The following is a 57,671-nucleotide window of genomic DNA, read 5'->3' as shown; positions in this document are numbered from 1 at the left end:
AAACGGTAAAGCCGCGCCCGCCCATCGTCACCGTCATGGGACACGTCGATCACGGCAAAACGAAAACGCTCGACGCGATCCGCCATTCACACGTCGCCGAAGGAGAGTTCGGAGGCATCACCCAGTCGATCGGCGCGTATTCGGTTTCGACGGAAAAGGGTACGATCACTTTCCTCGATACGCCGGGGCACGAAGCGTTTACGATGATGCGGGCACGCGGTGCGCAGGTAACCGATATCGTCATCCTCGTCGTTGCGGCAGACGACGGAGTGATGCCGCAGACGCTTGAAGCGATCAACCACGCAAAAGATGCAAAGGTTCCGATCATCGTCGCGGTCAACAAAATCGATAAGCCGGAAGCGAATCCCGACCGCGTGCGCACGCAGCTTTCCGAACACGGGCTTACGCCGGAGGATTGGGGCGGCGATACGCAGTATGTCAATATCAGTGCGCTTAAAGGCGAAGGTATAGACGATCTTCTCGACGCGGTTTTGCTGCAGGCGGAAATGCTCGAATTGAAAGCCGACTACAACTGTCGTGCCGAAGGAAAAATTCTCGAATCGAGGGTCGATCAGGGACGCGGTATCGTCGCGACGGTCATCGTTCAGCGCGGTACGCTTCGCCAAGGCGATCCCTTCGTCGCAGGCATCTATTCCGGTCACGTGCGGGCTATGTTCAACGATCGCGGAAAACGCATTCAGGAAGCGACTCCGTCGATGCCCGTCGAAGTGCTCGGCATTGAAAGTATGCCGAATGCGGGAGATCCCTTCCAAGTGACGGAAAGCGAAAAAGACGCGCGCGAAGTTTCGGTAAAGCGGCAGGAATTGAAGCGCTTCGAAGAAGCGCGTGCGGTCAAAAAAGTTACGCTCGAAAACCTCTATCAGACGATCGACGCGAGCAACGTCAAAGAATTCCGCGTCATCATCAAAGCGGATTTGCAGGGGTCGGCCGAAGCGCTCAAAACCGCGCTCGAAAAACTTTCGACAAAGGATATCCGTCTCGTCGTCATCCATTCGTCGGCGGGCGCCATCAACGAAAGCGACGTTACGCTTGCAAGCGCCGACCGCAATGCGATCATCATCGGATTCAATGTGCGTCCGACGGCAAAGGCAAAGCTGCTGGCCGATCAGGAACGCGTCGAAATCCGAAAGTATTCGATCATCTACAAAGCCGTCGAAGAAGTGCAGGCGGCGATGGAAGGCATGCTCACGCCCGATACGAAGGAAGAAGTTACCGGTACGCTTGAAGTGCGCAATACGTTCAAAGTTCCGCGCGTCGGCATTATCGCAGGCTGCTATGTTACCGACGGCTTTATCAAACGGAGCGGCAGCGTGCATCTCATCCGCGACGGAATCGTCAAATTTACCGGAAAGATTTCATCGCTCAAGCGCTTTAAAGACGATGCGAAAGAAGTCGCTGCGGGTTACGAGTGCGGCGTCGGCATCGAAGATTGGCAGGATATCCAAGTCGGCGATACGCTCGAAGCATTCGAACTCATCAAAGTGGCGAGAAAGCTCGGCGATTCGCTTTCCGAAGAAGCCGCTGCAAACAATGCAGCCGATGCGAGTGAGGGTGAAAAAGAGTGAAGCAGTACCGCATGCAGCGACTCGGCGATCAGCTGCGCGATGAAATCTCAAAGCTCATCATCACCGAGCAGGTAAAAGATCCGCGCGTGTCGACGTTTTTGACGGTAAACCGCGTCGACGTGTCGAACGATCTGTGCTACGGAAAAGTCTACGTGTCGAGCTTTCTTCCCGACGCGCAGGTAAAGACGGGCGTCGAAGGTTTAAACAGTGCCGCGGGCTTTATCCAATCGACGATCGCAAAAAAGCTCCGTATCCGTCAGTTTCCGCATTTGACCTTTTACGTCGATACGGCGATGAAAGAAGGTTTTGAAATGGTGCAAAAGCTGAACGAACTTGAAAGGGAAGGAAATGCCGGCGGAGAGGCGGAAAATGCCCGTACGGCAGGGGATCCGGCTCCTCACGAATCACAGTAGGCGCGGATGCGGGGCGGCATCGTTCTTTTTGCAAAGAGGCCGGGCGTAACGAGCTTTTCGTCTCTCTTTTCGATCAAGCGCGCGCTCGGTACGAAAAAAGTCGGACACACGGGAACGCTCGACAGCTTCGCCTCCGGTCTCCTCGTCGTGTGTACCGGCTCTCTCACGCGCATTGCATCATACATCACTTCTTTTAATAAAACTTACGACGCCGTTATCGAATTCGGTATCGAAACCGATACGCTCGAATATACCGGAAAAATCGTCAATACCGCGCCGCTTCCGACAAAAGACGATGTCCTTTCCGCAATCAAGCAGTATACGGGCGATATACTGCAGACGCCGCCGCTTTTTTCCGCACTGCACATAAACGGCGAGCGGGCAAGCGATATTGCGCGGAGCGGACGCGTCGCCGAAATGCCCTCTCGTCCCGTTACCGTATTCGCTTCCGAAGCGGAAGAGTTTTTATTCGAAGCGGGCGATCGCGTAAAAGCCGTCCGTGTCCGCTTTTCGGTTTCAAAAGGGACGTACATCAGAAGCCTTGCCCGCGATATCGGATCGTATTGCAAAAGCGCAGCCCATCTTGCAGGCTTGAGGCGGCTTTCGGTCGGAAGCTTTCGCCTCGAAGATGCTGCGGGCTTTTCATCGCTTGCGCCGTTTACGCTACGATCGGTGTATCAAACGATTTTCGATATGCAAAAAGCACAATCCGCTTCATGTAAGGCGGACGCGTCGGAACATACCCCGCATTCGGGAGAAGACGTCCAAAGCGAAGTGCGTGAAAAGATGCAGATGATGACCGAAAGCCTCGCAGCCGAATGCGGCTTCGGTACGGTGCACATCCTTTCCGAATACGAAGACGATTTCAAACACGGGCGTCCGCTTTTTTCTTCGATGTTTGAAAAAGGGGCTGACGGTGCATGTGCGGCAAGCGCTGTGTTTTCGGCGAACGGTACTTGCGCTTTCTGCGGTGACGGGGCGATTGCGGTTTTCGGAAAGCACGGTAATTTTTTGGGAATGATTTCGCGGAACGGCGAAGACGCGTATTCGTACGCCTTCGTGATTTCCGATTGACGGATAAAATATGCGGAAAATAATTTTTTTGATTTTAACTTTATCGGCTTTTCCAAGTTATTCTAAAAATATACTTCCCAATGTGCAAGGAACTGTTCGTATCGAAGATACTGAGTTAATATTTACGTTGGAAAGAGTGTTGTTTAGCTATCCATTTTATATTACAGGTTATGAAATAACTTTTGAAGAGTATGATAAATATACAAAGGTGTATATTTCTTTGTTATTTACAAATTTAAAAACAAAAAAAACTATCAATGTAAAAAATGAAAAAACAGGTAAATATGAAATAAGAATACCGCGAGAAGGAAAATTAAAGTCTTCGAATTTATTATTCTTTTACAAGGATGATAAAGGGATTACAGAATTAGCGGTAGAAAAAACAGTTCGATAAATTCTTTCAAAAATCGATAGTTTTTGCAAAAAAGTATAAATATCTTTTATACTTTTGCCTAGAAATACGTATCTTTTATCTGTGATTTCTTTGTTTTGACCTCCGGTGCTCTTACCGTGATCCGGCTTCGTGCGTGTTGTAAAAAAGCCGCTGTCGTGGTAAAATTAAACTTATGTTGCTGTCGGTAAAAGAACAACTGAAACTCTTCTTAGCGAACCCCGTGTTTTTGGCGTGCATTTGCAGCTGGTTTTGTTCGCAGTTTTTAAAAACGATCATCGCTTTACTGTCTCATAAAATCCGCAGTTTGTCCGTACTCTTTGAAATGATGGTGTGGCGGACGGGAAGCCTTCCGTCAAGTCATTCCGCGATCGTGGCGGCGCTGACGACGTCCATCGGTTTTCACTCGGGAATTCATTCCGACGTATTTATTTTGTCGCTGTGTTTTTTGCTCGTAACTGTCCGCGATGCGCTCGGCGTGAGACGGGCGAACGGTATTCAGGCGAAGCGATTGAACGAAATCGGAAAAGAGCTCGATCGGCAAAAGATCGTCGCGTATACTCCAATAAAAGAAGTGCAGGGGCACACGCCGCTCGAAGTGATCGTAGGACTTCTTATCGGCTTTTCGATCGGATTTGCATTTTCATTGCTGCAGTAGGAACTATGAGCGCAGTAAAAAAATTGTCGATTTTTTGCAGCATCGCCGTCCTCTCGATTTTCGTTCTTTTTATTTTTCGGACCGTACCGTCGGGAAATCTGTGGGAGCGCTACCGAATCGTGTATGTCGACAACGCTTCGGATGACGATTACGCTGCCGAAGTTTTAAAAAAAGCCGGATGTGAAAACGTCATCAGCCTCAGCTCCCAGCGGCTTCCCGTCATGTTGCCGGTGCATTCTCCCGAAGTATCCCTCGCGCTCGCTTTTTCCGATGCCGACGGCTACCTTGCAAAGCGAAGAGCATATTTTTTCGACAGAGGCGCACAGTATCGGCTGTATTATATCGAAGACCGATATGCGCCGCTTGCTGAAGACGCCGTCCGAGAATTCCGCACGTCGGGCATAGCGGCAGGCCTCGATACGCAGGGCGTCTATCCGTTTATCGTACCGCTCATCTGTACGGCCTTTGCGCTTCTCTTGTGTTTTTTATCTCCGCACCGCGCCCTCTTTTTTGCCGCTGCTGTTTTTCCGGTTTTGTTTGCCGCATGCGTGCCCTTCTATGCCGCTGCGGCATCGGCCTGCCTCTTTTTGTATGCGCTTTTTATCGCGTTGAGATTGTGGGGAAGGCGAGGTGCATTTTCGGTCGTCAAAACGAATCCCGTGTTTATCGCATTTTTTATCGTTTCGCTCATCACTGCATGCGTGTCTTCGCTTCGGAGCGCACTGCTTTTTGTGCCGGTTATCGTCGGTACCGTATCCGCGCTTGCAGCTTTTTCGACGGCGGAACGACTTTATGAAGCGCGCTATCGATTTACGCTTGTTCCGATCAGGCCTGCACGGGTGATCCCGTTTTTTACGAAAGCGACGTTTCGCGGAACGGCCGCCTGCGCTTCGAGCATTGCCGTTCTTTTCGCTGCTTCTCTTTTGTCTTCTTTTTCGGTCGGCTTCGCCGCTGCTCCTTTTTCGCGCGTACCGCAGCTCGAGTTTCCGTCTGCCCGTGCGCAGTCGCCGGCGGGGAGTTTTCCGACGCTCGACGAATACGTCGCGTGGTGCTGGAATACGAAAACCGCTCCGTACCGTTCGGTGAACGCGCAAAGCGCGCACGAAAGGCATCCGAAGACGGGTGACAGCATCGTCTTTCCCCGTTTTTCAGACGGAGATGCGGGGATTTCGGAGACGAGCGTTTCCATGGTATTCGATAAAAATTTTTACGATGCGACGCTGGGCGATATCGATGCGCTGCCGTATCCCGCAGTCGAAAAATTGATAAAAGCGCAAGGCTCTCGTGTGCATGCGGGGTACGCGTTTTCGGTGCCGGGAGGCGGAGGGCTTTTGCACACGCTGCTCGTAGCTTTTGCGCTGTGCATACCGTCGATTCTCTTAATACGGAGTAAACTGCGATGAAGATGATTCCCGTCATACATACAAACGAAGGAAATCTCGTTAAACGCGCCGTAAACGGTTTTTTGCAGCCGGTCGTGACGATTCCGCTCTCTCACGAAACGCAAGACTCTCTCGTTTGTCTCGTTCATCCCGGAGACCGCGTGCGCGAAGGGGAAACCATTGCCGTTCCTTCTTCGTCTTATCCCCTCCGCTCAGGTGCAAAGCTGCACGCAAGCGTACCGGGTATTGTCGAAGATATCGTTTCATGTATCAGTCCGAACGGACGTGAAGAGCGCGCTGTACGAATACGGCTTGCCGGAAGATTTTCATATCTCGGAAAAAAACGCTTTTCCGAAAACTGGCGCTCTCTTTCTCCTTCGGAAATCATTCGGCGAATTGCGGATTCGGGCGTCATAAACACTTTCGATACGACCGAGCCTGCTTCTCTTGCATCTCAAATTGAATATACGGAAATGAAAGCGCGAAACGTGCTCGTCGTGCGCCTCTATGACGACGATCCCAAGCGCATTACCGATTCCGTTTTATCGAAAGCGTTTTTCGACGATATCAAAACGGGAGCCTTTATCGTTTCCCGCGCTCTCGGAGGAGCGGGTATCGTTTTTGCATACGATGCCGAAAATATGCAAAAGGCTGCGAGTGCCGGAAAAAAGGGAAAGTCGGGTGAAAAATCTTCGGCACAATCGGACGGAAAACCCGCTTCGATTGAAAACGCGGATCGGAGTTTTATGAACGTCGAAGGTGCTCCGGCTCCGGTATGCTTCGTTCCCGTCGATATAACCGAATATCCGGCCGGTTTCCGCAATGAAATAATCGATGTCGTAAAAAAATCGGCAAAAGAAAAACCGTTCAATAAAATCTCAGCCGGATGCGTTTTTGTCGATGCCGTATCGATGATTGCGGTAAACAATGCGATTTGCTTCGGCGTGCCGTCGGTCGAACAGTATGTACATGTTTCCGGCGAATGCATACCGGCGGAGGCTCTTATGAAAGTACGCGTCGGAACGACGATGCGCTACCTTGCCGAACAATGCGGCGGATTAAAGCGCTCTTCCGCAGCCGTTATCGTAAACGGTCTCATGCTCGGAAGCTTTTGTGCAAGTCTTGACGCTCCGGTGACGAAATACGTAAAATCGATTTCATTCCTTTCCGCGCACCGTATTCCCGATCGGAATGAGCTGCCGTGCGTACGCTGCGGCGAATGCCGCCTCGTCTGTCCCCGTCATCTGTCGCCGGACATATTGTACCGGCACGCATCGGGCGGCGCGGAAGCGCAAAAAGAATATATCGACTCGGCGGTATTGTGTTCGGGGTGCGGGCTGTGCAATTCGGTGTGTCCCTCACGGCTTTCGATAAGCCAGGCGATAACACGAATGCGCCATGCGGGAGAATCGCTATGAATGATATGACTGACGCATTTTTCAAAAAGAAAAAACCGCTGCGGCCTTTTTTGTATCTTTCGCCGTCGGCTCAAAACATTTCACTTATTTCGCTGTGCCTGTTGTCGCTGCAAGTGCTCATGCTTGCACTCACGAAAAGCTGGGGCTCTCTTATCGTCATAGGCGCTTCTCTGTCGGGATTTATCGGAGCCGATTTGCTGCATGCAAAACTCGTATCGTCTTCCCGCTTTTCCCTCGTTTCCGCAATTTTTCAGGGAACCGTTACGGGTATGCTTCTGCCGTCGACTTTTCATCCCGTGACGGTTTTTTGCATCGCATTCTCTACGATGTTTTTAATAAAATATCTTTCCGGAAATTTTGCGGATCATTGGATAAACTCCGCCGTTCTCGCCGTCGCATTCGCATGGATTGTCGGTATGAGCGCATTTCCTGAAAACCCTTTGACGAAAGACATATTGCAGATTAAAAATCCGTCCCATATTTTAATTCAAAACGGCGTATTTCCGATTATGAACGGAGACAGATCGGTGACCGAAGCGCTCAACAATACGATATTCGGTTTCGCCAATATTTCTATTCCGGAGGGGTATATTTCGCTTTTGTGGGATACGCACTCGATAATCCCCGCATTCCGCTTCAATGCGCTTACGCTTTTGGCATCCGTCGTTTTATTTGCTTCGGGTATGCAGGGTCTTCTCATTCCGGCTTCGTTTGCAGCCGTTTATACCCTCCTTGTCCGCTTCGTTTCCCCCGTATTTACGGGAGCTATGGCGGGGCAGGGCGATATGATTTTATCGCTGTGTACCGGAGGCACGCTTTTTTGCGCCGTTTTCGTCGTGCAGCAATACGGCACGGTGCCGCTTTCGAAACGCGGAAAAATACTCTACGGTATTCTCGCAGGCATTTTCGCCTTTGCGATTGCCGGCTGCGGTACTTCTTCGGCGGGAATGATTTTTGCCGTTTTGTGCGCGAATATCGTTTCGCCGCTTATTCAGGCTGCCGAAGACAGGAGAGATGCATCCCGTCTTCGTGCAATGCTCTCGTCGCTTCGAAGAGAAAAGGATACAAGATGACCGAACGATTTTCAAAAGAAGCTCTGCAGGAATACGGTATTTTTGCGGGAAGTACGGTATTGCTTGTCCTTATACTTTCCCTAACGATAATTTTTACAAGGGGAATGTGGCGCGAAGGTCTCAAATCCGAAGTCTCCCGCGTGCTTGAAGAAAGCGGCGACGAAGCGTGGAGCGTAGGGGATTTTATCGATTTCGATTCTTCACTTTCTTTATCCGCCGCGTGTTTCAGAGCGACGAGTAAAAACGAAAGCGGTTATGTCTGCGTCGTGCGCATGCAAACGATATACGGTCCCGTTCCGGCCGTCTTTATTTTAAATGAACGTTACGCCGCACGTTTTGCCGGGATTGCGGGATTGCACGGAAGCATAGAGCGTGCGATCGAAAACGGAGCGGCGAAAAGTCAAATCCGCTATTGGGCGGAACGTATTTCCCGTATTGTACGCGAAAAGGAGGAAAACTCGTAATGCATAAAAGATTCGTTTCGATCTATTTTTCGGCCTCGCTTGCCTGTATGATTCCTTTTCCCGGCCGCTTTGCATACGGCCTTATCCTCGCCGTCGAACTTTTCGTTCTCGTCTTCGGTGCGACATTGTTTCGAGCAGCAATAGGAAAGCTCGAATTCGTGCACAGCGGAAATCTTTTTTTTATGGTCTTTGTCATATTTCTTACGATGCTCTTCCGGCAGATTCTCGCAGCTCTTCTTCCTGTCGCCGCCCTCAGTGCGGGCTTTGCCCTTTACGTGCCCGCAATTTCCGCATTTACCGCAGGCTTTTTTTCGGAAAGCGAAAAGGAAAGCGGAAAATCGATTTTAAAACGAAATGTCTTTTATACGGCGATTTTTTGCGCTTTCGTACTTGTATTTTTTTTACTGCGCGATCTCGTCGGTTTCGGAACGATTACCTATATCACGGCGCGCGGTATTGCGGAAAAAGTGCTTTTTGATTCGGAGCGCGTCGCTTTCGCTTCTTTTTTTGCGACGATTCCCGGAGTCCTTCTTTCGCTTGCGCTTATCGCCGTCGTCCGGGCGTTTATCGCGTCAAAATCGATGCGTAAAAAAAACGGAGATGAACCGTGATTGATATTCTGTTTTACTATGTGTTTTATTCTTCCGCAGTCTTATTTTACGGTATCGGTTTTCGTCGTGCGGCCGCTTTGAGCGCGTCTTTCGATAAAAGCGTTTTCCGTCCCGCCCTCCGATGCGGCTTTGCAGCTCTTGCTTCGACGTTTTTAACGGCGCTTATTACGGAAAAACTTTTTTCTCCGCTCGGCATTGCCGAACTCTTTCCGCTTCCGGCTCTTTTTATACTTGCCGCAGTTGCCGCCGGCACGGGAATATTTTTACCGGGTAAAGCGATATTGCAGACGAAGGAATTCGCCGTTTCATATCTTATCGTTCTCCTTGCGCTTTTCGAAAGCTCGCGGCTTTTCGACGCCGTTTTTACAGCTGCAAGCTGTATGCTTTCGTTCGTATTCGTGATCCCCGTTTTATCCGCCGTTCGATACAGAATCGATATAGCGCGCGCAAAAAACGAAAAAGCGGCACGGGGCATACTCATCATGATCGTTTCGGCAATTCTCATAATAGCCTGCAGCGCGTGGAACGTTTCCTGGCTCAACGATTATTTTATGCGCTGATGTTTCGGTACGGATTTTTTTTATATCGATAAATCCGAAGCTCGCGAAAAATCGAAAAAGTGATTCCGAAATTATTATTGAAAATGTTAAAAAAAGGACTTTAAAATATGGACAAGATGGTATAAAATAAGCGAAAGGAGTTTTAAAGCCAAAGTGAAGGCGATGTGTATCTGTTTCGGCCTCGAGTCAACACCGGCCGGCAAGGCGGTTTCCGTCTGTGAAAACGATTATGCGGATGTATATAAACCGGCTGCGAAATTTTTATACGCTCATCCGGATTTCCGCATGGCCTTTTCATTTACGGGAAACGAATTGCAGTTTTTCAAAAAAAAACATCCCGAATTTCTTGCGCTTTTGCAGGAGCTCATTTCGCGCAGGCAGATCGAAGTTTTCGGCGGCGGATTTTACAATCCCGTTTTTCCGCTTTTGTATCCCAAAGATCGTACCGATCAAATCGAATTGCTGTCAGCCGAAATCCGGCAGACGCTCGGCAAGCGGCCTCGGGGTATGACGCTGTGCGCTTCGAGCTGGGATGCGTCGCTTGTAACGAGCTTTCAAACCAGCGGCATGGAATATCTCGCGCTCGACAGCTCCCTTATTCCGCCCGCAAAGCAGTGCTATCTGCCGGTTATCATGTTCGACCGCGGAAAATCCGTGACGATAGTTCCCGTCTATAAAAAGCATAAACCCGTTTCCGATGTTTCGCCGGAAGAGTATTTGACTTCCTTATTTGCCGCCGTCAAAAAAACTTCACGAAGTGACGCATACGACGATTTCGTTTCGGAGCGTTTTGTCGACATTCATTTCACTCATGAGGAGTTCAAACAACTTTTACATTCGGGTTATCTGCAAAAACTTCTCGAATGCGCTTGTGCAAACTTTTCCGATACGCTGCGATTTTCATATCCGGGCGCATATTTGAAAACGGCGGACGCGAGGGTTCCCGCTTTTATCACGGCGGGCATTGACGCGGAAATCGCGCAGTGGGCGAAAACGCCGTATATTCAGGTTTCCAAAAACGACGGCTACCCCGTTACGATTTACGATTTTCTCCAAACCTATCCCGAAAGCCGCTCGCTTTCGAACAGAATGCTCTACGTCAGTATGCTCGTAAATCAATGCCACGGCGATAAAGCGCGCAAAAAAGTAGCTCGTGAAAAACTTTGGGAAGCTCAAAGCGGCGAAGGTTTCGTATATACGGGGGCGATGTTTCCCGTATGCGCTTCGTATCGTACGAACGCCTTTAAAAATCTTTCCGAAGCCGAAACGATCATACGCGAATGCAGCGATTTCGAAGAATCGGCTTCACGCTTTGACTATAACGCCGACGGTATCGACGAATATATGTTCCGTATGTCGGGTTTTACAGCATGCGTAACGAGGGAAGGAGGAGCGCTTTCCGAACTCGACGTCATGCAGCGCTCGGGGAATTATGCGGACAATTTAAAGCGCGTGGAAGCTTTTGACGGCTTGAACGACGCTTACACAAGGTCTTTTTTTATCGATTATGCGTTTTCCGACGCGGATGTAAAAGAGTACGTAAAGGGTAAATCTCTGCCGGAAACTTCGTTTGCAAATAATCGGTACGCGGAGCAAAAATTTTCTCCGCAGCATAAAGAAGTACAGCTTTTTTCTTCAATCGAAATCGGTGAAAAAAAGCAGGCGCTTTCCGTACGTAAAAAATACGGTGCGAACGCGAACGGCTTTACGCTGCAGTACATCGTCAAAAACGAAAGCAAAGATGCGCTTCAAACGAATTTTATCGTCGAATCGAATATCGCTCAAACGAATTACGATACGGAGGGCTTTACTCCGTATACGCTCGAAATCGCGTCGGGAGATAAAAAATTTGAAAGCGATTCGACAAAAGCGTCTTCATCTCTTTCTCCGTCGGGCGTTCTTTCGGACGTTTCAGCCGTTCAAATCTCCGATTCTGAAAATTCGCTTTCGTTTATGTTCGAACCGAACGAAAGCTGCGGCTTTTCGTTTATGCCGATCGTATTTCACCGCCCCGAAAAAGCCGGCGGAAAAGCCGTTCCCGCAGCGATGACGCTCTGTACGGCGATGCATTGGCCGGTCGATCTCGAGCCGGGTATGGAAACGGAAAAGACCGTAAACTTCAGCATTATCGCCATGAAGCGGAAGCGTACAAAAGCCGAAAAAAAAGGCAAGTGAGCGTCGTCTCTTTCGTGTATCTTATAAATCGCTTAATAATGCAGCCCGATGCCGACCGATACTTCGTACGGCGATACGTCGCTTCTCCAATTCATATTCAATTGATTTTTCAAAAGGTAACTTCCGACATCGAAACCCACGCTCGCCCGAACTTGTATGCTTTTCCAGCTTTCGGGAAATACGATCATCTCCAAACCCGCTGTATAAAAACCGTCTTTCGGTGAAAAACTCGTACCCGTCGCCTTATTGTTTGCAAGCGCAAAATCGATAAATGGTGAAAGCTGCATTTCAAAATTGAGCTTTCGAAGCACTCTGTTTTTTTCAAAGCAGGTCGAAAAAATTCTCACGGGAAAGTCGAGGTTCACAACAAGGGCGCCGGACGTTTTGGTCGCATAAGAGTCGGCGTGTCCCGACGACGTGCTGAAATACTGTTTATCCCGAATACCGCGCAAACGCGAACCTATGTTTTCCATACCGTTTGCCATGAGAAAAAAGTATAAGTCGCTTGCAATACCGATTCTTTTGAATCCTTTAAAAACCTGCAATTCGACGGAAAATTTCGGCTGCAATTTCGATTCCTGAGCAATGTATGTAAACGACTGCGTTGTCGAAATCGACAAGCCCGTGCGCAGATTGTTTTTCCAATTGATACGCGACGTGCCGAGCGTCTGTCCGATTGCAAGCTGAGGGCCTGCGAGATCCGAGTTCGAATCGCTTATACCGTTAAAATCCCAATAGTATTTTCCGCTCACATACGGTGTATAATTGACATTTCCCCAGTTTTCGATCCGCTGGAGAACGACGGGAAGCGATATCGTGCCTTTTTCCGTAAAATAAATATCGTCTCCGTATTTTTTATAATCGAAATTTCGTGTAAAGCCCTGCGCAAAAGAAAAGTCGAGCGATGTACGGGATCCGAACGGTACGGAAAAATTTAAGCCCGTCGACGCGTCCCATTCGGGCGACGAATGTCCGATCGTATACGAAATGCTGTAACTGTTTGTCCATGCAGCGTCGAGCTTAAAAAGCTTGAACGGAAGATCGAAAGAAAAATTGATGCCGGCCGTCAGTCCCATATCGTTGATGAGATGCTTCATTTCGTCGTCGTCTTCGTCGCGTTCGAGCAAAAAATTGATATCGGCCGACATATCTTTCATAGTGCCGAAAAAATTGGTATCTTTCAGTTTGAGCTTAAGCGTAAAGCCGGTGTTCGAATCATATTTCGGATACGGCATACCGATAAAGTGAAACGAATCGCGGAGGCGTACCGTCACATCCGCACCGTACAGATCGTTTTCTTCGTCGATGAGCTTTGTTTCATAATCGATTTCGACTTCGTCGAAAAGGCGCGTATTCAAAAGGCGCTGCCGGTAATCTCGGATATAGTTTGCAAATGCCGTTTCATCCGGAAAGACGGTCGCTTTGTCGATTTTTACTTCGCGCTCGACGCTCGCTTCTTTTGTTTTGCCGTCGATGATGTAGCGGACGGAGTTTATCCTGTACGATGAAGAAAAAGCCAAGCACGAAAGCAAAAGGTAAACGGCGGCACGGGCGATATATCGTTTCATATCAATAGGCGCCTTTTCTCTTGAATACGACCCACACGGTTTTAATGATGAGCCATATATCCAGCCATATCGACCAGTTTTGAATATAGTACGTGTCGAGCGTAATGCGCTCTTCGTATTCCGTATCGCTTCTGCCCGACGTCTGCCACATACCCGAAAGTCCGGGCGTTACCGAAAGGATATAGTCCGCCTGCTCTCCGTATTTGATAAGTTCGTCCTGGGTAACGGGACGCGGGCCGATAAAGCTCATCTCGCCTGTAAGGATATTCAAAAACTGAGGCAGTTCGTCGATACTCGTTTTTCTGATAAACTTTCCGACCGCCGTTACACGCGGATCGTCGACCAGTTTTCGATCCCGCTCCCATTGTTTTTGCATTTCGGGATTATGCGCGAGAATCTCGTCGAGCTTTTTATCCGCATCTCGGCACATGGAGCGGAATTTCCAGCATTTAATCGATTTGCCGTTTTTTCCGACACGCACGTGCCCGTAAAAGACGGGGCCGGGAGACGTAAGCTTGATTATAAGCGAAACGACGGCGCAGACGGGCAAAACGATCGGAAACGAAAGAACGATGAGCGAGAGGTCGATGACGCGCTTTGCAAAAAGATTCGTTTTTTTTGTGAGATTGTGCGTCGATGCGAAGCCGACGATACCGCCGATGTCTTTTATCTGAGGAGAACCCGATACGGATCTCGTTTGATGCTTGGAAACGGTGATCGTGTATCGATAGGTTTGCATAATATCCGATACGTCGGTTTCATCGTAATCGCATAAAATCGCAGCTTTTATTTTGAAAGTTTTGATGAGTCGAAGCAGTTCTTCGCTCGGAGGAAATACGGGAATACCGCTGTAAAGGTTTGCCGCTATGCTGCCGCTGTTTATGATGACGGCGGGTTTATACCCCAAATCCGTCCGCTCGATCATCCGGTTTATAACCGCATCTCCGCTTGAACCCGTACAATAGATGACGGCGGGCAATCCCCACCATCGATACCGGCCGAATGCAAAGCGGGCCGTTTGTCGCGCAATCGGTAAAAAAACGGTCGCAATCGGAACCGCAAGCATGAGCGCGACGGCGACCGCGATGCTTTGCGCATCCGTATCGACAAAAATGCTTATGGCGATGCCGATAAAGCTGAAAAAGGTACAGATACCGAATCGCTTTATTTCTTCGACGGGAGAAATCATAATGCCCGGATACAGACCCGCCGCATAAAACACGATGAGTATGAGCGGTAAATAGACGCTGTACGTGACAAAAGAACGGAAATTAATAAACGCATTGTTTATGGCATTGATGATAAAAAAACTCGTTCCGATGCTGAGCATAAGGGCTGCCGCATCGACGAGCATTAAAATAAAACCTGCGAAAAATGAGCTTGTACGGTGAAAATTTCGCTTGTAGTAATGCAGGAATTCGTCTATCGTCATAGCATTTTATTTTCTATTTTATATTAAAAATACGGTACTGTCTATAGTTACAAAACGGCTTTACCGTGTCTACAAAATCGGACGGCTACCGTATGAGTGCGAATAAAACGAGGGACAGCATATTGTATGCGAAATGAGAGACGGTATTTGTCCACAAGGTTTTGCTCTTTTTGCAGCAAATGCGCAGTACGATTCCCGCAAAAAACGCGTTTGCAACTGCGGGTAAGCCTAAATAGCGGTGAGAAAGCGCAAAAAGAGAAACGGCACTTATTTCAGAAATCAAAAAAATATTGCGAGATCCGTGTTCGTTTGCCGCATTTTTTTTCTGCAAGGTGTTTTCATTTTCCGATTTGTTTATTCGTTTCGGCAAAAGGTCTTCCAAAATCGCACGGATGCTTTCCGGAAGATAGAGACGGTAGAGCGCTTCTTCGTAAAACGATGCGCACGCAAAATTGACGATGCAAAAAAGCGTTTCGGCGATCGACGAAGGAAGGGCGGGTTCGAGGTTTCCTTTGCCTCCGGAAAGGCGGACGATAATTTCTATAACGGAAGCGATGACGCACAGGGCGCCGAAAGTTGCCAGCGTCCAGCCTATTCGAACGAAACGGAATGCATCGCCTTTTATAGGTGCGGAAGGCGGAAAGGAAAAACGGACGAGCACAAATGCAAAGAGTGCATAGAGCAGCGGTTTTACGGGAAATGTCCACGCCGAAAAGGCCCGGGCGGATGCCGCACCGGCAAAGAGCGGGGGAATGACAAAAAAACATAAAGATGCGGCAAAGATCAGGTTTCGCCGGAATTTTATCGATATGTCCATATCCGTGTACTATGAAAATCCGCAGATCTGTGATACAATCGAATAGTATATACTATTGAGGCCGGTGTGTATATCCTGAAAATTCTCACCGTTTTTGCGGTTTTTATCATCGCTGTAAAACTCGTACTGAAATATCAAAAAAAGATTAAATTCTTTGCGACCGGTTTCGATTCCCGTTTTTCGTTTTCCGAAATAAGTCTTTTGTGGCGGACGGCCGTCGTATGCGGTCTTGATGATCCTCTTTCGCTTTTTTGGTCTATGCCCTCGCTTTCGCGTTGCATATCCGAAATCAAATCGGGAGCGGATCGCGCGGGCAAAACGGGAGACGGCGGTATGCAGCGCCTTCTTTCAAAACTCTACTCATACCGCACGCATATCGAATCCGCAGCGTCGGAAAAACGGGGGCTTTCGTCCACGAGGGCGTTCGAAAGCGGACTTCGATTGCGGATCGTGCTTGCGGGAAAAGGCGTATTCGCATCGAAAATCGTCAATAACGCACGGGAACTTACGGTAAGCATTCCGATGCAAAACGGACAGGTGAGCGTCGAAGGCAAAGATTGGATCGGAAAATCGATAAGCGTGTACTTGTGGCGGACGGGCGATGCCCGTTATATTTTCGACACGACGGTGATCGGAAACGGCGTATTTTTCGGCAAAGCGGTGCTCTACCTCAAGCACACGGAAAAACTTTTACGCACGCAAAAACGGCGCGCAGTCCGTACAAAGTGCACTATATACGCGAGCCTTTTTATTATCAAAGATAAAGTTATCGACTACAACAGAGTTGAAACGCAGGCGGGATACCGCTGCCTCATCGAAGACATATCCGAATCCGGCGCGATGGTGAGGATCGGCGGAAAAGGAGTGCCGAATATTCAGCTGAAAATGCAGTTTACCATCGAAGGAAAATTGATAATCATGTTCGGCATCGTCCGTACGGTCGAATACAACAGCAGCATCGATCAGTCGCGTCTCCATTTCGAATGTGTGCATATCGAACCGCAGATGAAAAACCAAATTTTGAGTTTCGTATATAATATCATGTCGCCCGAAGAGCGCAAAGCGTACGAACTTTTTCCGGCGGATGAAGATTCCGAAACCGCTGTGAAATACGAAAACTTTGCGGACGGCGAGGACAAGACGGAAGCGGACGATATCGATGATGAAAAATCGGAAGCGGACGATACCGGTGAGGAAAAATCGGAAGCGGACGGCGAAAAGTTTGCGTTTGAACTTTCGGATACGGAAACGCCCGATATGACGGATGCGCGTATCGGAGATACGCTCGGTAACGAATAAGCGAACGAAGTTGTTTTATTCGTGCGGAGGATGGTATGAGGCACGTATGGAAATAAAGAAGTGGTTTATCGGAACAATTACCGCACTTTTGTGCGTTTCCTCTTTTGCTTCTTCGGTTCCGCTGCGCGTACGGTTCGTTAAAGGCAATATCGCCGATAAAACCGCTGCGGTAAAAGAAAGTTCGGGAGAAGACGCGGCTTTTCTTTCACTTGCGGCCATAGATTTTGCACTCGAATATAAAGCGCTGCTCGGAAACGACCGCGATTTGGACGCGCTTGCGCTTTCGGGCATCAGCGCGCTTTCCGCCGATTCGCTTGCCTCTCTCGATTACGCGGGGAGGGAAGCGGTTTCGGAAAAATTGGTAAAAATTTTTTCGCTTTTTTCAAGCGATACGGTACGCATTGCAGTCCTCAATAAAACGACAGCTCTCCGCGATTTGCTTCCGCCGGAACCCTGCATAACCCTTTTGCACGATTATCTTGCCGATACTCCGGGTTCCGGAGACGAAAACGCAGTCGTAAAAGCTGCCGTAAAGGCGCTCTCTGAAATAGGGGACAGCCGTTCCTTTGCGCTCCTTTTTTCATGCCGCAAAGAGCAAAAGTGGCCGAATTGTACCCAAGAGATCGATGATGCGCTCGCCCTTCTTGCCGATAAATCGTTTCCTCAGATTGTCGATATTATCCGCGAAGGAAACGTCAAAAGCGATATACGGCCGCTGTTCGATTTGTTTATTAAAAATAAAAAAACACCCGCTTCGTTTCAATCGGAAATTGCCGAAAATGTGCTTTCGGAGACGATATATATAGCGAACAACGCTTCGTCGATAACGAGGGAAACGGTTTCCCTGCAAGTCGATGCGCTCGACGTTATCGTGAAAAACAAGTGGACGCGTTCCGCTCCGGCAGTGCTTTCGTTTTTTGATCTTGCCGAACGCGAATACAAGGCGGGCGTTATGACCGACGGCGAATTCGCAAAAACGATATATGCGTTTGCCGAAATCGCACCGGTCGACGCTTCGTCGCGCCTTGCTTCCTATCTTGCGGCGTTGAACAGACAAACCGAAAGCGGGGCAAAAACGTCCGAAACGATTGCCCTCGCTTTAATCGGCGCGCTCGGCAGGATCGGCAATAAATCGTCGTTCGATACGCTTTTGTACGTGACCTATGTCAACTATTCCGAACCGGTGATTGCCGCCGCCCGCGATGCCCTCGCGAGGCTTAAATGGTGATCGGAAAAAGATTTTATCATCCTCTTTTTTGTGCAGCGATTATCGCATCCGTTTTGGTGTACGGCCGCATCGTCCCCGTCAAAGACCGTCACGCATTTGCTTCCCTCATTCCGCAGAACGATATCGTTTCGATGTACGGTACCGTCGTTTCAAATCCCGTAAAATCGCAAAAACGAGGCTCGTACTCGGCCGAATTTGCGCCCGACTTCGTCGTATCGAAGGGCGGCGTAAAAAGTTCATGCCGCGGACGCTTGACGGTATATATCGATGAAAAAACGGTCGAAGCGTATTTTCCGGGAAAACTCTATTCGGCTTCTAACGGAAAGGGTGCCGTCCTCTGCGAAAGCGGCGCGCGGCTTTTTTTTTCGGGACGGACGGGAAAAAACGGAGCTTTTTTCGTTTCGAAAACCGAAAGCGCAGGCTGGGAAAAATCCTTTGCCGGAAAGCTCTCGCATATCAGAGCGCTCTCCCGCCTTCAGTTCCGCCGTCTCATGTACGCGTGGGGCGGGGCGGGAGGGCTTTTGCTCGCCCTCCTTTCCGGTTCCCGCGAATACACCGACTCTGCGGTTTCGGACGCGTTTCGGAATGCCGGGCTTTCGCATATCCTTGCGCTTTCGGGTATGCACTTATCGCTCGTGTCGGGCATCGCGTTTTTTGCGGGTATGCGGCTTTTCGGAAAAACGAAATCGTATATTTTTCAATTCTGCGCCGTATCGCTTTTCGTATGGTTTGCAGGTTTTTCACCGTCTCTTTTGCGCGCGTTTTTATGCAGCGTGCTGCTCCTTTTGTGTTCCGTGTGCGGCATCGCAGGGGCGGATACGGTTTTGATTTTGTGTGCGGCTTTTTTTCTGCACGTCGTGATTGCACCCGCTCATATTTTGAGCGCGGCTTTTATGCTTTCGTACGGAGCGCTTTTAGGCATTTTGCTTTTTTCGGAAACGCTCGACGTTTTTTTGATCCGCGCTCTGGGGCAAAAAATATCCGCGCCTCTTGCCGCATCCCTCGGCGCACAGACGCTCACCGCTCCGGTGACGCTTTCGCTTTTCGGAACCTTTATGCCCGTCGGCATCGTCGCGACGCCGCTCGTTTCGCCTCTTGTAACCGTGTTCATCTATGCGGGCATCGTCTGCATTGCGCTTTCGCTCGCCCTGCCGTTTTTCGCGCCCCTCGCGGGAGCGGTGATGAACGCGATCTACGGACTTATAAAACTCCTCGTGCTTTTTTTCGCACGCGCCCCCTACGTGCACATCGCGTAACGGGGACGGATGTCGTGTCGGAACTTTGCAAAATACAGCTGCCGGGAGTGCAGCCGTTTTTTTTACAGTACGCGCTATTTTGAGAAAATATATTTCCGGTGCACTTGCTTGTTATGCTTGTTATGCAGGATTTACAAAAATCGCCGTTCGGGCTACTATGACTTTTGCTATGACCATTCCCGACTACAATTCACCGGCAGCTCTCAAAGCTCTCCTCGATGCGAACGGCTTTTCCATGCAAAAAAAATTCGGACAAAATTTTCTCGTAAACGCACAGGCTCGTGAGCGCATCGTCCGTGCTCTCGAAATAGAACGCGGTATGCGCGTATGGGAGATAGGGCCGGGGCTCGGCTCCATGACAAAGCTTTTGCTCGATGCGGGCGCCCGCGTTACGGCCTTCGAAATCGACAAGGGATTTATAAAACTGCTTTCGGATTTTTTTAAGGCGGAAATCGAAGAGGGTGCGCTGAGAATCGTTTCGGGCGATGCCGTAAAAACGTGGAAAAGCGCGTATGAGGATTCGGGACTGCCGGACAGATTTTTCGGTAATCTCCCGTATTCGATTGCGGCATCCCTCATCGCCGACACGATAGAGCGCGGCGCAAGATTCGACAAAGCGGTCGTTACGGTACAAAAGGAAGTCGCCGATCGGATGACGGCAAAAGAAGGAGGGGACGAGCGCTCGTCGTTTTCGGTACTGTGCCAGTGGGCGTACGACGTCAAAGGGCTTTTTGATTTGGCTTCCGGAAATTTTTGGCCGAAGCCGCACGTCGCCTCGCGCGCCGTTGTTATGACGAAAAAAAACGATTTTCCCGCGTGTGAAAATCCTTCGCTTTTTATAAAAATGCAGCGCGCTCTTTTTTCATCGCGCAGAAAAAATATCCGCAATAATTTAACGGCCTTTACCGGAAGCGCCGAAAGAGCCGAGCGTGCGCTTACACTCGCGGCTCTCGATCCGTCGCTCAGGGCTGAGATGCTGTCTCTTGCAGAACTTTTGCGGTTGTCCGATGCGCTCAATAGCGCTATACTTGCGTGAAGTACGATAAAAAGAAGGCGGTTATGGATACGGAACGGATAGCGGAAAATCTCAAGCGAGTCGTCGAATCGGTGCGGAACGCCGAACGGAAAGCCGGAAGAAAAGAGGGAAGCGTAAAGCTCCTCGCCGTAAGCAAATTTCATCCGGCCGAAGCCGTCATTGCGGCGATCGGAGCGGGCCAGAGCGCATTCGGCGAAAACCGCGTTCAGGAAGCATACGAAAAATTTAATAAAATTTATGAAGACTTTCCGTCGACCGAACTGCACATCATCGGAACGCTGCAAAAAAACAAAGCCGCACGCGCGGTGCGGATCGCCTCTTGCATAGAATCGATCGACAGGATCGGCATTATCGAAGAACTCGAAAAACAGTGCGCGAAGATTGATAAATCGATCGATATGTTATTGGAATACCACACGGGCGAAGCGTCGAAAGCGGGCTTTCTTTCATACGAACTCATGTACGAAGCGCTTCGCTATTGTGCCGAAGGAAATGCGCCGCACGTCGTACCGAAGGGTTTTATGACGATGGCGCCTTTTACCGACGACGAAATTGCCGTGAGGAAGTCTTTCGTTTCGCTCCGCGATGCTGCGGAAAAGCTGCAAAAAGAATTTCCCGCCTTCGATCTTACAACGCTTTCGATGGGAATGTCGGCGGATTATAAAATCGCGATCGAAGAGGGTTCGACCGAAGTGCGCATCGGGACGGCGATTTTCGGAGAGCGGGAGACGGCGGCGTTATGAAGCTTTGCGTGAAAAAATGTGCAGTCCTGCTTTTATTGTGCGTCATCGTTTTTCCGTGCCGTGCGAAAGAAGCGAAAGATACGACGCCCGCTCCGTATACGGACGATGAGTTTCCTCAATTTATGAAAGACTTGCGGAGGGCGGAAATCGTTTCGTTCGGCGCGCTCCCCTTTGTGACGCTTACGTCGACGATCGTGTATTCGTCGGCACGCTATGCGCAGCACGGCTTCGATTCCGCGTATTTTCCGAATCCCTTTGCAAAAGCGTCTGCGAGCAACGGCTATTCGACGGCCGAACAGGCGGGCATTTTACTCACATCGGCGGGTATCAGCGTCGGCATCGGGCTTACCGACCTCCTCGTTTCGGTGATCAGGCGGAAAGCCGCAAAGAAAAAACTCGAGCGAAAAGAAAAAGCGCCCATCGTCGTCACGCCGATAGCCGAAGATAAAGATGCCGTCCGCATCGATATGCCGCCGAGAGAGACACCGCCCGGCGGAACTCGGAGCGACGCCGAGAATCCCGATGAAGAGGCGCAAAAAGCGTCGCAGGAAGGTGCGGATAAGGAAAACGATGCGAGCGGAGAATCTGAAAAATCGGATGCGGCACAATTGAATCCGCTGTCCGATGAAAAATCTGTAAGCGAGGCGGAAGGGCGAGCGGCATCTTCTGAGCTTGCGCTCGAAAGGCAAAGCGGAGACTAGCGGTGCCGTCTTTCAGCGTACAAGTTCCCGCCGATTTCCAGGGCAGCCTCCGGCTCGACAAATACATCGCTTCTCTTCCCGGCGGCATGAACCGCTCGAAATTGAAATCCTGCGCGATCGAAATCCTCGTAAACGGAAAAGAGCACAAGCTTTCGGCCGCCGTAAAAGCGCTCGATATCATCGACGTGCAATGGGACGATAATGTTCCCGACGACATAACACCGGAAAACATCGCGCTCAGCGTGCTGTATGAAGACGAAAACGTCGCCGTCGTCGATAAAGCGCAGGGTATGGTAACGCACCCTGCGGCGGGCAATTGGACGGGTACGCTCGTAAACGCGCTTTTATACCGCTGGGGAAGATCTTCGATTTCCCGCATAAAAGATACGCCCCCGTCTCTCGCCGCGTCTTCGAGGAGGCCCGGCATCGTACATCGGCTCGACAAAGATACGTCGGGACTCATCATTACGGCAAAAAACAGGGACGCCGAAGAGTGGCTCGGACAGCAGTTCGCCCGCCGCTTCGTACAAAAAGAATACATCGCGATCGTAAAGGGAAGGCCGCCCGCTCTTGCAGGCGACATCAAAACGCAGATCATCCGCGATCCGAAAAACAGAAAGCGTTTTAAAGCCGCAACGCAGATGGAAGACGGAAAGAGTGCGCGGACGATTTACCGCTGCATCGCCTCTTACGGAAACTATTCGCTTATGCGCCTTCGTCTCAAAACGGGGCGCACGCATCAAATACGAGTGCACATGAAATACATCGGCTGTCCGATTTTGGGAGATACGGTTTACGGAAAAAAAGACGATGTTTTTCCCGAAGCTCGCCTCATGCTCCACGCGAAAAAATTGACGATACGCTTGCCGGGTAAAAAAAAGTTTTCGACGTTTCGATCGGCCGTTCCCGATCGCTTTCAAACGACGCTTTCTTTTCTTAAAAAAAACTATCCGAAAGAAGTGCCCGTGTGGGGAAAAAATCATGCAAAGAAAAAGCGCTGACATGCCGATTGCACGGATCGACGTGATCCGCGAAGCGTCTGCCGATTCGCCTTTTTTAATAATCAAAAAACCGCGCGGCACGGCATCCGCTCCGCTTTTCGAAGGAGAAAAAAACTGCGCCGTAACGCTTGCGGTATCCCTCTTTCCCGAACTGCAAAAGGTCAAAGGCAAAAAGCCGTGCGAATACGGTTTGATTCATCGGCTCGACACGCAGACATCGGGACTTTTGCTCATCGCGGCGACGGACGAAGCGTATGCGTTTTTTTCCGAAGCGCAAAAAAAGGGCGATTTTATAAAGACATACCGCGCGCTTTGCAGCGACGACGAGGGGAATGCGGTAAAGCTCGGCGGATTTCCGAAACCCGTTTCGATGCGTCCGTTGAAAGCGGGAGATGAGTTTTCCGCATCGTCTTATTTTCGCGCATACGGAAGGGGAAGAAAAAGCGTAAGACCCGTTACCGAAGATTCGAACGCGGCGGCATTGAAAAAAAAGGGAAGCGCGCTTTATACGACGCATATAAAAATCGCCGAGCGGACGGCGGAGGGCATCATCGCGCAGTGTTCGATCGCAAAGGGCTTTCGCCATCAAGTGCGCTGCCATCTTGCGTGGAACGGACTTCCCGTCGTCGGAGACGAACTGTATAACGCAGGCTTCGGAGGCGAAGCGCTCGAATTCGAATGCGTCGCCCTTGACTTTACAAATCCCGTGACGGGAGAGCGGGTGAGGGTAGGTACGGATTTTTTTAGGCCGAATGTCGAGAGTTGCGAATAAAACTGCAAGATGTATCACTCATCGATATCTCCGAGTAGCCGATACCGACTTATAAAAACGGAATCGCATCTTTTATTCCGCCTCTTCATAGTAATATGAATAGTCGATGCCTTTCATAAATATTTCCCTGTCAGCGATTTTGTCGGTCAGAGCGTTTTGCAATAAAGACTTTATTTTGCTTGAATCGGTTATACTTTCAGCCATAGCTTCCAGATAGTCTTTTTTGTTGATTTTACTCCAGTCAACACATCTTTTTAGAGCGCGTTTTAACATCAAGTCGAGCCATATCCTCGTCGTCCTTCCGTTGCCTTCGCGAAACGGGTGTGCGATATTCATTTCGATATATTTGTCGCTAATCTGTTCGAATGTTGAATCGCTCATTTTTTCTATACCGTGCAAAGTTTGCGGGAGAAATTCCGCAGCGGCAAATTTAAATCCGCCTTTTGAAATATCCACTGTCCGTATTTTTCCTGCAAATTCGTAAAGACCGCCGAACAGGTATGCGTGAATCTGCTTGAGTCCGTTTACCGTTCCGAATTCTATACTGTCGAAAAGCGAGCTTTCAAAAAGGGCATAGGCTTTCGTTTTGCTTTTGCCGTCGATCGTTTCATCGCTGTAGGTAAACCACTGAATGAAGGGGGCGGATTTGTTATTGGGAAAACTTTGTGCAAGCTCTATTACTTGATTATAGTCCATAACATCCGATTTATATTTTTTCCCATCGGCAGCGGTCAATTTCAGTTGGGTAGCAGCACTAACCAACTCAGGGTTTTCTTTTTTCAGCTTTGCTTTGAGGTATTTCCAGTAGTTACGGTTCTTTTCATATTCGCTCTGTTCATTTAAAACTCCGACAATATCAAGTACGCTGAACCACCATTTGGAATTCTCTTCATCCCAGACGGCACGCACTTCCTGATCATTGAAAAAGCGAATCGATATTTTATTTGTGCTCACGAAACCATGATAGCATGATTTTTGAAAACAAGCTATGAAATGTCTGGATTTTATTATTTTTTAGGTTATTCAAGATAAATACGCCCGCTTATTTTTTGTCTTTACGAAAAAAACTTTTCTTCCGCTTTGTAACTTCAGGTTTCTTTTCTTTAATAACATCCGCGGTTGCATGCAGTTCACTTATACAAGTATCATTATATTTTTCTCCGGGATAGACTTCTAGAATCGTTAGTTTTAGGAATAAACATACATGACCGTCATTAATAAAGTTGCCGGATAATTCTATCGGTATATCAAATAATTGTTCTTCTGAATTGTCCGCAAATATAAACTCATTTTTACTAATATTTATTGGGCTATCTATCGCTTGCGTACCACGTTGATCTTCAAATTCTAAAATCGATACTTCATAAATATCTATTCTACTTTTTTTTATTCGATTATTTGAAAAATAAGTTTTATCATTTTTACAAAACCCATTGTTTATTTTTAACGAGATATTCAATTTCTTTTTTTGATTACCATCTGAATATGAAAAATAATAACCGTTCAAATCTATTGGGATAATAACCCATTCGTTTATTCCTGAGCCGTCCACACCTTCAACCCATGCCGTAGATAAATCATTATCCTGTATATTATGGTATTCATAAAGTGTCTTATTATTATTCTCAATTAAAACAGAACTTCTACCTTGTAACCACTCTTGTTCTATTGTTCTTTGAAAAGATCGAAAATATCCATTGACAATATCTTTAGACATGTCCGGGTTCTGAGAATATGAAAAGGAACATGTAAAAATAAAAGCAATTAAAAAATATTTGATTTTCATTCTTCGACCTCCAAGTATCTTATCCAATGCCGTCCCAATTCATACTTTTCATACGAATATTCAACATAAGCACCGTTTTTATCGGTTCCATATAACTATAACAGGAGGTCTAAAGCTTAATTTGACAGTGTCGCATATGCAGCAAATTCACTTATGCAGGTATCAGAATATTTTTCACCTTTATATACTTCAAGAATTTCAAATTTTAAAAAAAGACCGACATGTCCTTCTTTCGAAGTATTCTTTAAAGTAACTTTATGAAAAAATGTTTGCAGTGTCATTGTATCTTCAAGGTTTATTTCATAAACACCGATTTCTAAAGGAACTGTATCGTCTTTTACATAAGTACCTATTTGAGCATCTATTAATGGTATGTCATATACATATATGCGTGCTTTTTTGACTCTGTTATTATTGTTATATGTTGTTTTGGATTTACAAAATCCGTTATTAATATTTATTTCCAATTCGATTTCTTGATTCTTAATTTTCCTATTATAAAAATAATTCGTTTCAAATCCATAAAGTTTTACAGGAGCAAAAAAATACTCTCCAACGCCGTCATTGGAAGCTCCTTCAACCCATGCTGTCGTTATATCGTCATCAAAGATATTGAAAATTTCATAATGTGTTTTGTCATAACCGGTTTCAATTAAAACGGAACTGCGCCCGCTTTTCCAAACTTCATTAGAATACTGTGACAGCGTCTCATAATAAGAATTAGCAATCTGTTTGAGTTCTTTTTGACTTTGTGCATAAAAAAATAATGAGCATAACTGCAGATAGATAATAATACAAGCTTTTTTTTTCATTAGTTTTCTCCCTTTTTTTCCAGAATTCGTATCCATTTCTTTCCAATATCATATTTATTTTTAGGATATTCGATAAAAGCACCGTTTTTATCGGTTCCGTAATTAGAATTTGTCCCTTTCTCAAGATTCCCATACGGGTCATGAATTATTAATACGTCTTTTGTATAACCGATACAAACGACAACATGTCCACAAAAAAAGAATTCTACTTATTCCTTGTCCTTACGAAAAGGACTTTTCTTCCGCTTTGTAACTTCAGGTTTCTTTTCTTTTACAACATCCGCGGTTGCGTGCAGTTCACTTATGCAAGTATCATTATATTTTTCTCCGGGATAGACTTCTAGAATTGTTAACTGAATAAACAAACATAAAAAACCATCTGAATAAGAGGCTTTAGGATAAAAGTTAAAATAAAATTTCTGTTCTGTATTAGAATCAACTAATTCTATATATGTCTCAAAAGTTATATAAGGTTCTTCAAGAGCAACGGTTTCATGTTGTCCTAATCATAGGGGAACTTCATATAATGTTATTTTTGCTTTTTTTACACGATTATTATTCTTGAATGTACTTGTATTTTTACAAAAACCATTAAATATATTTAATCGTAAAGAGATTTTCTTCGTTGCTATTTCATTATCATAGTATAGACTTTGATAATTCCCATTTACAGGAGTCATTACCCATTCGCCTATACCTTCACCTTTTACACCTTCAACCCAAGCGGTTGATAAATCATTATCCCAAATTTTAACTTGCTCATAATGTAACCCATCATAGCCATTTTCTATTAATGCTGTACTTCGACCTTCCGACCAGTACTGATCAGGCCAGTCCAATAATGTTGTGAAATAATTATTTACGGATTGTTTTGTTAATAAATCATTAGAAAATAAATCTTTATAAGTAGCAAGCACTAACATTAAAACAATAATTCTTTTCATTTCATAATCTCCCATAAAAAGTCAACGAACAAGGTGACTTTCTAAGCTATTTAATTCATGGCAGCAAGGGCTTGTTCGGTAAGAGTCAGAGGCTTATATGTGCCCATCATCTTTTTTGAATCAAAGTCCTGTCCTTCTGTGAGCAACGCCCACACGATTTCCGCCATCTTCCTTGCAGCTGCAACAATCGATTTGCCGCTGCCTTTATTCTTTTTCATATAATCCAGTCGTTGCATGATTCTCCATCCCCAAGTATCTTTGCATCGCCGAATTCCCAACACCAACTGAACATATGCCGTCCTCAATTCCTGTGGTCCTCGCTTCGTAATCTTTCCGTGACGAACACTCTCGTTTGAATCCTGTACCCACGGAACAAGTCCACAAAAGGCCGCATATTTCTTTGCATTCGCGAACCTGCCTATATCTTCGGTGTACGCCCTGATTATCCATGCCGTGATTTTTCCGCAGCCTCGGATTGTCATAAGACGATTGACCATTGCATCATCTTCTGTTAATTCGCTTAAATGCTTTTCAATTATCTTGACTGATTCTATCATCTGCTCTATGATTTGAAATATCAGTTTTACTGATTGTGCTTCGAGCACGAGGTCGCTATGCGACAACAGGGTGTCCGGAACTTTCTGGCGCCCTTTTTTACTTTGTAAGCTTCTCAGCTCATCATCAAGCCCCATGCTTACCAGAAGCGCATGAACCTCATTCTTTTGTCCCACAATTGAACGAACAAGTCTTTCCCGCGATTTGAATAACCTTCTCAGGTTCTCCGTTTCCTTGCTGCAGATATGGCTTTCCGGAAGCATATCCTTTGAAAGAAACCATGAAATTGTCGAAGCGTCATGCTTGTCGGTTTTCTTCGTCGATTCGTTGATTACCTTAAACTTCAATGTATTGATTACCGTCACTTCCGCTCCGGCTTTCTCAACCTGATTCTTAAAGAATCTTGTGTTTCCGGTTGATTCAACTCCGATTTTCACTGTAAAGTCCACCGCTTTGTACCCGGCAATCCTTTTAAGAAACTTCGTATAACCGGCTGCTGTAGTCGGGTACTGCTTGATTTCAGACAAACTTTCAATTCTGTCCCCAACTCTCACATGCACGGTAAACTGTGTCTTGTGTAAATCAACGCCAATGTAAACTGTCATGATGACCTCCGTTTTGCTTCAGCGGAAAGTCTGATCGGTACTGTGTTCCATTCCGCTGGAAACTTCGTTGCGAGGTTCCCATTCAGTCTCTTACGACTATCGTATGATACGGCAAAAGCTCTTCATTCTCCTTTCCAGAGGTCATGCCTCTACAAGATATGACGAACTATTGTCTGGGTTCCGCTGAATCACTTCAGCTTATCACATTACCGCTTGTTCGTTTTCCTTTTTATCATACCTCCTTTTATGTAATTGTTTTTACCCAACGTTTTCCTATATCATATTTATTTTTAGGATATTCGATAAAAGCACCGTTTTTATCGGTTCCGTAATTAGAATTTGTCCCTTTCTCAAGATTCCCATATGGGTCATGAATTATTAATGCTTTTTCTGTATAATCAATACATACAACTACATGTCCACTGAAAAAGAATTCTACTTATTCCTTGTCCTTACGAAAAAAACTTTTCTTCCGCTTTGTAACTTCAGGTTTCTTTTCTTTAACAACATCCGCGGTTGCATGCAGTTCACTTATACAAGTATCATCATATTTTTCTCCGGGGTAGACTTCTAAAATCGTTAGTTTTAGGAATAAACATACATTGCCTGTTGTATAAGTTCCCACTAAATTAAATTTTTTTTCTAAATATTGTGTCTTCATTGAATCATTAATAAAAATATCAATTTCAGCACTCTTTATTGGTTCTTCTATAGCCTCTGTTCTATGTTGTCCAACTTGTAAAGGTACTTCATATATAGCTAGATTTGCTCTTTTTACTCTATTATTATTTTTAAATAATGTTTCCGTCCTGCAAAATCCATTATTTATTTTCAAGGTAAGATTCATTGGTAAATTCTCTATATGGTCTTCATAATTTAAATATTGATAATCACCATCTATGAAAACGATTACCCACTCTCCAATACCATCTCCATTCACCCCTTCAGCCCAAGCTGTCGAAAGGTCATCATCATCCAACATTTCCCATTCATATTCTTTTTCATTTTTCGTTTCTTCAATTAAAACAGAACTTCTCCCTTGCTTCCAATGTATGATATCCGTCCAATAGTTTGTAATAGTATTTTTCGAAATATCATTTCTTTGAGAAAAAAGATTACACTCCATTAAAACAATAAAAATTATAAATAATACTTTTTTCATATATCTTTTTCCTCCAAATATCTAATCCAATGATTCCCAATATCATATTTGTTTTTAGGATATTCAACATAAGCACCGTTTTTATCCGAACCATATTGATTATTTTTACCCTTTTCTAGATTTCCATATGGGTCATGAATTATTAATGCTTTTTCTGTATATCCAATAACCACTACAATATGACCACGGGTTTTAAGATTTCTATCTTTATAATTCAATGATAAAATAACAGGATTTCCAGAATCAATTTGATCAATAATATTCGTTAAGTTTACATCATTATTTAATGTTTTTCTTTCTAAATTATTAGTATCATTTTTCTTTGGTAGAATATCATCATACATTTCAATTGGATTATCCCACAGGGCTTTTTTCTGTCCATATCCGTAACCTTCTTTCTTAGCAATCTCGTACAGTTCATCTTCCAACTGTTTTGTAGGATCCGTAGGCTTTACACCTTTAGAGGCTAATACCATTGCAAGAGATGTCAGTTGACACATTACATCCCCGTACACTCTGTTCTTTCCCGTTCCTTCATCGGTTCTATTATCCCTTTGATGAAAATACGGCACGTTCCCAAGAACTTTGCCTGTTCCGTCATCCAGCTCGATTATAGTTCCGTTTATTCCGCTGATATTAACAATATCGTCGAATTTCCTTTCCTTATCTCCTATGAGCAGCTCCATTACAAGCTGTTCTCTTTCGAGGACACATTCGTAATAAATAAAGCAGCTGTCTTCTTCCTTTTCACGGTACGGCTTTTCCGGTGCGTCCGAAAGTAAATGCCTATCTCCGCTCCGTATGCATTCCCATAGGCATACCGTCCGTACCAAAATTCTACGCGGTATTCTTTGTCTTTATAAGGGAATACTATATAAAATAATCTTTTCCATGCGCTTTATTCTTTTACCAGCCCTTTTTCAACTAAGTAATTGTATATAGTGGGGTCTTCAAAGAAATCTCGTGTTTCTTCCGCAAGCACAAGACAAGACATACCGGATTTATTCTTCCAGTAAATATCGGGATTGTACTCCAAAAGCAGTTTAAAAATATCAAAGCCCGGCCCGTTTGAGTGCGCAGTAGCTTTTATGAGCGGTGTGCTTTGCTGCTTATTACGTTCATTAACATCAGCACCTTTATCAAGCAGTATTTTAATCAACTTGAAGACCTCGTCGTAATCAGTTGAATTATCATCGCACAAATAATGCAGCGCGGTATTGCCGCCGCTGTCTTTTAGATTGATATCTATCCCCTCATTTATCAAGAACTCCGCGATATCCCATTTATGACCGGATAGCGCTTCATGCAATAAAGAAAATCCGTACCGATTTTGTTCGTTCAGTTTCGACTTATCGTATTTTTCCAAAAACGCTTCAAACGGACCATACATTGCAAGGGTATAGAGACCGGCTTTTTCGTAATTAACGCCTTCTACATAATCAATTTTCTTTGTCATTTGACTGCTCCTTACCATTACTTGTTTTTATGACTAATATATCCCAACTTCTTCTATTCCCCTTTGTGTCCCCTATTAAAAGGTATGGTTTGCGGTTCATAGTTCCCAGCCTCTTTGTACCACTCTAAAAACTTCTCTTCTGAAATATCACCTCTGATAAAGAAATCGTATATATCAGAATATTTTTGATCTTCCAAATGCCCCATATCCCATTGCCCGTTACGAGGTATATCTTTGTTCCATGATACTGTACCATGCTCTGTACGTATATATTCCGTATTATTTTTACTAAAACAAAAATTCTTTGGGTTTTCCTGCGCATTTTTCCATACCGTTTCTACTTGCCCTTCTTTATAAGACGGACGACCTTTCCAGTATTTGGGCGGGTAACCGTGTCGTTTTATCAGGCTTGCAGCTTCATCTCCGTAGCGGTTTAAAAAGCGTTTTAGGTTTTTAGGATCATGCGCAAGTTCGCTCATCAGTTTTGTCTGCTGCGGAGAGGGCAGGCGAGTATCCTGCTGTGCGTTGCGCGTTTTTGCCATTTGTGAATGTTTGGGAAACTGCCGTCTCTGAGGCGCTTTCGACCGTGCCGGCTGCGCCTACTGTGCCAAGCGTACGTGTCCGTGTCTCAGCATCGCCGTGTGCCGGCCGTGCAGTGTTGCGTGTTGCTTTCATAATTACCGCTTGTTCGGCATTTGCAGCATTGGCGCTCTGTACGAACGGCACAAGAACCTCTGCGCCGTAAAAAAAATTACTGTTTTTTCTTATCGATTAGTGCTCGGTACGCAGGGTCCTTATTCCTAAAATTCCGCCAGCCGGAATTCTTTTTGGCCATCTTAAAATATTGTTTTGCCTTTTCCAAATCCCCCTTTGCAAAGGCGACTACCCCTACTTGAAAAGCTCCTTCACCGCCGAGATTGTGTATTCCTTCATACTGCATCCCGATCTCAGCCCATTTTTCCGCTACGTCCAGCAAGTTCGCCTTAAGGGCTTCTTTCACAATATCATGAACAATTAAATAAGAATTATTTACTTCTACCGGATTTTCTTTTATTGTTTCCCATAGTTTTAACATCTCGGCAATGTATTCCTTCGGCGCCGGGCGTGGCGTTTTCATTGCCACTTCAAAATATTTATCCGCAATATCTTCCATTATGTAACCTCCTATTGTTTTTCAGCGATAATGTACCAAATCGTACGGATAATATTTCACCCCTTTCAGCTCCGTGTCGTCCAACCGTAAAATCTTCACTACCGCACCTGCTTCAAAACTCCAATAGCCGTAATAAACATTGACAGAACTCTTGTGCGCCGCATAACATCCGCAGTCTGCATTATACCAATGTTTATTTAAATATTCTTTTAGTATCTCCGTACTTTTATGCTTTACTGCATCTCGCAGTATACTAAGATGTTTGGGAAACAAAAGCCGTTCTTGTATATCCGTTTCTTTATCGAAAAATGAATTAAGAAAATAACTGAACAGCCAATCACGGATATTCGCCTTTTCAAAATATTTTTTTATATGTTTTATCCGTTTAGAATCAACAGCAAATAAGACAGCTAACGAAAGCATTTTTAAATTCTTATTATAAAAGTCCGGTTCAAAAATCTCACCCCAATCATCCATTAATTCAACAAAATCACTCTTCATAGCAGATACTTCATCTCCTTTAGAATATTTTGCCGTCAGTATTCCGAGTTTTAAATCGTGGATATATGCCTTTACTGGCAATATCCTATCCGATCGTATTTGTCCGCTCTGTAAGTCTAATAAGAATCTTTTAACCCGTTCAGAATCTTTATTAATAAAATCATTAAAATATGCTTCCGTTTTTATGCCGTCCCGCATCATATTTTCCCTATTCTTAAAATATGGATTTTTCCCTTGTTTTTTAGAGATACCCTCTAATTAGTTCGGATAGCTTACAGTTTTCATGAATCGCCTCGACCATTTGCGCTATTTCAAGTGCGGTTTTTCCGGCTTTATTTTTGAGCGTAAAATCAGGATGCTGCTGACATAAAAACTCAACGAACGAACAATTCTCATGCCCTTGCACCCGCAAGATTGCCAGTATTAAAACCGTACTGCCTTTTTGATTTTGAATATTGATGTCCGCTCCGTGCGCCAATAACAGTTTTGCCGTTGTGATTGCTTGAGTAATATCATTATCATCGCACAAATAATGCAGCGCGGTATTGCCGCTGCTGTCTTTTAGATTGACATCTATCCCCTCATTTATCAAAAACTCCGCGATATCCCATTTATGACCGTATAGCGCGGCATGGAGTAAAGAAAATCCGTATTTATCTTGTTCATTGAGTTTCGACCTATCGTATTTTTCTAAAAACGCTTCAAACGGACCGTATTCCGCCAACGTATTAAGGCCGGCTACATCGTAGTTTACACCGGCAACATACTGTATTTCTTTTTTCATTTTTTCTCCTTCAATCCTCTATTGTATCTGGGAAGCTGCGGTTCGTAATTTTTAGCGTTTCTATACCACTCTAAAAAGGTGTCCTCTGTTATTTCGCCGCTCAGATATTTATCGTATTCCCTCGCATAAATATTCGGTTTGTTTATATCCTCAACTATATGCCCCATATCCCATTGCCCGTTACGAGGTATATCTTTGTTCCACGTTATCAGTTCTGAATTTTCATTTATAAAATAATCTTTTCCATGCGCTTTATTTTTCCATACCGTTTCTACTTGCCCTTCTTTATAAGACGGGCGGCCTTTCCAGTATTTGGGCGGGTAACCGTTTCTAAAAACACAGTACTCACGGCAAGCAGAAGAAATCTATAACCTCTGCTGCAAAAAATATCAACAGTATTCAAAAATGCATTTTATATATTTATTATGGTTCTCCACATATTTATCCAAATAGTATTTCATTATTTTTGCATCTTCCGGTAGTTTTTTGATCATATCATTCCAACCGATACAAATTAATTTTTCAGGTAACTCAACCAAGCCTGTTATGGCATTCCAAAATGCGTTCCAATTCATGCCATAAAAATCGGGAAAACCAAGTTTTTTCTTTAACAAGTCGTGAAGTTCCTCAGAATTTTGCACAGAATTTAAATCGATTTCTACTGTTCCTTTTCTTTCATTATTTTCCATTTGTTGTCTCCTACGATTATTGTCAAATTACTTCCACGCTTTAACATCTCAGCAATGTATTCTTTCGGTGCCGGGTGCGGCTTTTTCATTGCCGCCTCGAAATATTTATCCGCAATATCTTCCATGTATGTAACTTCCTATTTTTTTTCAGCGATAATGCACCAAATCATACGGATAATATTTTAACCCTTTCAGCTCCGTGTCATCCAACCGTAAAATCTTCACAACCGCACCTGCTTCAAAACTCCAATAGCCGACGTACGTCTCCGTATTGTGCGTATCATACCATGAACAATCTTTATGCAGTTTGTACCATTTACTTTTAAGATACACCTCTATTTTTTGCAGTTGTTTAATTGGATTTTTTTCATCGATTATTATTTTTAAATCGTTATAAATTCCGCCAAATACAAAATTATTGCCGCTACTTGTCCAACTTGTATCAAGATACTTTAATAAGAAGCCAACCAAAAAATCATTAACGTTTTCTGCAAGAATTTTCTCTTCCAACTGTTTAATCTTCATACTGTCGATAGCAAGAAGCGCACCTAATGATAAAATTTTAATCAATTTCATATATCCGGAATTGATATTCCATGTCTTGCAAAAATACGGCAATAACGAATTATATTCGTGCGATATTTCATTTAAATCCGATCCTAAAGAATACATTATATTAATAATCTTTTGATATGTATCCGCAATAATACTATACCCGTTTTGTACACCCTTATCTTTTTCTCCTCTCGATGCAATAACATCCTTTAAAGCTTGTTCGAACGTGACTAAACTTGCCCGTTCTTCTGCAAGTTTTAATTTAAAATATTTCTGATCTTTTACAGTATCTCGCATCATACGTTACCTTCTTGCTATATTATCTCTATTTTAATTTTTATCTATTGTGATAAGTTGTCTACCAACATTATCAGGATTAATAATCATTTCTAATTTAATCTTATCAGCTACATCTTTACCAACTGCGCTTTCCAATCGTTCACTAATCCAGTCATTGCTCATCTGTTTTGTCCCATCAGATAATACTGAAAGTACCGATCTGCCGTATTTGGCTTCACCGATAATATACGACGGTTGTCCGTCCTGATTATAATACACGCCATCCAATCCCTTGTGTATAGGCGCATTCAAATCCGTCACTTTATCAATGCTGATACGTTTATATCCTTGTTCTTCAAAATAAATATCCATTTTCATCTCTCCGTAATTTCCTCTTTGGATATTATTTTCCAGCTTTATCTTTCCCCGTTCAACCGAGTCTATGATTTCTCTTTGAGTAACCTGCTTCCTGTTTCTAAATCGCTCCTTTGTCATTTTTGACAGCCTGCCTAAAAAAGCAAACAGTATTGTTATCCCTACGGCAGCTGCTGCTTCGGCAAAAATACTTCCCGCTTCCGCCAACGCTCCTTCCGACTGCGCATTTCGTACCCGGTCTACAAAATCCACTTCTATGATATAGTTTCCGCTCTCTCATTACATTGGGGCTTTCCGAATCTATCTGTAATTTTAAATAATTCTTTCTGTTGTGCGGTTAAACTCGTTCAGTATTACTCTATCAAGGATGTGTTTTCTATTATATTTCCAGCTTCTGTATACTATCCGATCAGGTGTTTGATATTCCATAATCTCGGATTCTTTTTTTACATTCTTATGTCTTTTCTACCAAAATATTGATACATACATCGCTATACGTAGTGCCCTCATATACGTCCATGATCGTTATGACAATATCTCCACCTCGTGCTTGATTTTTATAATCTTCGTCCGTATACATGACTATCGTTTGTAAATCGGGCGTATCTTTTAAATCGACATATTTTACAATACCGGTTTTTTTATACTGAATTTTAAGTTTTTTCGGCCGTGCATTTTTTGTCCACAAAGCTCTGTTTTTTACCGAAACATAACCCGAACCGAGTATCAAAAACTCGCCGTACATATCGTGTATGGTCAAAGTTGCGCCGATGCCGTTTTTCCCGCCTGCAGGTACCCACGGCAACAGGATTTCGGTCGAAAGGTTTTCAACCGAATACACAGTCTTTCCTTCGCGCAGCTCCGAACTTGCGCGTATTTTATCTCTTTTATAAATAACAAACGGCTCTATTGCAGCTTTTGTGTGCTCCGCCGAAATTACCAGTTCTCCCGTCTTTGTATCGTAAAAATAGCAAGCTTGTTCATTCGAAAGCAGTAGAAAATATCGCTTTACACCGTTACCGCTGATGAAAATATACGGCAATCCCTCTTCATAGCTCAATTCATAATGATATGTGCCGTCTTTTAACAGTTTATTCTGGTATAACCAATTACGAACATCCAGTTTATTTTCAGAAATAAATCTAAAACATTCAAACTCTTGTGTTTGATATAAAATTCCGATTTCAGGAGTAGCAAATATGTACAACTGCCCAATGATAAAATATAAAAGTATGTAAACATATTTTTTCATTGTATTACCACCTTTATTGTATCTCCGTTTGTCTATCTTAACGGTAGTATAAAAATATCGTTAATACAAGTGTCTTGATATTTTTCTCCCGGATATACGTCTTTTATGACAAGTTTGATCGTATCGCTTGCTGCAAGTGTCCTGCCTTTAAGCAAATCCTGATAGTCGCTCGTATCTTCGAGGCGGACATCTTTATAAAAGGTATTATTTATATAGACGGAAAGTATTTTCGGCCGTGAGTTGGCATTGTATAAATCGGGACGGGAATAATCGACATAGCCGATTGAAATAAATATTTTTTGTTTGCCAAATACTTCGGCATATGAATTGTTTTTTTTCAATGAAAACTCAAGCCGTTCTCCGATACCCTGTCCTTGTACGCCCTCGCACCATGGAGCGGCCCATACCGTACGTTTTTCGGGAAAATTACAGCCCATATCGTTTATCGAATAGCTTTTTGTTTTTTCTTTTAAAAATGAACTTTGTTTTACTTCGGTATCGTGCACATGATATTCCCACGTATCGTATGCATTTTTTGCGCCGTACAAACACGTACCGTCTTTATTAAGCAAAACGAAAAAATATTCGTTCTTAAAAAATACGGCTTCCCGCTCCATGCCGTCGTTTTTTTTTACTTCGAATTTTTTACTGTCAGATGAAACATACTGTCGGTCGGATTCCGTATATCGTATATACGGTACACCGTTCTTTTCGACGGTTGAAAATGTGATTGTCTGATCATAGCTGTTATAACGGCTTCCGAGTGAGCGCTCTTGTATATGCAGCGTATTTTCATTGAGATAATACGTTGCATTCTTATCGCCCGCGGAAAACGTATATACATCGAATCCGCCAAATGAATTATCGCTCGCCGACAGGTTTTCTCCCGCATAGGCGGTCATTATAAGAAGAACTGAAATCGAAAAAAGTATTGACAGCAATTTTTTTGGATTCATATTATAATAATTCGCACGGCGGCCTGTCCGTGCGAATTTAAAAATGCATTAGGTTCAATTTCGAGTTTTCTAAAACTCGCAGGGTTGTCGAAAAGATAACCGCCTTTTGAGATAGTCCCTTTTCCATCCGTTTCGTTCACCAATTGAAGGACGAGTTTGGAAAGTAAGTACAATTGGGCATCTCGAAAAACTCACCTTTAGCGATTTTTTCGAGATGCTGACGAGTTGTAACTCGCTGTATTATCGCGAGTTATAACATCGCCTTTTCAAAGTTACCTCTAAAAACTGCAGTTTTTAGAGGTTCCCTAGTATGTGCATACGGCGAGGTTCCGACCGTATGCCGAAACATCTTGACGTGTGCGCGATGCGGCGTAGCAGCGGGAGACACGCGTGCGACTTTGTGCGTTCCGCTTGCGTAAGCGGCGCTTAAAAGCACAACCGTTCCCTAAATACTGCGAGTTTGCAACGCAAACTCGGTAGTGAGGCGAAGCCGAACGCAGCGCCCGCTGCGAGAGCCGCGTTCGCATATGTCTACAAAGATTGTACGTTGGTCATCCTCGCCGTAAACACAACGTTATTAGCTGATACCTTCCAAACTCGACTTTCGACCTATCAATATTTTTTATCCGCGTAGCCGATCCACCCGTCGCTTTCGACGAGTGTCTTTGCAAAACCGTCGAGCGTAAACGGATAGCTTTTCGAAAGGCTTCCCGCAATCAGCTTTACTTTTGCGCTGCCGTCGTCGTTTTGCACGATTTTGCATTCGGCGTCTTTATCCGAAAACGTGCGGAATATATCGTCTATCGATTTTTTATCGAGTTCGATAGCCATCATGCCGCAGTTGAACATGTTTTGCCGAAATATCCGCGCAAAGTTTACCGCGATGACGACGGAAATGCCGTTCACTTCGAGCGCCCACGGAGCGTGTTCGCGTGAAGAGCCGCAGCCGAAATTTTCCCGCGCGATGATGACGCGCTTGCCTGCGATATCGGTTTTCGGATTAAAGCCGTCGAGCTTTAAATCTTCGAGCAGATAGGGCTTGAGCGCCTGCTTTGAAATTTCGGTAAGATACTTCGCCGGAATGATTTCGTCGGTGTTGATGTCGGAGCGGTCGAGAAAGAGCACGCTCCCTCCGAATTGTTTCACCTCATACCTCCCAAAAAACTTTTGTAGAAATTTGCAAATTTCGAAAAAGTTTTTTGCCGTGCGCAAGCTTGGTAACGAAGGAGCTTTGCTCCGAAGTTCCAAGCGGCGCACATGTTCGATAATCGAGTTTGCAAAATATAACGCAACACATTCATACGATTTTTATCGAACCGGTATGTATGCACGTTTTTTTGCAAACGTCCGAGCAAACTCGAGATCAAAGTACCGACGCTGTTTCAGTCGGCGCTTTGATCATACCTCCTGATAAAGCGATGAATTGCATATCGTGCCGGCGATTGCCGTTGCGCTCGCCGTCGCGGGGCTCATCAAGTGAACCATGCCGCCTTTTCCCATTCTGCCGTTAAAATTGCGGTTCGTCGTGGACGCACACACTTCTCCTTCTGCGAGCACTCCGTTCGACATGCCGAGGCACGCGCCGCAGGTCGGATTCGTAACGCAAAATCCCGAGTCCATAAAGATGTCGATAATGCCTTCTTTGAGCGCCGTTTTGTACGTTTTCGGAGTTGCAGGGCTTACGATGGCGCGCACACCTTCGGCTATGCGTTTTCCTTTCAGCACTTCCGCCGCAATGCGGAGATCCGATATGCGTCCGTTCGTGCAGCTGCCGATATAGACTTGGTCGACTTTCGTGCCTTTCATATCGCGCACGTTTTTGACCTCGTCGGGTTTGTAGCCGACGGTACACACGGGCTCGATTTCACTGCAGTCGATCGATATCGTTTTTTCGTATTCGGCGTCCGCATCGCTTGTCCACTTGGAGTAGTCGGCGAGGGCGGCTTCTTTCGACGGATAATCGTCTTTAATAAATTCCCAAAGGTAGTCGACCGTATGCATATCCGGAGCGCAGATGCCCGACGTGCCGCCCGCTTCGACCGCCATATTGCACAGCGTCATGCGCTCTTCCATGCCGAAACTTTCAATGACGGGACCGGTGAATTCCATAACGCGGTCGGTCGCGCCGTTTACGCCGATTTTTGCGATGATCGAAAGGATGACGTCCTTGGCGAAAACGCCCGGACGCAGTTTTCCGTTTAAAATAAATTTGATCGATTTCGGTTCGCGGAACGCACACACGCCTTTTAATATACCGACTTCGATATCGGTCGTGCCGACTCCCGCGGCGAACGCGCCGAAAGCGCCGTGCGTACAGGTGTGCGAATCGCCCATGATGACGGTAAAGCCCGGGCGCACAAAGCCGCTTTCCGGAAAAATCGCATGGCACACGCCGTTTCGGCCTATGTCGAAAAAGTCTTTGATATGCTGCCGGTGCGCCCAATCGCGCAGGATTTTTCCCTGCGTCGCCGTTTTGCTGTCTTTTGCAGGAGTGACGTGATCGATAACCGCTTTGATTTTATCGCCGTCGAATACACTGTCTTTTCCGCGTTCGATCAGATCGGTGATCGCGACGGGAGTCGTGATTTCGTGGCAAAATACGCGGTCGAGTTTCAGTACCGATGTACCGGAAAAGGGCGTATCGATTCTGTGCGCATCGAATATTTTTTGTGCTATTGTTTTACCCATACTGCTCCTCGTGTATTTTTAATATCACTGAATAATTACAGCATAGTTAAAATCGATACGGGGGTCAAGAAGGCTGCCGAAACGCTAGTCGAGTACATCGATACCGAGCGAAGTAATCGCAGCGTTGATCGAAGCCACTACGGATTCATCGCCGTAATCGACGAGCACTTGCGCCTTCTCGGGAGAAGCCGTAACGCTTGTGACGCCGCTTACCGCGCGCACCGCATCTTCAACTTTTTTTGCAGTATCGCCGTCGAACATGCCGGCGACGTAAATCTTTTTTTGCATTTTTAGCTCCGCATTTCTTTTTTACTGCAGGCATTATAGATAAAAATATGCGGCATTTCAAGCGTTCGCATTCGTTTTACCGAGCTGTCCGCAGGCGCCGGAAATACTTTTTCCTCGGTGCATACGGAGCGTTACGTTGAGGCCTCCCTTTTCAAGACGCGAAACGAATTGTGCCGTTTCATCCTGACTTGGCGTTGCAAATGACAGCCCTTCTACGGGATTCCACGGGATGAGATTTACGTGCACATCCAAACCTTTTGCAAAGGCGATGAGGGCGTCCGCATCTTTTTCGCTCATATTTTTTCCCGAAAGCAATACGGCTTCGAGCGTAACCCGTTTTCCCGTTTTTTCGATGTAGTATGAAACGGCCTTTCGTAAATCGCTCAAAGAATTCGTTGAAGACGCGGGCATGAGTTCGCGGCGCAACACTTCGTCCGCCGTCGTAAGCGAAAGGGCGAGGCGCACGGCAGGGCCGTTATCCGCCAAATCGTATATACCGCTTACGATACCGACCGTGGATACCGTGATGCGGCGGCTCGAAAGATTTCTGCCGCGCTTATCGGTGAGCACGACGATCGCTTTCCGTACCGCTTCGAGATTTAAAAGCGGCTCTCCCATACCCATAAAGACGATATTATCGAGAGCACCCGCGTGCTTTTCAAGATATAAAAACTGTTCGACGATTTCTGCAGCGCTCAAATTTCTGGCAAGGCCGAGCGTTCCCGTTTTGCAAAACGCGCAGCCCATCGCGCAGCCGGCTTGACACGAAACGCAAGCCGTCTTCCGTCCCGCTTTATCGGTGAGGAGCACCGTTTCGACCGCGAGAGCGTCTTCCGTTTCTATCTGCAGCTTTACCGTGCCGTCGTCCGCTTTCAGCACGGCGGATACGCGAGTCGACCGGAGCAGCGCTTTTTCGGCAAGTGAGGCCCGCAGCTCTGCGCTCAGATTTGTCATCGCATCGAACGAATCGACACCCTTTCCGATCCACTGAAACAGTTGATTTCCGCGAAAAGAAGGGGAGAGTGAAAGGGAAGCGCACAGCTCTTCGGGCAAGAGACCGGCGAGTGCGATTTTATTCATGCGGCGCGGTACATCCGGCAAGAAAATTAACAAACACCTGCGTACACATCAATAGATCGGCTTATTGTTTTTGAGCTTGTCGAGCATATCGCTTATAGGCGGGCAGCGTATACCCTGTTTTTGAAAGCTTTCGAGGACGGAGACGGCATCCTGCTTTCTGTTGAGCTTTACATAGCAGTCGGCAAGGTCTATGTACAGGCGATAATTTTTTGCATCGCTTCGGATGAGGTTCGAAAGCCGATCGGCCGCTTCTTCGTATTTGCCTTCGCCCTTACAGATGAGCGCAAGGCCCAGAGCCGCATATACGTCGAACGCGATGTCGAGCGCTTTATTGTAGTATTCGACGGCGGTTTTGTAGTCGCCCGTATTCCGATACGCGTCGCCCGAACGCGTGAGGATCACTTTGTTGTCGGGATCGAGAGCGAGGATTCTGTTCCAATATTCGATGGAACGGTATTGCTGGTTCATGCCGCGGTAACAGTCGGCCAGCCCGAACAGCGCGTAAAAATTGTTCGGGTCGAGGGCGAGGGCGCGCTCGAAATAGACAACTCCGTTTTCGAAGGTTTTCAGCTTTCGGTGACAGTTTCCGATAGACGTGAGCACGCGGATGTCGACGGCGCTTTCGTTGAGTTCGAGCATCTTCGCCCAGTAGTAGAGCGCGTCTTTGTATTCTTTAAAGTCGTAGTGCAAATGCCCGAGCCCGATGAGCGCGTACGCGTTGTCCTGTTCCATGTCGAGCACTTTCAAATACAGCTCTTTCGATTTTTTAAAATCGTGTATTTTTCGATATGCGTCGGCCACTCGCGTGAGGACGGTGATGTTGCGGTCGTCGTGCACGAGATACTGTTCCCAGATGTCGATCGCTTTGCGGTATTGATTGAGCGCTTTATAGCAGTCGGCAAGTCCGAAGAGCGCATAATTGTTTCCCGGATGGTAGGAGAGACAGTCGTTGTAATAAGCTATCGCTTTGTTGTAGTTGTTTTGCTTGCGCTCCGAATCGCCGAGCCCGACGAGGGCGTAGTTGTTGTTGTTTTCAATGTCGAGGATTTTTTTAAACATATCTTTCGCATCGGTGATTCTATTGCTTTTTAATAATTGATAGCCGCCTTTTGAAAGCTCCGAAATACGATCGACGTTCGCGCTTTCATCGACAGAGGATTCATCGGAAAAGAATTCGTCTTCGCTTTCCGTTTCGGTACTTTCAATGCTTTCGATTGCCGCTTCCATCAGATGTATGCTCCTTTGTTGTAATTATGAGAACCTCCAAAGACTGCAGTTTTCAGAGGTAACTTTATGCGTTTTTTTCCAATACTGCCGATATGACGCGAGCCATGCATTCATAAATCGGTTCCGACTTTTTTACATTGTGCGCAAGTACGTACTGCTTGAGCGCTTTTATCGGTTCGTTTTTTTTCGCGTACGCATCTCCGACACGCGTCAATCCGTCGGAATAACCCGTCGTCGTAAATATCCTGCGCGCTTGTTCGATATCACCTTTATTGAAAAGGGTATTGCCGGTACGGTTCAACGCCGCTTTTTGTCCGGCAGAGAGAGAGGCGACGGGAGTATCGGTAATTTTAATAAACCCTGTGTTTCCCTGTTTTTCCGTTATCCTTTTTTTTAATGCATCCGTTATCATACGCGTACAAATTTAATAACAATCGGCCTTTCTGATTATGATTATATAGTACCACGTTTTTACGAAAAGTCAAGAAATTTTTTAGCGGAACGAATAAAAGTCGACGATCGAGCGGCCGTAGGCGCGCATATCCGTGCGGGAAAGATTTCCGATTGCATCGGGCATTTCGTGTTCTTCGGGCCGGTGTACGATAATCGTAGCGCCGCTTTTGCACATGCCTTTTTCGGCGGCATTTTTTATTAATTCCGCGTGAAATTTATACGGAAAAGGCGGGTCGAAAAAGATATAGTCGAAACTCGTTTTGCATCGTTTAATAAAATATTCGACGGGCATAAAATGGCATTTAACGATGAGTTTCAGCTCTCGTTCGACGAGGGCGACGTTTTCGAGTATGACGGGAATTTTGATTTTATCTTTTTCGCACAGTTCGACACTCGACGCTCCGCGCGAAGCCGCTTCGATCGCTATGGTACCCGAACCGGAAAAAAGATCGAGAAAGGATTTGCCTCCGAGATCGCCGAGGATTGCAAACACCGATTCGCGCATTTTGTCCATGGCAGGCCGAATGATGCCTTTGGGACATTTGATCTGCCGGCCCTTTAAAACGCCGCCCGTTATGCGCATATTCAGTTGTCCGTGTTGAGCGAGCGATAGACGGCGTCCTTTTCCAGTGCCTGATTCTTTTTTGCGAAGTCGAATGCACGAAGTCCTTCCGCCGTGCGTGCGAAAGGCAGCGCTCCCGATTCAAGGAGCACTGCGATAACCGCAGTCGATGAAGCCGAAGATGCGGCATACATGAGCGGCGTTTTGCCTTCATAAAAAACGTTGAGCGGAACACCCTTTGCTATAAAACGCCGGATTTTTTCGCACTGAACGTGAAGCGGTACGTTCGAAGACGTGATCGCATGGATAAACGCTTTTGCGACATCGTTTTCGGTCGCCGAATACGATGCAAGAAGGAGCGAAACGATATCGGGGTTTTGCGAATATTCGGCCGCGATTAAAAGCGAAGATATGCCGAATGCATTCTTTGCGCGCACGGAAGCACCGGCATCGATAAGCACGGCGGCAAAGCGTTTATCGTTTTGCGTTCGCACCGCATACATGAGCGGCGTCCAGCCTTCTTTATCGCACGCATTGACGTCGGCACCGTTTTTGAGCAGCGTGCGGGTGAGATCGATACTCGCGCACTTTATCGCGAACATGAGCGGCGTAACGCCGTTTTCATCGTGTATGTTGACGTTTTTAATAATGAGCTCGTTTTCAGAAGGCGCGATTTCTTCTTCCGTATCGAAAGATGTGTCCGCATAATCGTATAAAAACATTTTACCGTAGGATGCGGACGGACGCACGGCGGATGAGGGGGCGGAAGAGGGAGGAAGCGGAACGGCCTCGGATTCGTCCGCTTCTTTTTGCGCGTTTTTTTCTTCATCGCCCGATTCTTTTTTTTCGGAAAGCTCCGCTTCCGCGTTTTCGTTTACGGGAATATTTTCTTCGCTTTCTTCAAGCGTTTTTTCGGCGGCGTTTTCGGCTGCGGGAATATTTTCTTCGCTTTTTTCGAGCGTTTTTTCCGCTGCGCTTTCGGCTGCGTTTTTATCGGTTTCCGAATCCGCGACGGTCGTTTCGGCGTCCGGGGACAGGTCATCGTTTTCGGTTTGTTTCACTTCGCGCTTTTTTGTCTTTTCGGTCTTTCGCTTTACGGCTTTTGAGCTTTCTCCCGTCGGGCGATATGCGTTTACCGCCGCGGCAAGAAGCGGCACGCCGCCTTCGGTCGTTTGCTCGATGAGCGCAATATCGCTTTGCGTTAAATACGACGCTACCGAATTACGGATTTCGCTTTCGCTGTTTTTTTCGGCATACGATGCGGCATAGCGGCCGCTTTTGTCGCGCGACATAAGACGGGAGCGTATCTTTTTCGGGGACGCGCCGCCCGAAGCGAGTATGAGGCCGAATCTGCTTTTACCGGTACAGTATTCGCACGCGTATGAAACGGCCGTCCGCTTTTCCCGATTTTTTTGATCGGCTCCGATGTCCGCTTTGAGCAGCAGGCGGATGACATCTTCGCTCCGGTCGTATATGATTGCCGTAATGAGAAGATTGTTCCGTTCTTTTCCGATCGTATGAAACGGAGCGTCGGCGTCGAATAAAAAGGCGCGTTTGATTTGCTTTGCCGTACCGGTTTGCATAAGTTTTAAATAAGTATCGGCTGCGGATGCGGCGAGCGGGAAAAAAAGCATGACGAAAAGAATTCGACAAAATAATTTCATATCGATTACAGTATACATGATTGACCATTTTTCATCAATCTGATAGTATAATAAGACACCCCTTGGAGCTTCGTATGAAGTTCCCGAATGTCCACAAGGAGATACCATGCGAAAATACGAACTGATGACCGTTTTCCCGCTCGACGAGGAAAAGTCAAAAAAAGGCGCTGACGATGTCCGAAGCGTTTTAAACGAATTCGGCGCCGAAATCGAAAAAGAAGAACCCTTCGGCGACCGCGATTTAACTTACGAAATCAAAAAACAAAAACGGGGACGCTTTATCCTGTTTACGATGAAACTCAACCCCGCAAAGATCATCGAAATCAACAAACAGTTCAGACTGAACGTAAACATGCTCAAGTACCTGTTTGTAAAACTCGATGAAAAAGACGCAAACTAGTGTCGAAATTCCCGCTTTCGGAGGCTGAACGATGACGGACATGAATCACGTATTTTTAATCGGGCGCTTGACGAGAGACCTCGGCGCGGACGAACGCTCTTTTGCGTATGTCGGCAACGGTCAGATGGCGCGCGCAAATATCAGTATCGCCGTCAACAGAAGCAAAAAAGAAGGCGAGCAGTGGGTCGACGAAGTCAATTACTTTGACATAACGATTTGGGGACGGACTGCCGAAAATCTGAAACAGTATCTGCTCAAAGGAAAGCAGATCGCAGTTGACGGCTACTTGAAGCAGGACCGCTGGCAAAAGGACGGGCAGAACTTCAGCAAAGTCGTCGTCGTCGCGAATTCGGTACAGCTGCTCGGCGGAAAATCGGAGGGCGGACAAGCGTCCGGGGGTGCTCCGAGATTTCAACCGAAAGCGGCTTCCGAAACGCAGGGACAGTACGGCGGGACTGCCGCATCGCCGGCCGATGACGGATTCCCCGAAGATATTCCTTTTTAATGTAATTGGAGATTATAATGGCAGACGAATTGAATAACGAAAACACAGCCGCTGTTTCGGCTGAAGACAAGATGAACGCAGCCGCTCTCGATGCGGCTCCTGTGAGCGACGACGATACGGAAGAAAAAGGTGCGGGAAAAAAGGGCGGTAAAACCTATTTTCGCAAAAAAGTGTGCCGCTTTTGTGCAAACAAAACGAAGATCGACTACAAAAACGCGGACAGCCTGCGCCGTTATATGACCGAACGCGGCAAAATTCTTCCGCGGCGTATCACCGGTACCTGTGCAAAACACCAGAGAGAGCTTGCAGCTGCAATCAAACGCGCGCGCAATATCTGTCTTTTGCCCTACGTAGCCGACTGAAAAACGATATGATCGGATGTCGGGTTTTGAAAGATACGGGTTTTCAGAAAACTCGAAATTGAACCGATATGATTGATCGGGTAGGCGATCCGACTCCTGGTGACGCGCCCGAGCGATAACAAAATCGGCACCGCAGCCGAACGCGGATTTAAGCGGTGCCATACCATTTTTAAGAGGAGCTTGAACATGAAAGTCATTTTAAACACGGACATTAAAACACTCGGAGAAGAAGGAGACGTCAAAAACGTTGCCGACGGATATTTCCGTAACTTTTTGCGGCCGAGAAGACTCGCCGTACCGTACAATGCGGAGACTGTCGCGTTCTTTGAAAGCCGTAAAGCCGAAATAGAAGCGCGCAAAGAGCAAAAGCGCAGGGATTCGGCGAGCCTCAAGGAAAAGCTCGAAGCGCTGCACTTGGAGATTACGATGCCGGCGGGCAGAAACGGCAAGCTTTTCGGCGCGGTTTCCGCCCAAGTCGTTTCCGAACTGCTTGCAAAGCACGGATTTGAAATCGAGCGCAAACGTATCGAAATCCCCGGCGTTTCGATCAAATCGGTCGGAAATTACCACTTCAACGTAAAACTCTACGAATCGCAGACCGCTCAAATGATCGTTTCGGTAAAGGGCGAAGTGAGCGCCGAAGCGAAAGATGCGGCCGACGACGGTAAAACGAAAAAAGCGAAAGCCGAAAGCGCCGACGGAAATTCCGCAAACGAAGGCGCGGAAGCGGCCGCACGGGAAGCTTCCGAAAACGCCGTTCCGTCGGAAAATACCGACGGCACCGCCGAACATATCTCTGCGGACGACGCGCAATCGGACAACTCCGAAGCCTGATTTTTCGTCCCGATAAAATGCGGACGGAGCGTTTTTCCGTCCGTCTGCGTTTTTGTCGCTTTTTTAAAAAGCGAATATCGCGTGGATTGCGGCAAAAGCCGGTGCGTTCCGAAAGAGAGCGGCCGGCTTTCGCTGTCTAAAGATGCAAACTTGTGGATATCTTGAGGATAATCGGTTGAAATCGTGTGGATAAGGAGGCAGCTGCGATGTTAAAAGATAAAGTTCCGCCGCACAATGCGGAAGCCGAACAGGCTGTCCTCGGCGCGCTGCTCCTCGATTGGAACGCCGCGACGGATATCGTGACGATTCTCCGCGCAGACCGCTTTTACTCGCTCCAAAATCAAATCATCTATCAGGCGATGCTGTCGCTTTTGCAGCAAAATATCAAAGGCGACACGCTCACCGTTATCAATCAGCTGACGAAAGACGGCAGCCTCGAAAAAGCGGGCGGGGCGGCTTACATCGCCGATTTGACGGGCAAAGTGCCGACGAGCGCAAATATCGAATACTACGCCGATATCGTCCTCGACTGCGCCTACCGCAGGGATCTCATCAAAATCGCATCGGAAATGCACGCCTCTTCGTTCGATGAAACGCACGAAAGCGTCGAGCTCATCGAAGAAGCCGAACAAAAGATATTCGCGCTTTCGCAGCGCAACGAAACGACGAAGGTCCGCAGCATAAACGATGTGCTCGCCGAGACGATCGAGCTTATCGACAAGCGATACAAGAGCCGCAATCAGTTTACCGGCGTTCCGTCGGGATTTTCCAAGCTCGACACGATGACAAGCGGTTTTCAAAATTCCGAATTCATCGTCATAGGCGCGCGCCCTTCCATCGGAAAGACCGCACTCGCGCTGTCGATGATGGAATACATCGCCGTCGATCAGCAGATCCCGTGCGGATTTTTTTCACTTGAAATGTCGTACGAACTCATCGGCCAGCGCCTGCTTTCGCAAGTGTCCCGTATCCCGGGCAATAAACTGCGCTCGGGCTTTTTGCAGATGCAGGATTTTCAGCGCCTCCAAGACGCGGCCGGCCGCTGCTATAATGCGCCGCTCTTTATCATCGACACGCCGAATATGAAGCTCCTCGATATCCGCGCGATGGCGCGCCGCCTCGTCGCCAATCAGGGCGTCAAAATCATCTTTATCGATTATATCGGACTTATCGTCACGGAAGACAGGAGTGCGCCCGTATTCGAACAGGTAGCCGAAATTTCAAAATCGCTGAAAGCGCTCGCGCGCGAACTTGCGATCCCGATCGTAGCGCTTTCGCAGGTGTCCCGCGATGCCGAAGGCAACGAGCCGACGCTTGCACAGATTCGCGGTTCGGGCGCAGTCGAACAGGACGCCGACGTCGTCATATTCATTCACCGAGACAGAAAGCGGGACGATCCGTACGAAGTGCAGGAAGCGAAGCTCATCGTCGCAAAACAGAGAAACGGCGCGACGGGCACCGTCGAAATGATGTTCATCCCGCCGTGTGCGAAATTCGAAAACAAAGCCGACCGTTGAACGGAATCGTCCTGTCCAGCCGATTTCGAATCTCTTTACGAAACTCGAAATCGACTCGTCTCGGCTCCGTTTTATTTTTTCTGCGGGGGCGGCAGCTCCGAAAGATCGCTTTTTGCAAGCAGTTTGATTCTGCCGTTTTCTCCCGTCACGACGATCGCGCTGTCGGAAACGGAAACGGGAGAACTCTGCATAAGCGGCACTTTCGATTTTAAAAGCAATTTCAGCGTTTCATCGTATTTTGCGAGCACCCAATCGCTTCCGCTGCGGATAATGCAGTAGTAGTCTTTACCGTCGCGGGCGAGTACGGAGCTTTCGGAAACGGTTTCATCGCTTTCCTTCGTAATTTCCATATTGACCGGATCGAGGATGACGAGCTTTACCGTACCGTTTCCGACGTTTTTACCGGCAATCGCGATAAAGCCGCCGCCTACGGGGTAATACGTTCTGTCGCGGATAAAGGTGACGGGGGAGGCGTGGATGACTTCACCCGTCTGCGAATTGACTTTAACCAAACCGGAAAGAAGCTCTCGCTCGTCGGTCAGCTGCATACCGTATACGGCGCCCGCTCTCGCATTTGCGGCATCTCGTTCGATGATCTCCTGCTGATCCTTTGCGATTTCCTTTCGCTCCTGCTGCGCTTCGGTTTCTTTTTTGTCGGCTCGAGCCTGCGCTTCGGACGCTTCGTCTTTTGCCCGCTGTGTGCGCTCCGCCTGTTCGTCGGTTTTCTTTTGCTGTTCGTCCGCAGCACGCTCTTTTTTTTCGGCTTCGGATTGCGCTTTTTTATCGCTCGGATTTTGCTCGGCTTTTTCACGAGCCGCTTCGGCTTCCCGCTGCGCCGTTTCGTTTTTCTTTTGCTCTTCGTCGAGTTTTTTCTGTTCCTCGGTCGCGCGCTTTTGTGCGCTCTGCGCCTGCTCTGTCGCATTGTCGGCTTCGCGTTCTTTGATGTCGACCATCTGCTTGCGGCTGTCGATGTTTCGATCGTCGTCTTCTTTCATCGATTCGACGACCCGCCTGTCGCTGATTGCCGACGTGTCGACCGTGCTCAAGCCGCCGTTTACGTCATTAAGCGGAATGACGATTTGGCTTCGGCCGGGCCATTCGTCGTATCGAACAGAAAGGCCGCAATTCTTTTCGGTGAGATTTTTCGTAACGATATTTTTATAGCGCGATTTGAAATAATCGATATTGGAGCGGTAGACCGCGTTGTACACCGTTATAAAAACCGCGAGCGTATCGGCGTCCCGCTCGGAATAATTATACGCCGCCGAAAGATAGGCTGAAATGATGCGCCGAAGATTGACGATGTGGTCGACCTCCGCGTTTTTCCCGATAAACAAAATATCGGCGTCGAACTTGCCTTTTTCCTTAGGGTCGACGGCGTGAACGACATAATACTTTCCGCTGTCGCCTGCGGTCATATACGAGCTTCGCGAACGGGCGATGATGCGGCCGGATGACGAGCCGATCTCTTTGATCGCCGAAAGCGAATCGATCCGCGTGTGAGGCCCTACGTAGTTGATAAATTCGACAGTGTCGGAAACGCTCTTCAATTCGGGTTCATTTACTTGAGATGCGAGCGCCGATATGAAAAACACGGTGTACGCAAAAGCCGCAGCAATTTTAAAAACAAAGCGATTGTTCATCGGTATTCCTCCGCGAGTGATACAGTTATATATCGGAATAATTATAGCACATGGCGAGTATTTTTGCTATTGCAAAATCATAATCGATAAAAACTTCTCACGTCTCATTGACTTTTCGCAGGATGTATTATACACTTATCGAAATTGAATTACAGTTCCGCGGTTTTTGCTTTGCATAAACCGCGTTTTTTGTATCATTATCCTGCGTCCGATACCGGATTTATTCATTATATCGATTTCTTTTGTTGGAGTATTTGATGCAATCTGTTTCGAACGATGCCGCTTCTCCGTTTCCGCCTTTTTCCCGGCGGAGGCGGCTGCAAAATCGCCTGAAAAATTATTTTACCGATCCGTACAATATCATCATGCTCGTTTCCGTAGCGATTTTATGCTATCTCATCGTCGTCCCGCTTGTACAGATGATCGGTACGACCTTTACGATGGCGAAAACCGACCTCCGTCGCGTGCGCGGTGCGGTCGAAGGTCAGTTTACGCTGTACTATTGGAAGCGGCTTTTGGCAAGCGACGTTTCGCGCAATCTCTTTTGGATTCCGCTCCGCAATTCCCTTGTCATCGCCGTTTGTACGAGCGCTCTTTCGATTCTCATCGGCTCTCTTGTCGCGTGGCTTTTAGTGCGTACCGACTTGCCCGGAAAAAGATTTTTCTCTCTTGCGGTGATCGTGCCGTATATGCTGCCGTCGTGGTGCAAATCCATGGCTTGGCTCACCGTGTTCCGTAACGAAACGATAGGAGGGGCGGCGGGATTTTTAAGCTATTTCGGCATCAACGCTCCCGACCGGCTTGCCTACGGGCCGCTTCCGATCGTACTCGTGCTTTCCATACATTATTATGCCTATGCGTACCTCCTCGTCTCCGCAGCTCTCCGTTCGATCAATTCGGAACTCGAAGAGATGGGAGAGATCGTCGGCGCGTCGAAGGGGCTTATGCTCAGGAAGATCACTTTTCCGCTCGTGCTTCCGGCCATCCTTTCGAGCGTCATATTGACTTTTTCAAAAGTGATGGGCACTTTCGGCGTTCCGTCTTTTCTCGGTCTCAAAGTCGGCTACTATACGATTTCGACCTCGCTCTATGCGACCGTTCAATCGCAAAAAGGCACGGGCTTTGCGATCAGCATCATGCTCATCCTCATCGCGTCGGTAAATATCTTCGTCAATCAAAAGCTTATCGGTTCGCGGAAATCCTATGCGACGATCGGCGGAAAGGGCGGCCGATCGACGCCGCTTTCGCTCGGTTCGTGGAAAGCGCCGACGGTCGTTGTACTCTCCGCGTTTTTGGCCGTAGCCGTCATCCTGCCGCTCGGTATTTTGCTTTATCAAACCTTTATGCTCCAAGCCGGCGATTACAGCTTTTCGAATTTTACGCTGCATCACTGGCTCGGCGAAAGCGACCCCGCGATTTCCGACGGACTTCCCGGCGTCTTCAAATCGCCGCAGTTTTGGATGTTCGTTAAAAATACGCTCTTGCTTGTCGCGTGGACGGCCGTCATCGCGACGATCTGCGGACAGATCATCGGCTATATCAATTCACGCGGCAGGCATTTAAAAAGCGGAAAGCTCGTCGAACAGCTCGTGTTTATCCCGTACCTCATTCCGTCGATCGCTTTCGGTGCGATGTACCTTGCCATGTTCGCATCTCCGACCCGCGTTTCGTTTTTCGGACATCCGCTGACGCTCATTCCGTCGCTGTACGGTACCTTTGCCGTACTCGTTCTCGTTTCGATCGTAAAGCATTTGCCCTTCGCTTCCCGCGCGGGCACATCCAATATGCTCCAGATAAGCACGGAGCTCGAAGAAGCGGGGCAGATCGCGGGTGCGAATTTTTTGACACGCTTTTTCAAAATCGTGTTTCCTCTTTCCAAAAACGGTTTTATGAGCGGTCTCATGCTCATTTTGATAAGCATTGCAAAGGAGCTCGATTTAATCGTCATCCTCATGACGCCGACGCAGGCGACGCTGCCGTATATGGCGTACACCTATTCGACGAACGGCTTTCAACAGCCGGCGAGTGCCGTCGCAATCGTGCTTTTTATCCTCGTGTTTTTATTCTATTGGATTGCAAATAAATTTTTCCACGCCGATATTGCCGGCGGGCTCGGAGGCTAGACGTGAGCAAAATCGTATTGACCGGCATCAACAAATATTACGGAACGAACCGCGTTTTAAAAGACGTCGATTTGACGATCGAAGACGGAGAGTTTATGACGCTGCTCGGTCCTTCGGGCTGCGGCAAAACGACGACGCTGCGCGTTATCGCGGGGCTCGAAAAACCGCAGTCGGGCTCAATCGTTATGGACGGCGAGCGCATCGTAAACGCGGCCGAAAGTTTTTTCGCTCCTCCTGCAAAAAGAGGCCTCAATCTCGTATTTCAGTCGTACGCTTTGTGGCCGCACATGACGGTATTCGATAACGTCGCCTTCGGTCTTCGCGTAAAGCATACGCCGAAAGACGAAATCAAAAAGCTTGTCGAAAACGCGCTCAGCCGCATGCAGATCGGCGAATATGCGGGGCGCTATCCGTCCGAGCTTTCAGGCGGACAACAGCAGCGCGTCGCGATCGCCCGCGCTATAGCAACGCCGGTCGAACTCCTCTTACTCGACGAACCTCTGTCGAATCTCGACGCAAAGCTCCGCGTCGATATGCGCAGCGAACTGAAGCGATTACACGAGGAGATGGGCACGACGATCATCTACGTGACGCACGATCAAGTGGAAGCGCTCACGCTGTCGACGCGCATCGCCGTTTTTTTCAACGGGCACATCGAACAGGTTGCAAGTCCTATGAGCTTATACCAAAATCCTGCAAGCGTGCGCATCGCGGAATTTATCGGAAATCCGAAAATAAATCTCACGGGCGGAAAAGCAAAACGGACGGAAGCGGGGCTCGAAGTCGAAAGCGCATTCGGAAATTTCACATTTCAAAAGAGCGACTGCACCGATAAGATTCCCGACGGAACATTCGACTGCAGGATAGGCTTTCGGCCGGAAGAAGTGACGCTCTCCCGCACGGCTTTTAAGGGCGCCGTCGAGTGCCGCGTGTATTCGAGCATGCCTGCGGGAAGCGAAACGCTCATACGCCTTTCCGTCGCCGGAGAATCTTTCCTTGCAAAGCGGCTCGGTATCCGCCACTACAAAGCCGATGAAACGGTTTACGCGGCTATAGCCCCCGAAAAGCTCAACGTGTTCGACGCGTCGTCCGGTGCGCTCGTAAAAAAATCCGTCGAAGGCGAAAGCGATTGATCGTATCGATGGAATTACAGGATATTGTGATTTATTAATTATTAATTAGGAGTATATGATGAAAAAGATTGCGGTAGCAGTGCTGTTGGCGGCGGCGATGTTTTCGTCCGCATTTTCGATGGGACAAACCGAAACGAAATCGAACAGCCAAGAAGCGAAGTGGGCGAAGGACAACGGACTCGACAAAGACGAAAGCGTCGACGAGCTCTATCAAAAAGCGAAAGCCGAAGGCGCTCTCGTTATCTATACGATTTCGAGCCGTACGCAAAAAGTCGCAAACGCTTTTAAAGAAGCGTATCCCGGCATCAACGTGGAAGTCTACGATATTTCTTCCGGCACCTTGAAAGAAAAATTCGCAACCGAATATAAATCGGGCATCCGCACGGTGGATATTTTGCATTCGAAAGAGCAGGTCGGCGAATACACGTATGAAATGTTTTCCGAAGGCATGCTGCATAACTATCAGCCTGCATCGATTTTCAAAAACGTTCCGGCTTCTTATATGACGCTCACTCCGCTCATGCTCGAACTCAATCTGTGGTTTTACAATACCGAAGTGTATAAAACGTGCCCGATCACCTCGTGGTGGGATTTTACGAAGCCCGAATGGAAGGGACGCGTCGTATTTCAGGATGCGGCGAGCAACGACGCTTACTGCGCCCCGCTTACGGCTATGGTGCAGCATGCGGATGAAATGGCTGCCGATTACGAAAAAGTGTTCGGTAAAAAAATTCAGCTTGCAAAAGACGAACCGAACGCGGGCTATGCTTTTATCAAGCGCTTTCTCGCAAACTCGCCGATCATCGCAAAGGGTTCCGATGAAGTTATCGAACTCGTCGGCGCAAAGGGACAAAAAAATCCGCCGGTCGGCTACGCGTCTTCCGTAAAGCTTCGAAAGCAGCGTGACGGTTACGCGATCAATTACGGTCCGAAGACCATGCACGTGTCGAACGGCATTCCCGCGCTGAACTTTATCGCGATCGCGAACGAATGTAAACATCCGAACGCCGCAAAGCTTTTTATTAAATTTTGGATGGGAGGCGAAGACGGAAAAGGGAAGGGCTATGAGCCGCTCGTTTCACTCGGTTCGTGGTCGGTGCGCCCCGAAAATCCGTCGGCGAAGGGAAATATTCCGCTCGCCGATATTCCGCTGTGGAAGATCGATTTCGACTATATCTACAACAATATCGAAACCGTCCGCGATTATTGGATCGCGCACAGAAATTAACAGGTTCCGCTTGCGAATGCGGCGTAAAAAAAGTAAAATCGAGTTATGACATTTACACGAAAAAGCGGCATCCTGCTGCATCCGACATCCCTTTCGGGAAGTCCCGGCATCGGAACGCTCGGAAAGAGCGCATATCGTTTTGCGGATTGGCTGCATCGCTCGAACCAAAAGCTGTGGCAGATACTGCCGCTCGGGCCGACCGGTTACGGCGATTCTCCGTACGCATCGTTTTCAACTTTTGCGGGAAATTCGCTCCTCGTCGATTTTGAACTGCTTGTCGAAAGAGGCTGGGCGTGCACGGACGATACGGTTCCGCCCGATTATATACGCTCCGACGGGCCGGTCGATTTCGGCTCGGTCGTTTGGTGGAAGCTCCCTGCGCTTTCGAAATGCGCTCTTTATTTTTTGTCGCACGCAAACGACGCCGACCGAGATGTTTTCGCATCTTTTAAAAACGACAACGAAGCGTGGCTCGACACATATGCCGTCTTTATGAGCGTAAAAAACTTTTTCGACGAAAAAGCGAAAAGGCAGGATGGAAACCCCGGCGGAAAGAACGTGATGTGGAACAACTCGTGGCCGAAAGAGCTTGCATCCTGTGAGCCGAAAGCGGTCGAGCACTGGAAAGTCGAACACGCGGAAGAAATCGAAATTATTAAAGCGATACAGTTTTTCTTTGCAGTGCAGTGGGGCGACTTGAAACGCTATGCCAATTCCCTCGGCATCGACATCATCGGCGATATTCCGATCTTTGTCGCCCCCGATTCGGCGGACGTGTGGGCGAATCAAAAACTGTTTCAGCTCGACGAAAACGGCATTCCGACGCGGGTAGCGGGAGTGCCGCCCGATTATTTTTCGGCGACGGGGCAGTTGTGGGGAAACCCGCTCTACGATTGGGATGCGATGAAAAAAGACGGATACGCGTGGTGGATTTCGCGCATCCGCCGCATGCTCTCCCTCGTCGACTGTATCCGCATCGATCACTTCCGCGGCTTCGAATCCTATTGGTCGGTTCCGTACGGAGAGGAGACCGCCGTAAAGGGTATGTGGGTGAAATGCCCCGGCGCGGATTTTTTTGCCGCCGTCAAAGCATCTCTCGGCGATATCCCCATCATTGCGGAAGACTTGGGCGTCATTACCGACGAAGTGCGCGCGCTCCGCGATGCGTGCGGTTTTCCCGGCATGAAAGTGCTCGAGTTCGCTTTCGATCCCGAAGAAGCGGGGCGCGGAGGCATGACGAACGCTTTTTTGCCGCACGAATACGAAAATACGCGCTGCGTCGTCTATACCGGCACGCACGACAACGATACGCTGCAGGGCTGGCTCCTCCGTGAAAGAGACGATGTCGTGCGGGTGACCGCCGAATACCTGTGCGGAAAGCCGCTTTCGGATAAAGACGCTCGGACAATGGTCACAAGCGGCGAATTGTGCGGAAAGCTCGTAAAGGAAGCGTTCGCGTCAATCGCTTCGTACGCCGTCATCCCGTTGCAGGATGTTCTCGGTCTTGACAACGGTGCGCGTATGAATACGCCGTCGACGACGGGCGGCAATTGGATGTGGCGTATGGATGAGAATGCGCTCACCGATGAAGCGGCCGCTTCTCTCGCGTTTTTAAGCAAGTTCTACGGAAGAAACGGGGAATAACGTACGCCCGCCTGAAGTGACTCGGCGACCGGAGCGAAGCGAGGACGCAGAGCGTGAGCGAATCACGGAAGGCGGGATGGCAAACCGGTTTCGTCCGAATAATTAAAAAAAAACGCGTAAAAATGCAAAGTTTGCGCGATATATAAAGTGTGAAACGCTTCGTTTTTGCATTGAAAGAAAGGGCAGTGTACGCCATGCGCTCAGCCCTGTCCTTTGTTGCCGGCGGAAACGCTTGTGCGGTCTGCGGAAGACAGGCGGGCACGCTTCCTCTGTGCGGCGAGTGCGAAAGGCGGTGTTTTGCGAAGCCTCCTTGTGGAGAGGGAGAGCGGTGTTCGGTGTGCGGCAAAACGCTCATATCCGAGCGCGGCGTGTGTATGCGCTGCAGGCGGGAGCGTCTTTTGGTACATACGGATGCCGTTTTCCCCCTCTATTCGTATCGTTTGTGGAACAGCGTGCTTTTGTTCCGCTGGAAAATACAAGGAGAACGTGCCCTCTCTCCGTTTTTTGCCGCCCGCGCAGCTTCAGCCCTTAAAACTCTGCCGGGTGCGTTTGTCGTCGTTCCGGTACCGCCGCGTCCGGGAAAGATCCGCAAAAAAGGCTGGGATCAGATCGAAGAGCTTTGCCGTTTTCTCGAATACAGCTACGGATACGACGTGTGCAGAATTCTCGAACGCCGTACGACAGGCGAACAAAAACGGCTCGGACGGGAAGCGCGGCTCGAATCGATCGGAAAAACATACTCGCTGAAATCCGAAAAAGCGTTCAAAAGGGAACTCAAGCGCTTCGGCGGCAAAGTAC

61 protein-coding genes and 1 pseudogene (2 of these 62 cut by a window edge) are annotated in these 57,671 nt (G+C 47.2%); 30 read left to right on the top strand and 32 right to left on the bottom strand.

Annotated elements, in window-relative coordinates:
• The 12 genes from infB to HRI97_RS06435 all read left to right on the top strand — a co-directional run.
• On the top strand, positions 1-1,586 hold the 3' portion of the coding sequence (gene infB, locus HRI97_RS06490) for a translation initiation factor IF-2 (protein ID WP_253724637.1). 1,036 nt of this gene lie to the left of the window's left edge; only the last 1,586 of its 2,622 coding nucleotides appear in the window; its start codon lies beyond the left edge, outside the window; it ends in the stop codon at positions 1,584-1,586.
• Positions 1,583-1,999: a 30S ribosome-binding factor RbfA gene (rbfA, locus tag HRI97_RS06485; RefSeq protein ID WP_253724636.1), complete on the top strand. Its 417-nt coding sequence runs from the start codon at positions 1,583-1,585 to the stop codon at positions 1,997-1,999. The genes infB and rbfA overlap by 4 nt, the downstream gene beginning before the upstream one ends.
• A 6-nt stretch (positions 2,000-2,005) precedes the next feature.
• Positions 2,006-3,073 (top strand): tRNA pseudouridine(55) synthase TruB, encoded by a 1,068-nt coding sequence (gene truB / locus HRI97_RS06480; RefSeq protein ID WP_253724634.1) that lies wholly within the window; start codon positions 2,006-2,008, stop codon positions 3,071-3,073.
• A gap of 10 nt (positions 3,074-3,083) precedes the next feature.
• The gene (locus HRI97_RS06475) at positions 3,084-3,467 is read left to right on the top strand and encodes a hypothetical protein (RefSeq protein WP_253724633.1); all 384 of its coding nucleotides are present in this window, start codon (positions 3,084-3,086) and stop codon (positions 3,465-3,467) included.
• Positions 3,468-3,639: 172 nt separating this feature from the next.
• Positions 3,640-4,122 (top strand): divergent PAP2 family protein, encoded by a 483-nt coding sequence (locus HRI97_RS06470; RefSeq protein ID WP_253724632.1) that lies wholly within the window; start codon positions 3,640-3,642, stop codon positions 4,120-4,122.
• Between the two features lie 5 nt (positions 4,123-4,127).
• Positions 4,128-5,525, top strand: coding sequence for a hypothetical protein (locus tag HRI97_RS06465; protein WP_253724630.1), 1,398 nt, complete (start codon positions 4,128-4,130; stop codon positions 5,523-5,525).
• Positions 5,522-6,922, top strand: a complete 1,401-nt coding sequence (locus HRI97_RS06460; RefSeq protein WP_253724629.1) for a 4Fe-4S dicluster domain-containing protein — start codon at positions 5,522-5,524, stop codon at positions 6,920-6,922. The genes HRI97_RS06465 and HRI97_RS06460 overlap by 4 nt, the downstream gene beginning before the upstream one ends.
• Entirely contained in the window at positions 6,919-7,995 is a 1,077-nt protein-coding gene (locus HRI97_RS06455; RefSeq protein WP_253724627.1) for an RnfABCDGE type electron transport complex subunit D, read from the top strand. Before HRI97_RS06460 ends, HRI97_RS06455 begins: the two co-directional genes overlap by 4 nt.
• Entirely contained in the window at positions 7,992-8,459 is a 468-nt protein-coding gene (locus HRI97_RS06450) for a hypothetical protein (RefSeq protein ID WP_253724626.1), read from the top strand. The genes HRI97_RS06455 and HRI97_RS06450 overlap by 4 nt, the downstream gene beginning before the upstream one ends.
• Entirely contained in the window at positions 8,459-9,070 is a 612-nt protein-coding gene (locus HRI97_RS06445) for a hypothetical protein (RefSeq protein ID WP_253724624.1), read from the top strand. Before HRI97_RS06450 ends, HRI97_RS06445 begins: the two co-directional genes overlap by 1 nt.
• Complete coding sequence (locus HRI97_RS06440) at positions 9,067-9,630, top strand: hypothetical protein (RefSeq protein ID WP_253724622.1); 564 nt, start codon at positions 9,067-9,069, stop codon at positions 9,628-9,630. Before HRI97_RS06445 ends, HRI97_RS06440 begins: the two co-directional genes overlap by 4 nt.
• A gap of 162 nt (positions 9,631-9,792) precedes the next feature.
• Positions 9,793-11,805 (top strand): alpha-amylase/4-alpha-glucanotransferase domain-containing protein, encoded by a 2,013-nt coding sequence (locus HRI97_RS06435; RefSeq protein ID WP_301338913.1) that lies wholly within the window; start codon positions 9,793-9,795, stop codon positions 11,803-11,805.
• A gap of 32 nt (positions 11,806-11,837) precedes the next feature.
• Here the strand turns inward: HRI97_RS06435 and HRI97_RS06430 are convergent, their stop codons facing one another.
• The 3 genes from HRI97_RS06430 to HRI97_RS06420 form a co-directional block, all read right to left on the bottom strand.
• Positions 11,838-13,373 (bottom strand): hypothetical protein, encoded by a 1,536-nt coding sequence (locus HRI97_RS06430; RefSeq protein ID WP_253724619.1) that lies wholly within the window; start codon positions 13,371-13,373, stop codon positions 11,838-11,840.
• 1 nt (position 13,374) lies between these two features.
• Complete coding sequence (gene wbaP, locus HRI97_RS06425) at positions 13,375-14,805, bottom strand: undecaprenyl-phosphate galactose phosphotransferase WbaP (RefSeq protein WP_253724618.1); 1,431 nt, start codon at positions 14,803-14,805, stop codon at positions 13,375-13,377.
• 85 nt (positions 14,806-14,890) lie between these two features.
• Positions 14,891-15,622: a CPBP family intramembrane glutamic endopeptidase gene (locus HRI97_RS06420; RefSeq protein WP_253724616.1), complete on the bottom strand. Its 732-nt coding sequence runs from the start codon at positions 15,620-15,622 to the stop codon at positions 14,891-14,893.
• Positions 15,623-15,688: 66 nt separating this feature from the next.
• Between HRI97_RS06420 and HRI97_RS06415 the strand changes: the two genes are divergently transcribed.
• From HRI97_RS06415 to HRI97_RS06380, 8 genes are all read left to right on the top strand, one after another.
• Positions 15,689-16,921, top strand: a complete 1,233-nt coding sequence (locus HRI97_RS06415; RefSeq protein ID WP_253724615.1) for a flagellar brake protein — start codon at positions 15,689-15,691, stop codon at positions 16,919-16,921.
• Between the two features lie 46 nt (positions 16,922-16,967).
• On the top strand, positions 16,968-18,149 hold the full coding sequence (locus HRI97_RS06410) for a hypothetical protein (protein ID WP_253724613.1): 1,182 nt from the start codon (positions 16,968-16,970) through the stop codon (positions 18,147-18,149).
• Positions 18,143-19,405 (top strand): ComEC/Rec2 family competence protein, encoded by a 1,263-nt coding sequence (locus HRI97_RS06405; RefSeq protein WP_253724611.1) that lies wholly within the window; start codon positions 18,143-18,145, stop codon positions 19,403-19,405. The genes HRI97_RS06410 and HRI97_RS06405 overlap by 7 nt, the downstream gene beginning before the upstream one ends.
• Before the next feature lie 169 nt (positions 19,406-19,574).
• Positions 19,575-20,441: a 16S rRNA (adenine(1518)-N(6)/adenine(1519)-N(6))-dimethyltransferase RsmA gene (rsmA, locus tag HRI97_RS06400; RefSeq protein WP_253727303.1), complete on the top strand. Its 867-nt coding sequence runs from the start codon at positions 19,575-19,577 to the stop codon at positions 20,439-20,441.
• Between the two features lie 23 nt (positions 20,442-20,464).
• Positions 20,465-21,184 carry a YggS family pyridoxal phosphate-dependent enzyme gene (locus HRI97_RS06395; RefSeq protein ID WP_253724610.1) on the top strand — a complete coding sequence of 240 codons (720 nt, stop codon included), beginning with the start codon at positions 20,465-20,467 and terminating at the stop codon, positions 21,182-21,184.
• On the top strand, positions 21,181-21,885 hold the full coding sequence (locus tag HRI97_RS06390) for a DUF8521 domain-containing protein (RefSeq protein WP_253724608.1): 705 nt from the start codon (positions 21,181-21,183) through the stop codon (positions 21,883-21,885). Before HRI97_RS06395 ends, HRI97_RS06390 begins: the two co-directional genes overlap by 4 nt.
• A 2-nt stretch (positions 21,886-21,887) precedes the next feature.
• A complete protein-coding gene (locus HRI97_RS06385) occupies positions 21,888-22,886 on the top strand; it encodes an RluA family pseudouridine synthase (protein WP_253724607.1) in 999 nt (332 codons plus the stop codon).
• Positions 22,867-23,658, top strand: a complete 792-nt coding sequence (locus tag HRI97_RS06380) for a pseudouridine synthase family protein (RefSeq protein ID WP_253724606.1) — start codon at positions 22,867-22,869, stop codon at positions 23,656-23,658. The genes HRI97_RS06385 and HRI97_RS06380 overlap by 20 nt, the downstream gene beginning before the upstream one ends.
• A 72-nt stretch (positions 23,659-23,730) precedes the next feature.
• On the opposite strand, the gene fic is transcribed toward HRI97_RS06380, so the two are convergent.
• The 28 genes and pseudogenes from fic to HRI97_RS06250 all read right to left on the bottom strand — a co-directional run bounded on the left by fic (position 23,731) and on the right by HRI97_RS06250 (position 45,484).
• The gene (gene fic / locus HRI97_RS06375) at positions 23,731-24,612 is read right to left on the bottom strand and encodes a protein adenylyltransferase Fic (RefSeq protein WP_253724605.1); all 882 of its coding nucleotides are present in this window, start codon (positions 24,610-24,612) and stop codon (positions 23,731-23,733) included.
• Positions 24,613-24,700: 88 nt separating this feature from the next.
• Complete coding sequence (locus HRI97_RS06370) at positions 24,701-25,444, bottom strand: NADase-type glycan-binding domain-containing protein (RefSeq protein WP_253724604.1); 744 nt, start codon at positions 25,442-25,444, stop codon at positions 24,701-24,703.
• A gap of 116 nt (positions 25,445-25,560) precedes the next feature.
• A complete protein-coding gene (locus HRI97_RS06365) occupies positions 25,561-26,256 on the bottom strand; it encodes an NADase-type glycan-binding domain-containing protein (RefSeq protein WP_253724603.1) in 696 nt (231 codons plus the stop codon).
• Between the two features lie 209 nt (positions 26,257-26,465).
• Positions 26,466-27,179, bottom strand: a pseudogene (locus HRI97_RS12695) (NADase-type glycan-binding domain-containing protein).
• 71 nt (positions 27,180-27,250) lie between these two features.
• Positions 27,251-28,360, bottom strand: coding sequence for an IS110 family RNA-guided transposase (locus HRI97_RS06355; protein WP_253724601.1), 1,110 nt, complete (start codon positions 28,358-28,360; stop codon positions 27,251-27,253).
• 439 nt (positions 28,361-28,799) lie between these two features.
• Positions 28,800-29,522: an NADase-type glycan-binding domain-containing protein gene (locus HRI97_RS06350; RefSeq protein ID WP_253724600.1), complete on the bottom strand. Its 723-nt coding sequence runs from the start codon at positions 29,520-29,522 to the stop codon at positions 28,800-28,802.
• The gene (locus HRI97_RS06345) at positions 29,519-30,208 is read right to left on the bottom strand and encodes a C39 family peptidase (RefSeq protein WP_253724599.1); all 690 of its coding nucleotides are present in this window, start codon (positions 30,206-30,208) and stop codon (positions 29,519-29,521) included. The genes HRI97_RS06350 and HRI97_RS06345 overlap by 4 nt, the downstream gene beginning before the upstream one ends.
• On the bottom strand, positions 30,208-30,396 hold the full coding sequence (locus tag HRI97_RS12635; protein ID WP_366794534.1) for a DUF4474 domain-containing protein: 189 nt from the start codon (positions 30,394-30,396) through the stop codon (positions 30,208-30,210). Before HRI97_RS12635 ends, HRI97_RS06345 begins: the two co-directional genes overlap by 1 nt.
• Positions 30,397-30,420: 24 nt before the next feature.
• Entirely contained in the window at positions 30,421-30,978 is a 558-nt protein-coding gene (locus HRI97_RS06340) for an ankyrin repeat domain-containing protein (protein WP_253724598.1), read from the bottom strand.
• A 53-nt stretch (positions 30,979-31,031) separates the two neighbouring features.
• Positions 31,032-31,520, bottom strand: a complete 489-nt coding sequence (locus tag HRI97_RS06335) for a GH-E family nuclease (protein ID WP_253724597.1) — start codon at positions 31,518-31,520, stop codon at positions 31,032-31,034.
• A 209-nt stretch (positions 31,521-31,729) separates the two neighbouring features.
• On the bottom strand, positions 31,730-32,131 hold the full coding sequence (locus tag HRI97_RS06330; protein ID WP_253724596.1) for a hypothetical protein: 402 nt from the start codon (positions 32,129-32,131) through the stop codon (positions 31,730-31,732).
• Between the two features lie 21 nt (positions 32,132-32,152).
• Complete coding sequence (locus HRI97_RS06325) at positions 32,153-32,833, bottom strand: PoNe immunity protein domain-containing protein (RefSeq protein ID WP_253724595.1); 681 nt, start codon at positions 32,831-32,833, stop codon at positions 32,153-32,155.
• A 40-nt stretch (positions 32,834-32,873) separates the two neighbouring features.
• Positions 32,874-33,416, bottom strand: coding sequence for an ankyrin repeat domain-containing protein (locus tag HRI97_RS06320; RefSeq protein ID WP_253724594.1), 543 nt, complete (start codon positions 33,414-33,416; stop codon positions 32,874-32,876).
• Positions 33,413-33,625, bottom strand: a complete 213-nt coding sequence (locus tag HRI97_RS12630; protein WP_366794532.1) for a GH-E family nuclease — start codon at positions 33,623-33,625, stop codon at positions 33,413-33,415. The genes HRI97_RS06320 and HRI97_RS12630 overlap by 4 nt, the downstream gene beginning before the upstream one ends.
• Positions 33,626-33,805: 180 nt before the next feature.
• A complete protein-coding gene (locus HRI97_RS06315) occupies positions 33,806-34,105 on the bottom strand; it encodes a barstar family protein (RefSeq protein WP_253724593.1) in 300 nt (99 codons plus the stop codon).
• Positions 34,075-34,230 (bottom strand): hypothetical protein, encoded by a 156-nt coding sequence (locus tag HRI97_RS06310; protein ID WP_253724592.1) that lies wholly within the window; start codon positions 34,228-34,230, stop codon positions 34,075-34,077. The genes HRI97_RS06315 and HRI97_RS06310 overlap by 31 nt, the downstream gene beginning before the upstream one ends.
• Positions 34,231-34,252: 22 nt before the next feature.
• Positions 34,253-34,960 (bottom strand): PoNe immunity protein domain-containing protein, encoded by a 708-nt coding sequence (locus tag HRI97_RS06305; RefSeq protein ID WP_253724591.1) that lies wholly within the window; start codon positions 34,958-34,960, stop codon positions 34,253-34,255.
• Between the two features lie 30 nt (positions 34,961-34,990).
• Positions 34,991-35,566 carry a hypothetical protein gene (locus HRI97_RS06300; protein WP_253724590.1) on the bottom strand — a complete coding sequence of 192 codons (576 nt, stop codon included), beginning with the start codon at positions 35,564-35,566 and terminating at the stop codon, positions 34,991-34,993.
• A gap of 202 nt (positions 35,567-35,768) precedes the next feature.
• Positions 35,769-36,374 carry an NADase-type glycan-binding domain-containing protein gene (locus HRI97_RS06295; RefSeq protein ID WP_253724589.1) on the bottom strand — a complete coding sequence of 202 codons (606 nt, stop codon included), beginning with the start codon at positions 36,372-36,374 and terminating at the stop codon, positions 35,769-35,771.
• Between the two features lie 224 nt (positions 36,375-36,598).
• Complete coding sequence (locus HRI97_RS06290) at positions 36,599-37,522, bottom strand: NADase-type glycan-binding domain-containing protein (protein WP_253724588.1); 924 nt, start codon at positions 37,520-37,522, stop codon at positions 36,599-36,601.
• 612 nt (positions 37,523-38,134) lie between these two features.
• Positions 38,135-38,668, bottom strand: a complete 534-nt coding sequence (locus tag HRI97_RS06285) for a 3-isopropylmalate dehydratase small subunit (RefSeq protein WP_253727276.1) — start codon at positions 38,666-38,668, stop codon at positions 38,135-38,137.
• A 252-nt stretch (positions 38,669-38,920) separates the two neighbouring features.
• Entirely contained in the window at positions 38,921-40,210 is a 1,290-nt protein-coding gene (locus tag HRI97_RS06280) for a 3-isopropylmalate dehydratase large subunit (protein ID WP_253727275.1), read from the bottom strand.
• 84 nt (positions 40,211-40,294) lie between these two features.
• Positions 40,295-40,498, bottom strand: a complete 204-nt coding sequence (locus tag HRI97_RS06275; RefSeq protein WP_180486192.1) for a heavy-metal-associated domain-containing protein — start codon at positions 40,496-40,498, stop codon at positions 40,295-40,297.
• Between the two features lie 57 nt (positions 40,499-40,555).
• Complete coding sequence (gene rlmN / locus HRI97_RS06270) at positions 40,556-41,578, bottom strand: dual-specificity RNA methyltransferase RlmN (RefSeq protein ID WP_253727274.1); 1,023 nt, start codon at positions 41,576-41,578, stop codon at positions 40,556-40,558.
• A gap of 48 nt (positions 41,579-41,626) precedes the next feature.
• A complete protein-coding gene (locus tag HRI97_RS06265) occupies positions 41,627-42,805 on the bottom strand; it encodes a tetratricopeptide repeat protein (RefSeq protein WP_253727273.1) in 1,179 nt (392 codons plus the stop codon).
• Positions 42,806-42,869: 64 nt separating this feature from the next.
• Positions 42,870-43,217 carry a hypothetical protein gene (locus HRI97_RS06260; protein WP_253727272.1) on the bottom strand — a complete coding sequence of 116 codons (348 nt, stop codon included), beginning with the start codon at positions 43,215-43,217 and terminating at the stop codon, positions 42,870-42,872.
• A gap of 81 nt (positions 43,218-43,298) precedes the next feature.
• The gene (gene rsmD / locus HRI97_RS06255) at positions 43,299-43,841 is read right to left on the bottom strand and encodes a 16S rRNA (guanine(966)-N(2))-methyltransferase RsmD (protein WP_180486194.1); all 543 of its coding nucleotides are present in this window, start codon (positions 43,839-43,841) and stop codon (positions 43,299-43,301) included.
• A gap of 2 nt (positions 43,842-43,843) precedes the next feature.
• Positions 43,844-45,484 carry an ankyrin repeat domain-containing protein gene (locus HRI97_RS06250; protein ID WP_253727271.1) on the bottom strand — a complete coding sequence of 547 codons (1,641 nt, stop codon included), beginning with the start codon at positions 45,482-45,484 and terminating at the stop codon, positions 43,844-43,846.
• A 106-nt stretch (positions 45,485-45,590) separates the two neighbouring features.
• On the opposite strand from HRI97_RS06250, the gene rpsF reads away from it, so the two are divergent.
• The 5 genes from rpsF to dnaB all read left to right on the top strand — a co-directional run bounded on the left by rpsF (position 45,591) and on the right by dnaB (position 49,102).
• A complete protein-coding gene (rpsF, locus tag HRI97_RS06245; RefSeq protein ID WP_180486197.1) occupies positions 45,591-45,884 on the top strand; it encodes a 30S ribosomal protein S6 in 294 nt (97 codons plus the stop codon).
• Between the two features lie 31 nt (positions 45,885-45,915).
• On the top strand, positions 45,916-46,389 hold the full coding sequence (ssb, locus tag HRI97_RS06240; protein ID WP_253727270.1) for a single-stranded DNA-binding protein: 474 nt from the start codon (positions 45,916-45,918) through the stop codon (positions 46,387-46,389).
• Positions 46,390-46,406: 17 nt separating this feature from the next.
• Positions 46,407-46,751 (top strand): 30S ribosomal protein S18, encoded by a 345-nt coding sequence (gene rpsR, locus HRI97_RS06235; protein WP_180486199.1) that lies wholly within the window; start codon positions 46,407-46,409, stop codon positions 46,749-46,751.
• Positions 46,752-46,937: 186 nt separating this feature from the next.
• Positions 46,938-47,585: a 50S ribosomal protein L9 gene (gene rplI, locus HRI97_RS06230; RefSeq protein ID WP_253727269.1), complete on the top strand. Its 648-nt coding sequence runs from the start codon at positions 46,938-46,940 to the stop codon at positions 47,583-47,585.
• A 206-nt stretch (positions 47,586-47,791) separates the two neighbouring features.
• Positions 47,792-49,102, top strand: a complete 1,311-nt coding sequence (gene dnaB / locus HRI97_RS06225) for a replicative DNA helicase (RefSeq protein WP_180486201.1) — start codon at positions 47,792-47,794, stop codon at positions 49,100-49,102.
• 71 nt (positions 49,103-49,173) lie between these two features.
• Here dnaB and HRI97_RS06220 read toward each other — a convergent pair whose 3' ends face one another.
• Positions 49,174-50,745 carry a P83/100 family protein gene (locus tag HRI97_RS06220; RefSeq protein ID WP_253727268.1) on the bottom strand — a complete coding sequence of 524 codons (1,572 nt, stop codon included), beginning with the start codon at positions 50,743-50,745 and terminating at the stop codon, positions 49,174-49,176.
• Positions 50,746-51,002: 257 nt separating this feature from the next.
• Here HRI97_RS06220 and HRI97_RS06215 point away from each other — a divergent pair, with 257 nt between their 5' ends.
• From HRI97_RS06215 to HRI97_RS06195, 5 genes are all read left to right on the top strand, one after another.
• Positions 51,003-52,868: an ABC transporter permease gene (locus HRI97_RS06215; RefSeq protein ID WP_253727267.1), complete on the top strand. Its 1,866-nt coding sequence runs from the start codon at positions 51,003-51,005 to the stop codon at positions 52,866-52,868.
• 2 nt (positions 52,869-52,870) lie between these two features.
• On the top strand, positions 52,871-54,001 hold the full coding sequence (locus HRI97_RS06210; RefSeq protein WP_253727266.1) for an ABC transporter ATP-binding protein: 1,131 nt from the start codon (positions 52,871-52,873) through the stop codon (positions 53,999-54,001).
• Positions 54,002-54,059: 58 nt separating this feature from the next.
• On the top strand, positions 54,060-55,229 hold the full coding sequence (locus tag HRI97_RS06205; protein WP_253727265.1) for an ABC transporter substrate-binding protein: 1,170 nt from the start codon (positions 54,060-54,062) through the stop codon (positions 55,227-55,229).
• Positions 55,230-55,274: 45 nt separating this feature from the next.
• The gene (gene malQ, locus HRI97_RS06200) at positions 55,275-56,873 is read left to right on the top strand and encodes a 4-alpha-glucanotransferase (protein WP_253727264.1); all 1,599 of its coding nucleotides are present in this window, start codon (positions 55,275-55,277) and stop codon (positions 56,871-56,873) included.
• Between the two features lie 149 nt (positions 56,874-57,022).
• On the top strand, positions 57,023-57,671 hold the 5' portion of the coding sequence (locus HRI97_RS06195; RefSeq protein ID WP_253727263.1) for a ComF family protein. The gene runs 125 nt beyond the window's last position; 649 of the gene's 774 nt are visible here — the first part of the coding sequence; it begins with the start codon at positions 57,023-57,025; its stop codon lies off the right edge, out of view.

It is taken from the genome of Treponema socranskii subsp. buccale (genome assembly GCF_024181585.1).
Classification (GTDB): domain Bacteria; phylum Spirochaetota; class Spirochaetia; order Treponematales; family Treponemataceae; genus Treponema_D; species Treponema_D buccale.
This window is presented reverse-complemented; position numbering and strand designations above follow the sequence as displayed.

Coding starts and splice junctions, on each gene's coding strand:
- HRI97_RS06205 (WP_253727265.1), top strand. CDS start 54,060: ATGAAAAAGATTGCGGTAGCAGTGCTGTTGGCGGCGGCGATGTTTTCG.
- HRI97_RS06305 (WP_253724591.1), bottom strand. CDS start 34,960: ATGATGCGAGATACTGTAAAAGATCAGAAATATTTTAAATTAAAACTT.
- HRI97_RS06410 (WP_253724613.1), top strand. CDS start 16,968: ATGGAAATAAAGAAGTGGTTTATCGGAACAATTACCGCACTTTTGTGC.
- HRI97_RS06325 (WP_253724595.1), bottom strand. CDS start 32,833: ATGATGCGGGACGGCATAAAAACGGAAGCATATTTTAATGATTTTATT.
- HRI97_RS06335 (WP_253724597.1), bottom strand. CDS start 31,520: ATGGCAAAAACGCGCAACGCACAGCAGGATACTCGCCTGCCCTCTCCG.
- HRI97_RS06315 (WP_253724593.1), bottom strand. CDS start 34,105: ATGGAAAATAATGAAAGAAAAGGAACAGTAGAAATCGATTTAAATTCT.
- HRI97_RS06330 (WP_253724596.1), bottom strand. CDS start 32,131: ATGGAAGATATTGCGGATAAATATTTTGAAGTGGCAATGAAAACGCCA.
- HRI97_RS06435 (WP_301338913.1), top strand. CDS start 9,793: ATGTGTATCTGTTTCGGCCTCGAGTCAACACCGGCCGGCAAGGCGGTT.
- HRI97_RS06350 (WP_253724600.1), bottom strand. CDS start 29,522: ATGAAAAAAGTATTATTTATAATTTTTATTGTTTTAATGGAGTGTAAT.
- rsmA (WP_253727303.1), top strand. CDS start 19,575: ATGACCATTCCCGACTACAATTCACCGGCAGCTCTCAAAGCTCTCCTC.
- HRI97_RS06405 (WP_253724611.1), top strand. CDS start 18,143: ATGGTGATCGGAAAAAGATTTTATCATCCTCTTTTTTGTGCAGCGATT.
- HRI97_RS06470 (WP_253724632.1), top strand. CDS start 3,640: ATGTTGCTGTCGGTAAAAGAACAACTGAAACTCTTCTTAGCGAACCCC.
- HRI97_RS06450 (WP_253724626.1), top strand. CDS start 7,992: ATGACCGAACGATTTTCAAAAGAAGCTCTGCAGGAATACGGTATTTTT.
- HRI97_RS06420 (WP_253724616.1), bottom strand. CDS start 15,622: ATGGACATATCGATAAAATTCCGGCGAAACCTGATCTTTGCCGCATCT.
- HRI97_RS06355 (WP_253724601.1), bottom strand. CDS start 28,360: ATGACAGTTTACATTGGCGTTGATTTACACAAGACACAGTTTACCGTG.
- HRI97_RS06340 (WP_253724598.1), bottom strand. CDS start 30,978: ATGACAAAGAAAATTGATTATGTAGAAGGCGTTAATTACGAAAAAGCC.
- rplI (WP_253727269.1), top strand. CDS start 46,938: ATGAAAGTCATTTTAAACACGGACATTAAAACACTCGGAGAAGAAGGA.
- HRI97_RS06320 (WP_253724594.1), bottom strand. CDS start 33,416: ATGAAAAAAGAAATACAGTATGTTGCCGGTGTAAACTACGATGTAGCC.
- HRI97_RS06380 (WP_253724606.1), top strand. CDS start 22,867: ATGCAAAGAAAAAGCGCTGACATGCCGATTGCACGGATCGACGTGATC.
- HRI97_RS06455 (WP_253724627.1), top strand. CDS start 6,919: ATGAATGATATGACTGACGCATTTTTCAAAAAGAAAAAACCGCTGCGG.
- malQ (WP_253727264.1), top strand. CDS start 55,275: ATGACATTTACACGAAAAAGCGGCATCCTGCTGCATCCGACATCCCTT.
- HRI97_RS06370 (WP_253724604.1), bottom strand. CDS start 25,444: ATGAAAATCAAATATTTTTTAATTGCTTTTATTTTTACATGTTCCTTT.
- HRI97_RS06280 (WP_253727275.1), bottom strand. CDS start 40,210: ATGGGTAAAACAATAGCACAAAAAATATTCGATGCGCACAGAATCGAT.
- HRI97_RS06465 (WP_253724630.1), top strand. CDS start 4,128: ATGAGCGCAGTAAAAAAATTGTCGATTTTTTGCAGCATCGCCGTCCTC.
- HRI97_RS06475 (WP_253724633.1), top strand. CDS start 3,084: ATGCGGAAAATAATTTTTTTGATTTTAACTTTATCGGCTTTTCCAAGT.
- HRI97_RS06265 (WP_253727273.1), bottom strand. CDS start 42,805: ATGGAAGCGGCAATCGAAAGCATTGAAAGTACCGAAACGGAAAGCGAA.
- HRI97_RS06275 (WP_180486192.1), bottom strand. CDS start 40,498: ATGCAAAAAAAGATTTACGTCGCCGGCATGTTCGACGGCGATACTGCA.
- HRI97_RS06250 (WP_253727271.1), bottom strand. CDS start 45,484: ATGAAATTATTTTGTCGAATTCTTTTCGTCATGCTTTTTTTCCCGCTC.
- truB (WP_253724634.1), top strand. CDS start 2,006: ATGCGGGGCGGCATCGTTCTTTTTGCAAAGAGGCCGGGCGTAACGAGC.
- HRI97_RS06365 (WP_253724603.1), bottom strand. CDS start 26,256: ATGAAAAAAAAAGCTTGTATTATTATCTATCTGCAGTTATGCTCATTA.
- HRI97_RS06445 (WP_253724624.1), top strand. CDS start 8,459: ATGCATAAAAGATTCGTTTCGATCTATTTTTCGGCCTCGCTTGCCTGT.
- HRI97_RS06220 (WP_253727268.1), bottom strand. CDS start 50,745: ATGAACAATCGCTTTGTTTTTAAAATTGCTGCGGCTTTTGCGTACACC.
- HRI97_RS06460 (WP_253724629.1), top strand. CDS start 5,522: ATGAAGATGATTCCCGTCATACATACAAACGAAGGAAATCTCGTTAAA.
- HRI97_RS06290 (WP_253724588.1), bottom strand. CDS start 37,522: ATGAATCCAAAAAAATTGCTGTCAATACTTTTTTCGATTTCAGTTCTT.
- HRI97_RS06430 (WP_253724619.1), bottom strand. CDS start 13,373: ATGAAACGATATATCGCCCGTGCCGCCGTTTACCTTTTGCTTTCGTGC.
- rpsF (WP_180486197.1), top strand. CDS start 45,591: ATGCGAAAATACGAACTGATGACCGTTTTCCCGCTCGACGAGGAAAAG.
- ssb (WP_253727270.1), top strand. CDS start 45,916: ATGACGGACATGAATCACGTATTTTTAATCGGGCGCTTGACGAGAGAC.
- HRI97_RS06390 (WP_253724608.1), top strand. CDS start 21,181: ATGAAGCTTTGCGTGAAAAAATGTGCAGTCCTGCTTTTATTGTGCGTC.
- rsmD (WP_180486194.1), bottom strand. CDS start 43,841: ATGCGCATAACGGGCGGCGTTTTAAAGGGCCGGCAGATCAAATGTCCC.
- rpsR (WP_180486199.1), top strand. CDS start 46,407: ATGGCAGACGAATTGAATAACGAAAACACAGCCGCTGTTTCGGCTGAA.
- dnaB (WP_180486201.1), top strand. CDS start 47,792: ATGTTAAAAGATAAAGTTCCGCCGCACAATGCGGAAGCCGAACAGGCT.
- HRI97_RS06215 (WP_253727267.1), top strand. CDS start 51,003: ATGCAATCTGTTTCGAACGATGCCGCTTCTCCGTTTCCGCCTTTTTCC.
- rlmN (WP_253727274.1), bottom strand. CDS start 41,578: ATGAATAAAATCGCACTCGCCGGTCTCTTGCCCGAAGAGCTGTGCGCT.
- wbaP (WP_253724618.1), bottom strand. CDS start 14,805: ATGACGATAGACGAATTCCTGCATTACTACAAGCGAAATTTTCACCGT.
- HRI97_RS06310 (WP_253724592.1), bottom strand. CDS start 34,230: ATGGAAGATATTGCGGATAAATATTTCGAGGCGGCAATGAAAAAGCCG.
- HRI97_RS06395 (WP_253724610.1), top strand. CDS start 20,465: ATGGATACGGAACGGATAGCGGAAAATCTCAAGCGAGTCGTCGAATCG.
- HRI97_RS06345 (WP_253724599.1), bottom strand. CDS start 30,208: ATGGAGCTGCTCATAGGAGATAAGGAAAGGAAATTCGACGATATTGTT.
- HRI97_RS06260 (WP_253727272.1), bottom strand. CDS start 43,217: ATGATAACGGATGCATTAAAAAAAAGGATAACGGAAAAACAGGGAAAC.